Below are 55,775 nucleotides of genomic sequence, written 5' to 3'. Positions count from 1 at the left end.
CAGAGTCGGAGGATGTCCCCGGCGAGCAGAGCCGGATCCTTGTCGAGTTCGGACGCCTCGATACGAACTGCCACCGGAAGACCTTGCGCGGTGGTCCGGACGCCGAGCCCGCCCGACCGTGACCGCGCGGTCACGAACTCGTGCAACACCGCCCACGGGTCGTCGGGATCACCGTCGACGAGATCCCGAGGATCGTCGGAGTAGGTCATGGAAAGCTGCACCCCCTTCACGCCGAATATGACGCAGCCGGGGCCCCTTCCGGTTCCATCGAATTCTCGTTCGACGGAACCAGACCTCCCACATACGGATCCGTGAGGAACCGCGCACCCCGCTGCGCACATGTGTTGAGTGCCTGCATAGTGCCATACTCGGTTCGGCCCCACCACACCAGAGATGCACTATGCCGAACGCGTGTCCTCGAGACGGCCCTGTGGACGTCGTCCGGACCAGGTCGAGGACCTTGGGTAGACTGCCGCAGGACGCAGCCGGGGTCGATCGACAAAACGGGGTGGATCGCTGCACGCCTCGCCGAACTCGCCGCAACGCGATCGGCGCCCGGCCGCTTGACCAGAGGATTCCCCGATGACGTACGAGAACCCGACGAGACCGGACGGAACCGGGCCCGGCAGCCCTGATGCCGACGCCCCGGCGCCGCCGCCCTGGCTGCAGTTCGCCCCGCCGACCGCCGCTCCACAACAGCCGCCGGCAGCAGCACCCGCGCCGCCCGCACCCCGGGGACCGTCCGCACGCCCGGACAGCGCATCACCGGCCCGCGAGACTATGCCCCCGCGGCCGGACCTCGAAAACCGGTCGGCGCCACCGCCCGACCATGCCGGCGCCGCTCGTCCGCCCGCCGACCACGCCGGCGCCGCCGACCGCCCCGGGGCCGCGCCCGCCGATCCGCATCCTCACGGCGGGCCCGTTCCGCCGGAGTTGCGTCCCGAGATCTCACCGACCGAGAACCCGGTCGCTCCCCCGTGGGCGCCGCAGGCCCCTCCCGTCCCGGGGCCGGACCACTTCGGACCCCACAACCTCGGACCCGGGCACGTCACCGGCCCGGCACCGTCATCCGGAATGCCGCCGCACCCCGCCTCGCCGCAGATCGTGCCGCCCGCCCCGCCGGCTCCCCAGTCCGCTCCCGCGTGGTCCGCCCAGCCGGGGATGCCACCGACTCCGGTCGCCGGCCATCAACCTCCGCCGTACGCGGGCCCCGCTCCGATGGGCCCCGGTCCCGCCCCCGCGTTTCCCGGGCAGCCGATGCAGCACGGGTACGGGCCGCCGTCGGGAGGCCCCTCGCTCGACGAGGTGGCACTCATCCGGAAGGCTCGTCGAGCGCCGAGTCGCGGCTGGCGTCGTGCGGTGCACACGCTGTCGGCCGGTGCGATCAATCCCGGTGAGTCGCAGGGCGACATCGAGTATCAGCAGCTTCTCGAACGGGTGAACCGGCCGGTCCGGGGCGACTATCGGATCGCCGTGCTGTCGCTGAAAGGCGGAGTCGGCAAGACCACGACCACCGTCGGCCTCGGCTCGACGTTCGCCTCCCTGCGCGGCGACCGCGTCATCGCCGTCGATGCCAATCCCGACCTCGGTACGCTGGCACAACGCATTCCGCAGCAGACCCGGTCGACCGTCCGCGACCTGCTCGCCGATGAGAACGTCTACCGCTACTCAGACGTCCGGGCCCACACGTCGCAGGCGCCGAGTCGCCTCGAAGTCCTTGCCTCCGAACGAGATCCAGCGATGGCCGAGGCGTTCAACGAGGAGGAGTACCGCGGCGTCATCACCGTGCTGCAGCGCTTCTACAACATCATCATCACCGACTGCGGCACCGGTCTGAGCCACTCGGCGATGAACGGGGTCCTCGACCTCGCGAACACGATCATCCTCGTCAGTTCCCCGGCTCTCGACGGCGCCCGCAGCGCCGGCGCGACCCTGGACTGGCTGGAGGCGCACGGTTTCGGACACCTCGTCTCGCGCGCCGTGGTCGTCCTGAGTTCGTCGCGACCCGGATCGTCGACCATCGACACCAACCAGCTGGGTCAGCACTTCCTCACGCGTTGCCGCGCCGTGCACAAGATCCCGTTCGACGACCACCTCGCCGAAGGCGCGGACGTCGACCTCGAACTGATGTCGAAGCCGACGAAGCGGTCGTTCGTCGAACTAGCCGCGACCATCGCCGACGATTTCTCAGGAGGTCCCGGACAACGGGAGGAGCCGTTCCTCCGCTGACCGACCCCTGATCCCGGGCGGCGGAAGGGACCTGGTGAGACGCGGGGCCGACCCTTCGTGACGCGCCCTCCGCAGGCTCCGGGCGCTCCTCAGGGAGCGTGGGTTGGTCGCGCCTTTCCGCAGGCTCCGGGCGCTCCTCAGGGACCGGTGGTTGGTCGCGCCTTTCCGCAGGCTCCGGGCGCTCCTCAGGGAGCGGCGGTTGGTCGCGCCTTTCCGCAAGCTCCGGGCGCTCCTCAGGGGAGCAGAGGGAGGGCGTCGCTTGCACCCCTCAGACCAGCGGTTTTGTTGTTCTTTCGGATCAGGGACCGGCGGTTCGCCTCAGGGCGTCTCGGCGCGCCGATCGCGCCGCGCGATCCGCCAGCGCCGCCCGAAGTGGATGAACGTCGGTATGACGATCGTGCACACCGAGGCGATGATGAAGATCTCGATGTTGTCGCGGATGACCGGGATGTTGCCGAGGAAGTAGCCGAGCAGGATGATCCCGGCCGCCCAGGTGAAACTGCCGAGCACACTGAACAGGGTGAACGTCCGATGTGGCATGCCGCTGAAGCCGGCGACCAGCGGCGTCAGGGTGCGGACGATCCCGATGAACCGGCCGAAGAACACGGTGAGCGGCCCGAAGCGGTCGAAGTAGTGGTTCGTCTTGGCCAGATACTCGGGTCCGATGGTGCGCATCAGTTTGCCCTCGACCACCCCGCGCCCCACACGGCGGCCGATGAAGTAGCCGCACTGGTCGCCGATGATCGCCGCCAGCGGCACAGCCAGGCACAACAGCCACAGCGGTGCGAAGGGATCGGGTTGCGCAGCGAACACGCCGGCGGTGAAGAGCACCGAGTCGCCGGGAAAGATGAACCCGACCAGGATGCCGGTCTCCACGAAGATCAGCACGCAGAGTCCGATGAGGCCACCGGTGGCCACGAAGGACTCGATGTCGAAGGGGTTCATCGAATCCAACACTAGTGGCGCAGTGACCCGCCGGGGCCCGGTGACCGTCGCGACGTGGCAAAGCGTCGGCAACCATTCAGATCCCGGCAACCCAGGTCCGGCCGGCACCCCGGCACCCGACGCGCACGACGACCGGTGATGCGGTTTACTCGACGCCTAGCGGGACAACGCCCGTTACCATCCACCGCTCCGTCGCGAGGACGCGACCGACACCGCCCGAGCGACACCGAGGGGAGAGACAGTGCCCACCAAGCACCGGGATCCGTCCCCGACCACGACGTCCGGTCCGACGCTGCGTCCGGTCTCCGACACCGACGTCCGCATCGAGTACCACACCATCCACGGCTACCGGCGCGCCTACCGGATCGCCGGCAGCGGTCCGGCGCTGCTGCTCATCCACGGCATCGGTGACAACTCGTCGACGTGGGACGAGGTCATCCCGATCCTCGCGCAGCACTACACCGTCATCGCACCCGACCTGCTCGGCCACGGGGAATCGGACAAGCCACGCGCCGACTACTCGGTGCCGGCCTTCGCCAACGGCATGCGCGACCTCCTCGTCGTCCTGGGGATCAGCAAGGTGACGGTCGTCGGCCACTCCCTGGGCGGCGGCGTCGCGATGCAGTTCTGCTATCAGTTCCCGCGCTTCGTCGAGCGCCTGGTGCTGGTCGCGGCCGGCGGGGTCACCCGCGACGTCAACCCCGCCCTGCGGTTGTTCTCGCTGCCCGTCGTCCCGCAGGTGCTGTCGGTACTCCGCGTCCCCGGCGTGATCCCTGGTCTCACGACGCTCGCGAAAGCGATCGTCGCCGCGCCGGTGCCGCCCCTGTTCCCGTCCTCGGCCACGCCCGAACATCTACTCGCCGACCACGAGGACCTCATGCGGGTCCTCGGTGGGCTCGCCGACCCCACCGCGTCGGCCGCCTTCCTCCGCACCCTGCGCGCCGTCGTCGACTGGCGCGGGCAGTCCGTCACGATGCTCGACCGCTGCTACCTCACCGAGCGCCTGCCGGTCCTGCTCGTGTGGGGCGACCGGGACATCGTGATCCCCCATCACCACGGCGAACTGGCGCACTCGGCGATCCCACACTCGGAGTTCGAGACCTTCTCCGGCTCAGGACATTTCCCGTTCCACGACGACCCCGAACGGTTCTGCCGGATCGTCATCGACTTCATCGCGCGCCACGCGCCGGTGGAATTCGACCCGCTCAACTGGCGGCATCTGATGTCCGAGGGCGCCCATCCGGAGCAGTTCGTCGGCGACGACGAGACCGTCGACGAGGTGCTCGAGGCCTTCGGAGACGAGCGCAACGCCACCTGACCCGAAACACACACGCGTATGCCACCATTGCGGGATGACGTACCCGGGGAATGGCAATGACGGCACCCGTCCGTTGCCCCATCAGCCGAACGCCTACGACTCCAGTCCCGGCTTCGTGCCCGCTCCCGCCCAATTCCCGGGCCCCGGCATGGGTTACGCGCCGCCCGGGCCGTTCTTCGACGCGGGTGCCGCAGCATTACCCGAGCCGTCGCTCGTGGTCATCGGTGACATCACGTGCACCCAGCACTACGTGATCACGCCGTCGGGCACGTTCCCGCTCGCGGGTTCGCAGTGGGAGGTCACCGACATGTCCGTGTCCTCCGAACAGATGTCGCAGACGGGCCTGGTGCTGGCGCTCGTCGGGTTCTTTCTGATCTGCTTTCTGAGTCTGCTGTTCTTGCTGATGAAAGAACGGCGCACAACGGGCTTCATCCAGGTACCGGTCCGGGGCGCGGGCGGCGCGATGCACGTCACCAACATCCCCGCCACGTCGCCCTGGACGATGAGCGATGTGTCCGGTCGCGTGTACTACGCACGCGAACTGGCTACCGTCGCCTGAGCCGCCCGCACGTTCGAGATGAGCACGCCGCTCCATCCAGTCACGAGGAGGACCACCCGATGACCACACCAGACAACCCGGGCGACAAGCCCCACGACCCGTTCGTCAAGCAGCCACCGGCCGACGCCTCGCCGTCGTACGGCACCGACCCCGGCCAGCAGCCGGTGGGTTCGGAGTTCGGCACCGCGGGGCCCTCGCAGCCCGGCGTCGGCAATCCTCAGTATGGCGACCAGCAGTACGGGAGCCAGCAATACGGCGACCAGCAATACGGCGACCAGCAATACGGGAACCAGCAGTACGGGGCACCCCAGCAGTACGGTGACCAGCAGTACGGTGGCCAGCAGTTCGGGGCACCGCAGCAGTACGGCGCACCCCAGCAGTACGGGGCTCCGCAGGGCGGGTATCCCGCGGCGCCCGGTTACGGCTACGGCGGCGCTCCCGACCCCACTGCTCCCTATGGCCGCGACCCGGCCACCGGCGAACCGCTGTCCGACAAGTCGAAGCTGGTTGCCGGCCTGCTGCAGATCTTCCTGGGCAGCCTGGGCGTCGGCCGCTTCTACATCGGCGACAACACCACCGGCGCGATCCAACTCGGCCTGACGATCCTCGGCTACATCACCGCGATCTTCCTGATCGGGTTCGTCATCATCTTCGGTGTCGCCATCTGGGCGCTGGTCGACGGCATCATGATGCTGACCGGCAGTGTTCGGGACAAGAACGGCCTCAAGCTGGGCAACTGACGGCTGCGGTCGAGGAGGCCCCGGGGATCTGTCCCCGGGGCCTCCTTGTGTCACAACAACTCCGGGGTCTCCGTCGAGACGGCGGGTGGTCACCCACCACAGCAACCGGTCGACCCGCGCACGTCGCGGGTCACCGTGTTGCGTGCGGCGAGTTCGTCGTCGGCGGGATAGTCGACGCCGACCAGGCACAGACCCCGGGCCTCGGCGACGGGGACCTGACTGCTGCGGGTTCGCTCCTCGAGAAGCCCACGGCACCAGTCGATGTCGCGCCTGCCGTCGCCCACACTCGCGACCGCGCCGACCAGCGACCGCACCATCGACCAGCAGAACGCGTCCGCGCTCACCTCGCCGACGAGGACTCCTTCGGCGTCCCGTGTCCAAGAGAACCGCTGCAATTCCCGGATCGTGGTCGCACCCTCCCGCCGACGGCAGAACGCCGCGAAGTCGTTCAGGCCGAGCAACTCCGACGATGCCGCGTTCAACGCGTCGACGTCGAGCGGCCGACGCCATGTCGCGGTCGTCCGCGCGACCACCGGTTCGGCACCCCACCGTGCATCGGTCAACCGATAGCGGTAATGCCGGCGCAGCGCCGAGAACCGAGCGTCGAACTCCTCCGGGACGACGCGCACGGCCGTCACCCGGACGTCATCGGGACACATCTTCGCGAGACGCCCGACGAGCGTCGCGGGGTCGCCGGCGATCGATCGGGTCTCCAGTACCGACCGCGGAACCTCGGCGTGCGCGACCTGCCCAGTGGCGTGCACACCGGCGTCGGTGCGCCCCGCCACGGTCAGCCGCACCGGCACCCGCAGGACCGTCGACAACCTGGTCTCGAGTTCCTCGCACACGCTGCGCTGGCCGACCTGCCGTGCCCATCCGGCGAAGTCGGTGCCGTCGTACGAGATGTCGAAGCGGAGACGACAGAACCCGCCGGCACCGGAATCGGCGCCGACGGGTTCGGTCTGCGGTTCTCGACTCAGTCGACTACTTCTTCTCACCGTCGACGTCGGCTCCGGCTGCCTCGGCATCGGGAGCGGTCGCGGCGGTGGACTCGTCGTCGACGGCCTCGGCGACAGCCTCGGCGTTGGCGACCTCGGCATCGGTGGCGTCGGCCTCGACGGCCTCCACCACGTTCGCGTCAGCCGAATCGGTATCAGCGACAACCTCTTCGGTGGCGTCGAGCTTGTCCTCGGCGGCCTTCTTGGAGGCGGCGACGCGGGTCGCGCGGCTGGCCTCGCTCGACGCGGTGGATTCGCGCACCAGCTCGATCACGGCCATGGGGGCGTTGTCGCCCTTGCGCGGCAGCGTCTTGATGATGCGGGTGTAGCCACCGGGACGATCGGCGAAGAACGGGCCGATCTCGTCGAACAGCGTGTGCACGACGTCCTTGTCACGGATGTCCTTCAGCACCTCACGGCGGTTGGCCAGCTTGCCGGCCTTGGCGTGGGTGATGATCTTCTCCGCGTACGGACGCAGGCGCTTGGCCTTGGCTTCCGTGGTGGTGATGCGGCCGTGCTCGAAGAGCGAGGTGGCGAGATTCGCCAGCATCGCCTTCTGGTGGCTGGCCGACCCGCCGAGGCGGGCACCCTTGGTGGGCTTGGGCATTGTCTTCTCCTAGGAGGACCCCGCATCACTCGATGCGGAAGTCAGGGTTGGGCAGTGACAGCTACCGCCGCGTCGTAGCGACTACAGCTGCTCGGTCTCCGCGAAATCCTCACCGGAATCGGCGTCGAAGGACGCGTCTTCCGACCACGTGCCGGTGGCCGGGTCGTAACCAGCGACCTGCGACGGATCGAAGCTGGCCGGGCTGTCCTTGAGGGACAGACCGAGCGCGTGCAGCTTGACCTTGACCTCGTCGATCGACTTCTGACCGAAGTTGCGGATGTCGAGCAGATCCGACTCGGTCCGTGCAACCAGCTCGCCGACGGTGTGCACACCCTCGCGCTTGAGGCAGTTGTAGGAACGAACGGTCAGCTCGAGATCCTCGATCGGCAGGCTGAACGACGCGATGTGGTCGGCCTCGGCCGGCGACGGCCCGATCTCGATGCCCTCGGCCTCGACGTTGAGCTCCCGGGCGAGCCCGAACAGCTCCACCAGGGTCTTGCCCGCCGATGCCAGCGCGTCACGCGCACTGATCGAGTTCTTGGTCTCCACATCGAGCACCAGTCGATCGAAGTCGGTGCGCTGTTCGACACGGGTGGCCTCGACCTTGTAGGTCACCTTGAGCACCGGCGAGTAGATCGAGTCGACCGGGATGCGGCCGATCTCGGCACCCGACGCCTTGTTCTGCACGGCCGGGACGTAGCCGCGGCCCCGCTCGACGACGAGCTCGATCTCGAGCTTGCCCTTGTCGTTCAGGGTGGCGATGTGCAGATCGGGGTTGTGCACGGTGACACCGGCCGGAGGCACGATGTCGGCACCGGTGACGGTGCCCGGACCCTGCTTGCGCACGTACATGGTGACCGGCTCGTCCTCGTCCGAGCTGACCACGAGGCCCTTGAGGTTCAGGATGATGTCGGTGACATCTTCCTTGACCCCGGCCACGGTGGTGAACTCGTGGAGGACACCGTCGATGCGGATGCTGGTGATGGCTGCACCCGGGATCGAGCTGAGCAGGGTACGACGCAGCGAGTTGCCGAGGGTGTAGCCGAAGCCCGGCTCGAGCGGCTCGATGACGAACTTCGAGCGGTTCTCGGCGAGGACTTCCTCGGTGAGGGTGGGTCGCTGTGAGATGAGCATTCTGTGGATCTCTCCTTTGGCCGCCCGCTATATGACGGCCTCGAGGGTGTACCGAACAGCTGTTGCTGTCGGGCGGGTGTTGCTCGAAGGACTACTTGGAGTAGAACTCGACGATGAGCTGCTCGGTCAGCGGGACATCGATCTGGGCACGCTCGGGCACACTGTGCACGAGAACACGCAGGGTCGACGGCACGACCTGGAGCCAACCCGGAACCGGACGATCGCCGACGAGCTCCTTGGCGATCTGGAACGGGACGGTCTGCAGCGACTTCGGGCGGACATCGATGATGTCGTACTGGCTGACGCGGTAGCTGGGCACGTCGACCTTCACACCGTTGACGGTGAAGTGGCCGTGGCTGACCAGCTGGCGGGCCTGGCGACGGGTACGCGCGATGCCGGAGCGGTAGATCACGTTGTCGAGACGGGTCTCGAGGATCTTCAGCAGTTCGTCACCGGTCTTGCCGGTGCGACGGTTCGCCTCTTCGTAGTAGCGGCGGAACTGCTTCTCCAGGACGCCGTAGGTGAAGCGCGCCTTCTGCTTCTCCTGCAGCTGGAGCAGGTACTCGCTCTCCTTGATCCGCGAGCGGCCGTGCTGGCCGGGCGGGTAGGGGCGACGCTCGAAGGCAGCGTCTCCACCGATCAGGTCGACGCGAAGACGACGAGACTTCTTGGTTGCGGGGCCGGTATAACGAGCCATGTTTCTCTGTTCCTCCCTTTCCCGCTAGACCCGACGCCGCTTGGGCGGACGGCAACCGTTGTGCGGCTGCGGGGTGACATCGGAAATGGTGCCGACCTCGAGGCCGGCTGCCTGCAGGGAGCGGATGGCGGTCTCGCGACCCGAACCCGGTCCCTTGACGAACACGTCGACCTTCTTGACGCCGTGCTCCTGGGCCTTGCGCGCAGCGTTCTCGGCCGCGAGCTGAGCCGCGAACGGGGTGCTCTTGCGCGAGCCCTTGAAACCGACGTGGCCCGACGATGCCCAGCTGATGATGTTGCCGCTGGGATCGCTGATCGACACGATGGTGTTGTTGAACGTCGACTTGATATGTGCGTGGCCGTGCGGGACGTTCTTCTTATCGCGACGGCGGGTGCCCTTCTTGGGGCCTGCGCTACGTGACTTCGGAGGCATTACTTCTTCTTCCCGGCGATGGTCTTCTTCGGGCCCTTGCGAGTGCGGGCATTGGTCTTGGTGCGCTGTCCACGAACGGGCAGGCCACGACGGTGGCGCAGACCCTGGTAGCAGCCGATCTCGATCTTGCGACGGATGTCGGCCTGCACCTCGCGACGGAGGTCACCCTCGACCTTCACCGAGGCTTCGATGTACTCACGCAGCTTCGAGACGTCTGCGTCGGTGAGATCCTTCGCTCGGAGGTCGGGGCTCAGGCCCGTTCCCTCGAGGATCTCCTTGGAGGTGGTGCGCCCAACTCCGTAGATGTAGGTCAGTGCGATCTCCAGCCGCTTCTCGCGGGGGAGATCCACACCAGCAACACGTGCCATGTGGCGGATTTCCTTTTCGATTCTCAGAGGTCTGCTCCCAGTCCGTCCCGCGAGCTGGTGCCGAACCGTGTGTCCGGCCTCGTGGGCTCCGGCCTCTGATCCGGAGGTGGGCGGTGACGCGTCTGTCGCCGCTGGTGTTGGGAGGTCCTGTTGTATTCAGTTGCTCTGTATTCAGTTGTCGGTCTTCAGTTGTTCTGACTCAAGCGACCCGGAGGGTGCGCGTGATCAGCCCTGACGCTGCTTGTGACGCAGGTTCTCGCAGATCACCATGACCCGACCGTTACGACGGATCACCTTGCACTTCTCGCAGATCGGCTTGACGCTCGGCTGAACCTTCACGTCAATCTCTCCTGCTCGGCTCGCCCGCGCGCACGCCGAAACGGCCGTACACGTGGGTGTCGGTCTCCTCCCGAACGGATGTCCGGGAAGTCTGTCCCCGGCGACGCCGGGAAAGTCCTACTTGTAGCGGTACACGATTCGCCCACGAGCCAGGTCGTAGGGCGAGAGTTCCACGACGACCCGGTCCTCGGGCAGGATGCGGATGTAGTGCTGCCGCATCTTGCCGCTGATGTGGGCGAGAACCTTGTGTCCGTTCTCCAGCTCAATACGAAACATCGCATTGGGCAGGGGTTCGATCACTCGACCCTCGACCTCGATGGCCCCGTCTTTCTTCGCCATGTCCTCCGCGATCCTGGCCGTGACCACGACATCTGGGCGATGTCGCGGCCCATTGGCCGGGTTGAATCAGTGTTTGTCCGTTAGGGTGTGGGCACCGGTCCGCGAGGACCTGCACCCGGTGTGCGCCGACCGGACCCACGTGCTGACACGCCGAGGCCCGGCGCGCGATGCGCACCGACGGTCCATGCTACGCGAACAGGCAGGCCAGGCCAAATGCGTGCGCGCGTCGCAAGGAGGTCCGAAGCGGGTGGGGACGGTCGACGACTATCTCGACGGGCTGGACCCGGACGACCGCGCGGTCATCTCCCGGATCTATGACGTCTCCCGCGACACGGTCCCCGGCACCGCGCAGGGCAAGGGCTACGGGATGCCGGCCCTGACGTATCGCGGTAGCCCGCTCCTGTCGGTGATGCGCACGAAGAAGCACATCGGGCTGTACCCGTTCAGCCCCGAGGCCGTCGACGCCGGGCGGCCGTTCCTCGCGGGTTTCGACGTGCAGAAGGGCACCGTGCGTTTCCAGCCCGACGCCCCTCCGTCGGACGATGCGATCCGCGCGATGATGACGTTCCGCCGCGATCAGATCGATGGTTGAGGTGAGGGTGCTGGCACACTGTCGCCATGCTTGCCTTCCTCGTCCGCACCGTACTCACCGCGGTGGCGCTGTGGGTCGCGACGCTGATCGTGCCGGGCATCGACTTCGTGGGCGGTTCGACGACCGCCGAGAAGGTCGGTATCGCCCTGGTGGTCGCCGTGATCTTCGGTGTTCTGAACGCGATCATCAAGCCGATCGTGCAGATCATCGCGATCCCCTTCTACATCCTCACGCTCGGTCTGATCCACATCGTCATCAACGCGTTGATGCTCGAGCTCACCGCGTGGATCACCCGCAACACCACGCACTGGGGGCTCGAGGTCGACGACTTCTTCTGGTCGGCGATCTTCGGAGCGATCGTCGTGTCGGTGGTCGGGTGGCTGCTGGCCCTGCTGATGCGCGACCCGGTCGACCGATGACGAGAGCACGCGGCGCCGACACACGGCGGCCCGCACTCCGGGCGACGTCGGTCCTCGCGGCGCTCGCCGCCGTGGTCCTGGTGGTGGCCGGGTGCGGCACCGACACCGGCGGGCAGCCACGGTCGGTGACCGTCGTCGGGTCGGGCCAGGTCAGCGGCACCCCGGACACCCTGCGCGCCGACATCGGCGTGGAGGCGACCGCGTCCGATGTGACGACCGCGCTGAACGAGACGAGCGCCAAGGTCACCGCGGTCACCGACGCGGTCGTCGCGGCCGGAGTGGAGCGCAAGGACGTCGCCACGCAGCAGGTGTCGGTGAACCCGCAGTATTCGAGTCCCGCACCCGGCGGTTCGAGCCAGATCAGTGGATACACCGCGACCAACACCATCCGCGTGACCATCCGCGACATCTCGACGGCGTCGACCGTGCTGAGCGCCGCCGCGACCGCCGGTGGGGACAACACGCGCATCAACAACGTCGCCTTCGCCATCGACGACGACTCGGAGCTCCTCGAGAAGGCGCGCGAAGCCGCGTTCACCGACGCGCGGGGCCGCGCGCAGCAGTACGCCGGTCTCGCCGGGGACTCGCTCGGCGACGTGCTGACCATCAAGGAGAGCACCAGCGGCCAGGAACAGCCGGTCTCGCCCGGTACCTTCGAACGCGACGTGGCGGCCGCGCCCGTACCGGTCGAGCCCGGCCAGCAGGAACTCACCTTCACCGTCACGGTCACGTTCGCGCTCGACTGAACACCCCGTCCGTGCACCGCACCCGGAGATCGGAGGATCGATGCGCGCCGTTCTCCAGCGCGTCAGCCGAGCGAGTGTGAGCGTCGACGGCGAGGTCGTCGGCGAGCTCGACATCCCGCCCGGCGCCGCGGGCCTCGTCGCCCTGGTGGGGGTCACGCACGACGACACCACCGACCACGCGGTCCGGCTCGCCGACAAGATCTGGCGCCTGCGGATCTTCGACGGCGGGGACGGTCCCGAACGCGCCGCCGCCGACCTCGACGCTCCGATCCTGGTGATCAGCCAGTTCACGCTCTATGCCAACACCGCGAAGGGCCGGCGCCCGTCGTGGAATGCCGCCGCGCCGGGACCGGTGGCCGAACCGCTGGTCGAGGCGGTCGTCGAGGCTCTCCGGACTCTCGGCGCAACAGTCGCCACGGGCCGCTTCGGCGCGCACATGGAAGTCGATCTCGTCAACGACGGACCGGTCACCCTCGTCCTCGACGCCTGAGACGGCCGGCCGGATCGGTCTCGGGACTATCGTCGGGGTCGTGGGACGAATCACCGCACGCCGCCGCATCACCCGAATCCGACGCGGCGCGGAGCCGACACAGCGTGCCGACACGCTCGCCGTCGAGGAGCCACTCGAGATCCGGGTCGGCGGGCGCACGCTCGCGGTCACCATGCGCACCCCCGGCCACGACTTCGAACTGGCCGCCGGTTACCTGGTCTCCGAAGGTGTGGTGACCACCGGCGCGGATTACTCGACGGCCCGTTACTGCGCGGGCACCGACGCGCAGGGCGCCAACACCTACAACGTCATCGACGCGACGCTCGCCCCGCATGTGCCGCCACCCGGCTCCGAGCTTGTCCGCGCCAACCCCGTCACGAGTGCATGCGGCATCTGCGGCAAGGACAGCATCGCCGCGGTGCACACCTCATCGACCCACGATCCCGCCGCGGACACCATGACCGTGGCCGCCGGGACGGTCCTGGACCTCCCCGATCGGTTGCGCGCCGAACAGAGCGTCTTCGACAAGACCGGTGGCCTGCACGCCGCCGCGCTGTTCGACGCGGATGGTCGCATGCTCGCCGTCCGGGAGGACGTCGGTCGGCACAACGCCGTGGACAAGGTGATCGGGTGGGCGGTTCTCGCCGACCGTCTGCCCCTGTCGGGCACGGTCCTCCAGGTCTCCGGCCGCGCGAGCTTCGAACTCGTCCAGAAGGCCGCGATGGCGGGAATCCCGATGCTGTGCGCGGTCTCCGCGCCGTCGTCACTGGCGGCCGACGCCGCCGACGACCTCGGCATCACGCTCGTCGGCTTCTCTCGTGGCGAGTCGATGGTGATCTACAGCCGTCCCGATCGGATCTCCCTGTCCGAAGTCGCGGTCACCGAAGAGGTTTCGGTCCCGCGCTGAGGTCGTGACGACGTGGGTCGTCGAGGGCGACCCCGCTGATCGGATCGAACCAGTACGTCTCGTCGACCTCCGGGGTCAGCCCGATCACGTCACCGACCTCGATCGTCCGGCGATGATCGACACGGATGACGATGCGACTACTACGCAGCCGGACGTCCGCGCTGCAGTAGACGAACTGTTCGGCCCCCAGTTCCTCGACCAGGTCGACCGTTGCGGTGAGGTTCCCGGCCTGCGGTGCAGCCGACACCTGCCACGACTCGGCACGCAGACCGATGACGACGTCGCCAGCGGACGCCGACGACAGCACCGACGGCGGAACCCGGACCTCGGCACCGCCGAGGCGTACAATGCCCGCGTCCACCCGGGCGTCGATCAGACACATCTGCGGTGAGCCCATGAACGACGCCACGAACAGGTTCGCGGGCCGCGAGTAGATCTCGCGCGGACTCCCGACCTGTTGCAGCACACCGTGATCGAGCACCGCGACCCGGTGCCCCATGGTCATCGCCTCGACCTGGTCGTGGGTCACGTAGAGCGTCGTGATGCCGAGTTCCCGTTGCATGGCCGCGATCTGGGCACGCGTGCTCACCCGCAACTTGGCGTCGAGGTTCGACAACGGCTCGTCCATGCAGAACACCTTGGGACGGCGCACGATGGCACGACCCATCGCGACCCGCTGTCGCTGCCCGCCGGACAGCTTCGCCGGTTTGCGGTCGAGAAGCGGTGTCAGTTCCAGCATCTCGGCGACCTCACCGACCCGGGACGCGGTGTCCGCCTTGCTCATCCCGGCGTTGCGCAGCGCGAATCCCATGTTGTCGGCGACCGTCATGTTCGGGTAGAGCGCGTAGTTCTGGAAGACCATCGCCACGTCCCTGGCCTTCGGCGCCCTTCCGACGACGTCGATGTCGTCGATCAGGATCGCCCCCGACTCCACGGACTCCAGACCCGCGACCATCCGCAGACTCGTCGACTTCCCGCATCCCGACGGTCCGACGAGGACCATGAACTCGCCGTCGTCGACGGCCAGATCGAGCGAGTCGACGGCGGGTTTCTGGCCGTCGGCGAAGCGCCGGGTCGCGCCGTCGAAGGTCACCGATGCCACGACCGGCCCCCTCGTCGCCGGCCCACGACCGGCCCCGCCACGTGGCCCGTCATGACGGGAGCTTCGGCGCGATCTGCGCCTCGTAGATCTGCGCGATCTGGCGCTGGGTGTCGGCGAGGGTCGCGGCGACATCGGCGTTCTGCAGGCCGATGCGCTCGTAACCGGTGCCGATGATCTTGTCGCCGCCGGGGACGAAGACCCGCGCGTTGTTCTGCGGTTGTGTCCGCGGGAGCTGCTCGATGGCGGTGGCGAAGTTCGGGTTCTTCTCCAGGAACGCGACCATCGACGGGTCGTCCTGCGCGGATTTCCGCACCGGCATGTAGCCGACATTCTGCGCGAAGAAGGCGGTGTTCTCGGTGTTGGTGATGAACTCGATGAACTTCAGCGCGTTGACCTTGCGCTCGTCGGACAGTTTGGCCGGGACCGCGAGACCGGCACCGCCCGTCGGGCAACCCGAAACCCCCTGCGGCGCGGGCAGGAAGGCCGTACCGAAGTCGAAGGCGGCGTTCTCCGTGATGCCCGACAGATCGCCGGTCGAGGCGATGGTCGAGGCGATGATGCCGGCGCTGAAGTCGCCGGCGATGTCGTTGGAGATCTTCGCGTACCGCTTCGTGTTGATCGATTCGCTCAGATATTGCGCGGCCGCAACCGTCTTCGGATCGGTGAACTTCAGCTCCCAGTCGTTCGAGTAGGCGCCGCCGAATGTCCAGGTCGGCCCCTGGAAGGTCCATCCGAGGTAGTCGGTCGCGTTGCCCCAGCCGTGCGCGCGCTTGTCGCCGCCGACCACGGTCTGGATCCGCGGGCCCCAGTCGTCGAACTCGTCCCAGGTCTGCGGGCCGCGGTCGGGCAGGCCGGCCCGGCGCCACACGTCTTTGTTGTAGTAGAACAGCGGGGTCGACCGCGCGTACGGCAATGCCCACGTCTGGTTGTTCCACTTGTAGTCGCCGACAAGCGAATCCACGTAGTCGGCGGTGTTCACGTTCGCACGGCCGAACAGGTCGTCGAGGGGGCTGATCGCGCCGATGAGCGCGAAGTTGAACCACCAGACGTCGGACAAGATCATGATGTCGGGCACGGCACCGCCGGACAGCGCGGCGTTGAACTTCTGCGCCGCCTCCTCGTAGTTCTTGCCGGCGTCGACCAACTGGACGGTGATGCCCGGGTTGGCCGCCTCGAAGCGCGAGATGAGTTCTCGTTCGACCTCGACCGACTTGCCGGGGTGGTTCGACCAGAAGCTCAGCTTCGAGGCGTCGCCCGACGACGAGCCGCCGTCACCCGAGGTTCCGGCGCATGCGGCCACCAGAGCACCGGCCGCGGCCGTCGCGGACGCGGCGAGGAACCCGCGCCGGGACATGTTCATCATCTGTCGTCTCCTTCAATCGTCTGTGTGTCAGTCGTTCTCGTACGGGGGTGTTCTCGCGCCAGGTGTTCTGGCTTGTGGGGTGCCGGCCGGTCAGCCCTTGACCGCCCCGGAGGTGAGGCCCTTGATCATGTGCCGTTGCAAGGCCAGGAAGAGGACGAGCATCGGCAGCATCGCGAGCACGGTCGCCGCCATCACCGGGCCCCAGTTGGTGAGACCGTCGCTGTTCTGCAGGAGGGTCAATCCCACGGGCAGTGTGGCGACCGAGGCATCGTCGGCCATCAGGAACGGCCACAGGTACTCGTTCCACTCGTTGACGAGGGTGATCGTCGCGAAAGCGACCATCGTCGGGATCGACAGCGGCAGCACCACTCTGGTGAGCAGGCGGAAGTGACCGGCCCCGTCCATCCGCGCCGCCTCGATGATCTCGGGCGGGATGGACAGGAAGTGGTTGCGCATCAGGAAGGTCCCGAAAGCGACACCGGCGAGCGGCAGGATGATGCCGATGAAGGTGTTCCGCAGTCCCAGTTGGGCCACCAGGGCGTAGTTGGTGATGACGGTGATCTGGTTGGGCACCATGAGCGCGGCGATGATGACGATGAAGACAAGGTTCTTGCCCGGGAACCGCAGGAACACCAGTCCGTACGCACTCAGCACGCCCAGCACGAACTTGGCCACGCCGAGGATCGAGGTCACGATGAGCGAGTTGCGCAGGTAGCTCCAGAACGGTACCGACGTCGTGGCCTCGACGTAGTTCTCGGGACGCCATGTCGACGGCCACCACACGGCCGGTTGCACGTAGATCTCGGTGCGATCCTTGAACGACGCCAACAGAATCCACACCAGGGGCAAGGCGATGATCACCAGCACCACCGCCATCGCCGCGTACCCGCACGCATCGGCCAGTCGTCGGCGGGTGGCCGGCGTCATCGCCTCACCGTCGGGGCGCCGTCGCTGCTTCCCGGGGCCCGCCGGCGGATGTCCGGACTCGTCTGTGTGGCCCGGCGTGGCAACCCGTCGGGACGCCGGACTCGTGGTGACGGGCCTCATCGCGCTCCCCTGTCCATCATGCGCACCTGGATCACCGTGATGGCCAGCAGGACGACGAACATGACGGTCGCGACCGTGGCGCCGTAGCCGGCACGGAAGTTCACGAAACTCTCTTCGTAGACCTGGTAGACCATCGTGGTGGTGCCGTTGCCCAACGGGCCGCCCCGGGTCATCACGTTGATGATGTCGAACACCTGTAACGAGTTGAGCAGCACGGTGATCGACAGGAAGAACGTCGTCGGCCGCAGTTGCGGCAACAGCACCTTGCGGAAGTAGGTCCACCACCCGGCTCCGTCGATCGCGGCCGCTTCGTCCAAGTCGGTCCGCTTACCCTGCAGCGCAGCAAGATAGATGACGAACGCGTAACCGAGGTTCTTCCAGATGTAGGTCACCGTGATCATGAACAGTGCCCACGACGGCTGCTGGTAGAAGTCGGGTGCAGAGCCCAGTCCGAGGCGCACCATCACGTCGTTGACGAGGCCGAAACTGGGGTCGAAGACGAACTGGAAGGCGATGCCGACCGCCGCCCCGGACAGCACGAACGGAGCAAACGCCGCCGACCGCACCAGGTTTCGGCCGCGCAGTGCGCGGTCGAGCAACAGTGCGAGCGCCAGGCCGATGACCATGCTGCCGACGACAGCGGCAACTGTGAAGATGACGGTGTTGGCGACGATCACCCGGGTATCGGCACGAGTGAACCATTCGAGGTAGTTGTCGATACCGACGAACGTCGCTCCCGCCTCGGCGATGTTCCAGTCGTAGAACGACATCCGGATGTTCTCGACGAGGGGTCGATAGGTGAACACGCCGAGGAGGACGAGGTTCGGCACGACGAGAAGGAGGAACAGCCCATAGCTTCGCCAGGGACGCCGCCCCGTTGCGGGCAGCACATGTTCCTCGACCGATGACACTGGCGAAGTCTCGCCCCAGGAGACGACCGGGTGGTGAACTCAGGCGGCGATTCCCGTGAACGATGCCTTCACAGCCGGGGCGGGCGGGTCACTCCCCTCGTGCCGCCGCCAGCCGGACCAGCTGACCGGTCGTGGCATCCGGCAGGTACGCCCTGGACACAGCCACACCGATACGCGGCAGGTCGGATTCATCGCGGAACGCAAGATAGACGGGCTCGTAGCGGGGATTGAACTTCTTCTTGAAGGTGTGCAGTGAGCGGAATCCGTAATAGGGCTCGAGTGCGGCACCCAGGGTGTCGAGCAGTTTGTCGAGCGGCTCGGCGTCGAAGTCGCCCGTTCGCGCCAGCGGGGCGCCGGACAGCGAGATGAACTGCGCTCCCTCGTCTTTGAAGGTGACTGCCGACGACGCGATGAGATACTCGACGACCGGCCCGAACCCGTCCGTACGGCGTCGCATGATGTCGAGCGTCCAGCCCGCGACGTCGCCGCCCGGCGCGTACACCGGTAGCCACGAGAGCACGCCGTGCACGTTTCCCGCCGGATCCACCGCGAGCGCCACCCGGACCGCGGGGTCCATCGCCTCCTCGACACTGCCCAGGGTGAACCCCATCTCGGGAAGGCCCTTGTCCCCCACCCACTCCTCCGAGATCGCGCGCACCTGGGTCTTGACGGCGAACGACTCGTCGGCCAGCGAGACCATCCGCATCGAGATGTCCTGCTTGGTGGCCTTGTTCATCGCCGATCGCACGTGCTGCCAGGGCTTGCCCTTGAACTCCAGACCCGGCAGATCGACGATCGTGTCCTCGGCGATCTGCACACTGAGCCATCCGCGTCCGGTGACGATCTCCGAAGTCGCCGAGCCGATCGAGAACCAGCACGGAGTCGCGCCCGCGCTCTCCGCGAGGTCGACGAACGCGTCGACGGCGTCGGCCAACCGGTTGGGAGCGCACACCGGGTCGGCCAGGGCCACCATGGTCCCGACGTGCTTTCGGTAGGTCACGACGGACTGGTCGTCGAGATCACCCGCAGCGCCGGTGAACTGATAGCTGTTGCCCGGCCAGGTCGTCATCCACGACATCGTGCCGCCGCCGTGCACCCGCAGCAGTTCCTTGACGCGGCCGACCGGATCGTCGTCCGGACCGGACGCACCGACCTGACGCACGCGCCACGGCACCGCGAACGCGAACCGGCCGGGGATCAGGATGGCCAGGACCAGCACCCAGAGCAACGTGGTTCCGAGCGTCACGGCACCCTCCGACGACACGTCGGTGAAGACCACCACAATCACCGCCAGCAGGGTCGCGATGACGTTGAGCGCACCGAGGACGACGGCCACCCACCACGCCCACCGCTTGCCCCGCCGGAGTTGATCGGCGATGAGCACGTTGACGACGAGGCCGATGAGCATCGTGAACACCGAGACGTCCCCGGCGTCGGTCGGCCCGAGCGGCCCGCTGCCCGGGAACAGGAACACCAGGAGGTTCGCGCCCGCGATGACCAGCAGGGCAGCGCAACCCAGCATGCGGACCTCACGCCGGGTACGCGGCACCCAGCCGTGTTCGTTGGCGGCGAAGAACTTCTCGCCCACGATCAGCATGAGAATCGCCGCGAGGACATACTCGACCGAGGCGAGGGTCCCCTCGAACAGGAACGCGACCGAGACAATGGCGCCCAACAGGACCCGCACACGTAGCCGCCAGGGCGACCGCACGGTCGCCGAGGCCACCGCGACCGCCGACACCACCAACGCCCCCACCCCGGTGGCGCGCGACTCCGCGAGTTGCTCCGCCCACCGCCACGACGTCACCTCGGAGGACAGCAACCACAGCAGCAACACCGTCAGCAGGGACGCGATCAGGTGGCCGCCCACACCGACCAGAACAGCCTTCACAGTACCCAATTGCCACTCGGCCCAACCCATTCCGACGACGACCGCGACCAGCGCCAGCAGGTACAGCCAGGGTCCGGGTTCGACGAACGCGGAGCTGACCGGCGTCCACAACTTGCCCTCCCGAAGGGCCGGAAGCCCGAAGGCCACCTCGTGATACCACGACTTGTCGTTCGCCCTACCCCACAGCGATCCGGTCGTCGCGCCGACGATCAGCAGTGCGGCCGCGAGGGCAACGGTGAACGGAAGCCGCCGCACGACGGTGAGCCAGGAGACGTCGGAATGCATGGTCAACGGTACGACGACACGACCGGCCGCACACGGTCATCTGGTTGATCGGTCACGCGCCGGACGCTGGAACCCACCATTCGCACAGTGCGCGATTCGTATCGGTTCCCGGTACGAATCCCGCACTGGCGTGGAGTCAGACCGGGTGCGGGGTGAGGATGCGGGGTCCGTCGGCGGTCACCGCGACGGTGTGTTCCCAATGGGCGGAACGCGAACCGTCGTCGGTGACGACTGTCCAGTCGTCGTCGAGGACGGTGGTGTCCGTGGTGCCCAGCGTCAGCATCGGCTCGATGGCCAGGGTGGAGCCGATCACGAGCGTCGGCCCCTTGCCGGGTTCACCCTCGTTCGCCAGGAACGGTTCCATGTGCATCTCGCGGCCGATGCCGTGTCCGCCGTAACCGTCGACGATGCCGAAGGGCCGGCCGAACGTCTTCTCCGCAGCGCGCGTACCGAGTTCGATGGCGTGGGAGATGTCGGTGAGGCGAGCGCCATCGACCATGGCCGCGATCCCCGCCTCCATCGACAACCGCGTCGCCTCGGAGAGTTCCTCGTCGGCGGTGGACAGTTCCCCGACCCCGAAGGTCCAGGCCGAGTCACCGTGCCAGCCGTCGAGGATGGCGCCGCAATCGATCGACACCAGATCGCCGTCGGCGAGAACGACGTCCGCGGACGGGATGCCGTGGACGACGACATCGTTCACCGAGCTGCAGATGGATCCGGGAAAGCCGTGGTAGCCCTTGAACGAGGGCACCGCCCCGGCCCCCCGGATCACGGATTCGGCGACCTCGTCGAGATCGAGGGTGCTGACCCCCGGCTTCGCCGCATCGCGCACCGCGACGAGCGCAGCCCCGACGACCGCACCCGCAGCGGCCATGGCATCGAGCTCGCCCGCACTGCGGAAGGGGACGACGCGCTTGCGCTTACGAAAACCCATGCCCTACAGCGATTCCTCGGTTGTCAGAGACTGTGCGGTCAGAACCCAGCGGGGTCAGGAGACGCCGGCGCCGAGCGCGCTCAGGACGCGCTGGTGGACGCCCTGGATGTCACCGACCGCGTCGATCGTCTTGACCTGGTCGCCGTAGTACGCGAGAAGCGGCGCGGTCTCCCGGGTGTAGACGTCCATCCGGTTGCGGATGACCTCTTCGGTGTCGTCGGCGCGGCCACGCGCCAGCATGCGCTCCACGACGACGTCGGTGTCGACGACGAACGAGAGCACGGCGTCGAGCGAGGCGTCGAGATTCGCCAAGATGTCGTTCAGCGCGTCGGCCTGCTCGGTCGAGCGCGGGAAACCGTCGAGGATGAAACCCTTCGACGCATCCGGCTCGCCGACGCGGGCGCGGACCATGTCCACCGTGATCTCGGACGGGACGAGGTTGCCGGCGTCGAGGTACTTCTTGGCCTCCACACCCACGGCGGTGCCCTGCGAGATGTTGGCGCGGAAGAGGTCACCGGTCGAGATGTGGGGGATCCCGAGTGCTTCGCTCAAAAGCTCCGCCTGGGTGCCTTTACCTGCTCCGGGCGGGCCGAGAATGACAAGTCTCACTTCAGGAATCCTTCGTACTTGCGTTGCATCAACTGACTGTTGATCTGCTTCATCGTGTCCAGACCCACGCCGACCATGATCAGTACGGCCGTACCACCGAACGGTAGGTTCTGGACGTTGCCGCTGTTACCGATCTCGAGGAACAGGTTCGGGAGTACCGCGATGATACCGAGGTAGATCGAGCCCGGCAGAGTGATGCGACTGAGCACATACCCGAGGTATTCGGCCGTGGGCGCTCCCGGACGGATGCCTGGGATGAATCCACCGTACTTCTTCATCTCGTCGGCGCGCTCCTCCGGATTGAACGTCACCGCCACGTAGAAGTACGTGAAGAAGATGATCATCAGGAAGTAGACCGCGATGTAGACGCCGTTGCTCGGATCGGTCAGGTACCTGGTGACGTACTCCTGCCAGGTCGACTGCGTCCCATCGGGATTGCGCGTGAGTTCGACGATCAGCTGCGGCAGATACAGCAGCGACGAGGCGAAGATCACCGGGATGACGCCGGCCTGGTTGACCTTCAGCGGCAGGTAGGTCGACGACCCGCCGTACATCTTGCGGCCCACCATGCGCTTCGCATACTGCACCGGGATGCGGCGCTGGCCCTGCTCGATGAACACGACGCCGGCGACGATGATCAGCGCGGCGACACAGACGAGGGCGAAGACGAGTCCGCCACGGCTGTTGAGGATGGTGCGGCCTTCGGCGGGGATACGCGCGGCGATACCGGCGAAGATCAGCAGCGACATGCCGTTGCCGATGCCGCGCTCGGTGATGAGCTCACCGAACCACATGACGACACAGGCGCCGGCGGTCATGACGAGCACGATGATCGACAGACCGAAGATGCTCTGGTCGTTGAGGACCTCACCGCTCTGCGCACAGGACTGCGGAAGGAGCTGGCCACGATCGGCGAGGGCCACGATGCCCGTCGACTGCAGGAGTGCGAGTGCCACGGCCAGGTAGCGGGTGTACTGCGTCATCTTGGCCTGGCCGGCCTGGCCCTCCTTGCGGAGTTGCTCGAAGCGCGGGATGACCACGGTCAGCAGCTGCACGATGATGGCCGCGGTGATGTACGGCATGATGCCGATCGCGAACACCGACAGCTGCAGCAGCGCGCCGCCGGAGAACAGGTTGATCAGGGAGTAGACCGAGCTCGACTCACCGGACGAGACCTCGTCGAGACACGCCTGCACGGCCTGGTAGTCGACACCCGGCGACGGGACGGTCGCTCCCAGCCGATACAGGATGATGATGCCGAGAACGAAGAGGATCTTCTTCCTCAGATCCGGCGTCCGAATGGCCGCGAAGAGGGGGGAAAGCACTAACTCCTCCTAGTAACGACCACGCGAGGTCTACGTTCCGGGTCGGTGCGACCCGACCCCCGTGTGCTCGGCAATCGACGATGATCTTTCGGGATGCGGCAGTCTTGGGCGTGTCCGGCAGGACAACCTCTGAGACTCTAACAGTCACACCGAAACGCCCCGGTCGGGGGGGGGGGGGGGGGGCGGCCCCCCCCCCGGGGGGGGGGGGCGGGGTGGGGGTGGGGGGGCCCCGCCCCCGCGGGGGGGACCAGGGGGGGGGGGCGTGCCGGCCTGCAAAACCTCTTACAACAAAACCCACCCCCCAAACCCCCCGGGGGGGGCGCCCGCGATCCGGCCCCCCGACCGCGGTGTGTGTCCGTCAGAGTTCGGTGACGCTGCCACCGGCAGCGGCGATCTTCTCCTTGGCGGAGGCGGTGAACTTGTCGGCGGTGATGTCGACCTTGACCGACAGGTCACCGTCGCCGAGAACCTTCACCAGCTTGTTCTTGCGAACGGCGCCGGCCGCGACGAGCTCGTCGACGCCGATGGTGCCGCCCTGCGGGAACAGGCGGGCGATGTCGCCGACGTTGACGACCTGGTACTCGATCCGGTTGCGGTTGGTGAAGCCCTTGAGCTTCGGCAGCCGCATGTGGATCGGCATCTGGCCACCCTCGAAGCCGGCGGGCACGTTCTTGCGTGCCTTGGTGCCCTTGGTGCCGCGACCGGCGGTCTTACCCTTGGACCCCTCACCGCGACCCACGCGGGTCTTGTCGGTCTTCGACCCCGGAGCGGGGCGAAGGTGATGGAGTTTGATGGTCATGCTTGAACCTCTTCGACTGTCACGAGGTGACGAACCGCGTTGATGAGGCCGCGGTTGATCGGCGTGTCCTCGCGGGTGACGGTCTGGCGGATGCCCTTGAGTCCGAGGGTCCGCAGGCTGTCACGCTGGTTGCTCTTGGTACCGATGGTGCCTTTGACCTGGGTGATCTTCAACTGAGCCATGATGATCAGACCCCCTGTCCGGCACGAGCGCGCAACATACCGGCCGGAGCCACGTCCTCGATCGGCAGACCGCGGCGGGCCGCGACCTCTTCGGGACGCTGCAGCATCTTCAGCGCTGCGACGGTGGCATGCACGACGTTGATGGCGTTGTCCGAGCCGAGGCTCTTGGCGAGGACGTCGTGGACGCCCGCGCACTCGAGCACGGCACGCACCGCGCCACCGGCGATCACACCGGTACCGGGGCTGGCCGGGCGGAGCATGACGACACCGGCGGCGGCCTCACCCTGGACCGGGTGGGTCACGGTGCCGGCGATCAGGGGCACGCGGAAGAAGTTCTTGCGAGCTTCCTCGACACCCTTCTGGATCGCGGCCGGGACTTCCTTGGCCTTGCCGTAGCCGACGCCGACCATGCCCTGGCCGTCGCCGACGACCACGAGAGCGGTGAACGAGAAACGACGTCCACCCTTGACCACCTTCGAGACGCGGTTGATGGTCACCACGCGCTCGAGCTGGTTGCGGTCCTGGTCGCGGCCGCCACGATCGCGACGGTCGCCGCGGCCACCGCCGCGACGGTCGTTGCCGCCGCCCTGGTTGTTCTGGTTGTTGTCGTTACCGGCGGGTCCGTTTCCGCCGTCACGCTGACGTCCGGGCATCAGAGGTTCCCTCCGGTCATGTGGGTGTAGCTGTTCGAGATGGTCATCAGAAGCTCAGGCCTCCCTCGCGGGCGGCGTCGGCGAGCGCGGCGATCCGGCCGTGGTAGTCCTTGCCACCACGGTCGAACACGACGGCGTCGACGCCGGCAGCCTTGGCGCGGGCGGCGATGAGCTCGCCGACCTTGCGGGCCTGCGCGGACTTGTCGCCGCCGGCCGCACGCACATCGGCCTCGATCGTCGATGCCGCGGCCAGCGTCTTGCCGGCCAGGTCGTCGATCAACTGCACATGGATGTGGCGCGAGCTGCGCTTGACCGCAAGACGCGGACGGGCCGGGGTTCCGCTGACCTTCTTGCGGAGGCGGAAGTGACGGTTGCCGGTCGCCTTGCGACGACGCGTCGAGACGTCCTTGCCGATCGGCTTGCGCACTGTCTTGGTAGCTGAATCACTCATGGCTTACTTACCCGTCTTTCCGACCTTGCGACGGATCTGCTCACCCTCGTAGCGAATGCCCTTGCCCTTGTAGGGGTCCGGACGACGCAGGCGGCGGATGACCGCCGAGATCTCGCCGACTTGCTGCTTGTCGATACCCGAGACCGAGAACTTCGTCGGGGACTCCACGGCGAACGTGATGCCCGCCGGGGCCTCGATCGGCACGGGATGGCTGTAACCGAGCGCGAACTCGAGGTCGCTGCCCTTGGCCTGCACGCGGTAACCGACACCGAAGATCTCCATCTTCTTGGTGTAGCCCTGCGTGACGCCCACGACGAGGTTGTTCACGAGCGAACGGCTCAGGCCGTGCAGCGCGCGGCTGCGACGCTCGTCGTTGGGGCGGGTCACGACGATGGAGTTGTCCTCCTTGGCGACCGAGATGGGCTCGGAGACGGTGAGCGAGAGCTCACCCTTGGGGCCCTTCACGGTGACGTTCTGGCCGTCGATGGTGACGTCCACGCCCGCGGGGATCTCGATGGGGTTCTTTCCGATACGCGACATGTGTTGTTACCTCCCCTACCAGACGTAGGCGAGGACTTCGCCGCCCACGCCCTGGTTGGCTGCCTGGCGATCGGTGAGCAGGCCCGACGACGTGGAGATGATGGCCACGCCGAGGCCGCCCAGAACCTTGGGCAGGTTGGTGGACTTTGCATAGACCCGGAGGCCGGGCTTGGAGACGCGGCGCAGACCGGCGATGGAACGCTCGCGACTCGGGCCGTACTTCAGGGAGACCACGAGGTTCTTCCCGACCTCCGCGTCTTCGGTGCGGTAGTCGGTGATGTAGCCCTCGCGCTTGAGGATCTCGGCGATGTTCACCTTGATCTTCGACGAGGGCAGTGTCACCTCGTCGTGGTACGCCGAGTTGGCGTTACGCAGACGCGTCAAGAAGTCTGCGATCGGGTCAGTCATGGTCATGGGTGACCGTCAACCTTTCTCGTAGCGGTTCCCATACAGCGCCGGTGGCCGGGAGAATCCCTTTGACCTGCGGTGGGCCTTCCACGAAGTGGATAGTTGTTTTCTGAAGGTTCTCGCCGCCGATGCCCTTGGCTTTTCGCCGGCACCGGAGACTATTCAGTTGTGTCCCGGACACCTGAGGTGCACAGGCAACCGGTCTAGTGTAGGGAATCCGCAGCGTAGACCCAAATCGGCGCCGGTCGGCAGTGGCGATCATCAGGCACCATCGAGGGTATGGATCGACGCAAACTCCTCAAAACGGGCCTGCTCGGGGCCGGGCTGCTCGGCATCAGCGGTACGTCGCTGGTGACCGGGTGCGCCACCGACGATCCGCCGCCGCGGGATCGATCCGGCTCGGGTCCGACGGGCACGTCCGCGGACGCCGCGTCGGTCGAGACCGTCGCATCCGGGCTGAACGTGCCGTGGGCGCTGGCCTTCCTCGGTGACGGCGATGCCCTCGTCACCCAGCGCGACGACGCCACGGTCGTCCGAGTGTCCCCTGGGAGCGAGGTCCGGACCGTCGGCGAGTTCGGTGACGCCGCGCCGCGTGGCGAAGGCGGGTTGCAGGGCATCGCGGTGGCGCCGGGCGACGAGAGTTCGGTGTTCGTCTACTACACGACCGCCACCGACAACCGGCTGGTGCGCCTGGACTTCGACGGCGACCGGCTCACCCGTCCCCGACCGCTGATCACCGGCCTCGACGCGGCCTACAACCATCACGGCGGCGCCCTCGCCTTCGGTTCGGACGGAAGCCTGTTCGTCGCGGTCGGCGATGCCGCCGTGCCCGAGGTCGCCCAGGACGTCCGCGCACTGAACGGCAAGATCCTGCGGATCGACCGGGATGGCCGTCCGTGGCCGGGCAACCCGTTCGGCAACGAGGTCCACTCGTACGGGCACCGCAACGTCGAGGGCCTGGCCTTCGACGGCGCAGGCCGGCTGTGGGCCAGTGAGTTCGGACAGAACCGTCGTGACGAGCTCAATCTGATCCGACCGGGCGGCAACTACGGGTGGCCGGAGGTCGAAGGCGATTCCGACGATCCGCGGTTCGTCGCGCCGGCCGCCACCTGGACCACCCAGGAGGCGTCCCCGGCCGGGCTGGCGATCATCGGCGACCGCGCCTACATGGCCGCGCTCCGCGGCCGTCGGCTGTGGGAGATACCGCTCACGGAGTCGGCCGCCGGCGAGCCGGTGAGCAGGTACGCCGACGAGTTCGGCCGGCTGCGCGTCGTGGCCGCCGCGCCCGACGGCTCACTGTGGTTCGGCACGAGCAACACCGACGGACGCGGCCGGCCGGCCGACGGCGACGATCGTCTGCTCCGGATGCGGCTCGGCTGACCAGAATGATCTGAGTCGTTCCTGACGATGCGTTCTCCGTCTCGGCGGCACGATCGACGTGTCGAACGAGAACGAGACAACGAACCGGCCCTCGATCCCCCATTACACGGTGTCGGCGTCGCAACCAGTGACATGGTGGACCACGTGGATTCGACTCATCTGCCCGAACTCATCGACCAACTCCTCTCCTCGGCACGCGAGGCATCGAGCCGACGGGCCTCTCATACGTTGCACGGCAACTCTTCTCGCCACCTGCGGCAGACGGTGATCGCACTGGTCGCGGACGCCGCGCTGTCCGATCACGAGAGCCCGACCGAGGCCACGTTGCAGGTACTGCGCGGACGCGTGGTCCTGACCTCCGCGAACGACGATCCGAGTGGTCGCTGGGAGGGTGCCGAAGGCGATCTGGTGACGATTCCGTCGACACGCCACGGCCTGACCGCGCACGAGGACTCGGCGATCCTGTTGACGGTCGCGACGCGGTGATCCGAGTCGCCCACGGCCGGGATTGTCGGGGCCTCGTGTTCTGATGTTCGCACCCGTCGAACAAAGGAGCGATCCATGTCAGACCACGCTGCCGCGATCCGAGGTCTGCCCCGGTGGCATCCCAATCCGCTCATCCGTTCCACCCTCGAGACCATCCGGCGCTGCGGCTGGCAGGTGACCTCGGTCGGCGAGGCGGACGCCGAGTTCGACGCACCGCTCGCGGGTGCTCGAACCGAGTGCGGGTTCTCCTACACCTCCGGACTCTCGCTGCACTCGATCCCGGAGCTCTCGATCTACGGCGTCGATCCCCTGACCGCGACGCACGTGTTGAACGAACTGGGCGCCCTGCTCCACCAGGAGGACTGGCGTGATCTCGCCGCCGCGCAGTCCGACATCCCGTTGCAGACGGTCGCCGTGACCGTCCGACTCATCGAGCAACTCGACCACGACGAGCTGCTCCTGGCCAACCTGCTGTTCCCTGATCACCCGAAACTGCAGGTGGTCTGGCCCGACGACCACGGCCACCTCCCATGGGAAGACGGCTACACCCTGCTCCCGATGCACCAGCCGGTGAAGGGGATGCCGCAACTCCTGGATCCCCCGCGGCCACAACCACGCCTTCTCACAACCGAATACGGGCCCGACCGAGCCCGACCGCGACGGGCACGTCGCATCTCGGGTCACTGACCTGCGGCCGGAGGCCTGCCTGCGTGTCCGGGGCGACGTGTGTCCGTGTTGCCCCGGACAAACGGAGCTCCGAGATGCCACCATGGTTGGTCTGGGGGCTCGACTAGACCACGGGGGCACGTGGAAAGGCAGGTCGGCGTGGCGCACCTCCCCGTCGTGGTCGCTGCACTCGTCGCCCTCGTTCTCGCGGTCACCTTCGTCGCCGTCATCTACCGGCGTCCGCAACGCGGTCTCCTGGTCTTGGCCGCGCTCACCCCCCTCGACGGTCTCCTCGACCTCGCCCCGGTGCCCGGCGTCGCCTCGGCGTGGAAAGAGGGCGTCCTCGCGCTCACGCTGATCTGCGCGGCCGATCGCCGGGTCCGGCCCGCCGACCGGACGGACCCGCCGTTGCAGCTGCCGTGGTGGCCGGCCGCGGCCGTGCTGGTCGCGTTCGGGGTCGTGTCGGCGCTCTACGTCTACGGCCCCATCGGGCTGTACGGCGTCAAGGTCACCTTCTTCTACCTCTTCGTGGTCCTCGCGCTCTGGCTGACGCCGTTCGACGCGCTCGACCGCGACCGACTGGTCTCGATCATCATGGCGCTCGGGGTGCTCACCACCCTCGTGGGCATCGGCCAGCAGCTCCTGGGCCCGGCGCGGCTGGTCGAACTCGGCTATACCTTCGGCGAGCAGGTGCGGACGAGCGGTCCGCTGTTCCGGACGTTCAGCACGTTCAATCAGCCCTTCGGTTTCGGACTCTTCGTCATGCTGGCCCTGCTCGTCGGCGGAGCGGTCGCGCTGTCGGACACCGGCCGCCGGCGCAACCGGTTGTTCCTCGTCTGCTGGCCGGTCATGGCGATCACGATGGCCACGTCGGTGGTGCGGGCGGCGATCCTCGGCCTCATCGTCGGTGTGATGTGGCTTGCGGCCCTTCGCTTCCGCCGCCTCATCGCCCCGCTGCTCGCACTCGGGGTCGTCGCCGTCATCTCGCTGCCGTTCCTGCCGTCGAACATCACCAAGGTGTTCTTCTCGTCGAGCAGCCTCAGTCAGCGCGGCTCCGGGTGGGGTGAGATCTTCGCGAGCATCTGGGTGCACCCGCTCGGGACCGGCCTGGCGTCGAGCGGATCGGCGGCCGACGCGATGTCGGCAGCCCAGGGCGACACGACGCGAACGATCACCGCCGGCGCCGGCGGTACCGTGCAGCAGTTGTCGAAGAACTATCAGCCGGACAACTACTACGTGAAACTGCTGATCGAACTCGGGCCGGTCGGATTGTGGTTGTTCCTGGCCCTGATCGTGACCGCGATCATCTGGTGCGTGCAGTACTCGCGCCGGATGCCCGACCCGGATGGAGCCCTCGTCCTGGGTGTCAGTGCGTCGATGGTCGCGGCGATGGTGGCCTGCCTGGTCGCCACCTACTTCGAGATCTTCCCGCTCGACTTCTACTTCTGGTTACTGTTGGGAGCTGCTGGATGCGCGACGGCACAACACGAATCACGTACGGTGCGCTTGCACTTCGTCCCGGAGGAAGCGGCGTCCAGACCTACATCCGCGAACTCCTGAGGGCACTGCCCGGCCACCTGGATGGCACCGCCCTGTCCGCGGTCGTGCAGACCGACGCAGTGGGCGAACTGCCCCCGGCGATCACCCCGGTGGAGCGTCCCGTCGCCGACGGTGTCCGACGGGCGGTGTTCGGCATACTCCCCACCCGGTCGGGCGGCGTGTTCCACGGTCTCGACGTCGACCTGCCGGTCGCCGGTCCCGCCACCACGGTCGCGACCGTGCACGACCTTTCGGTTCTCGACATGCCGTCGGCGTCGAGCCGGTTTCGCGCCGCGGGCGAATCCGTACTCGTCCGCACGACCCTCCGTCGGGCCGACGTGCTGATCGCCGTCTCCCAGTTCACCGCCGACCGGATCCGCGAGACCTGCGGACGGGATGCCCACGTCACCGAACTCGCGCCCGCCGACTGGGCCCGCCCACCCGCGCCGGCCGATGTCGAACGGGTTCGGGCGAAATACGATCTGCCGGAACGCTTCGTGATGCAGATCGGCACCGTCGAACCCCGTAAGAACGTCGAACTCGTCGCGGCGGTCGCCCGGCGCCTCGACATTCCGTGCGTGCTCGGCGGCGCGGGTTCGACGGGCCCGGACGCCCCGTCGTCGGCGGTCGGGCTCGGTTACGTCGATGTCGGGGACCTGCCGGCGCTTTACGCCGCGGCGACCGTGACCGCCTACGCCTCGTTCTACGAGGGTTACGGCCTCCCGCCCGTCGAGGCGATGGCCTGTGGCGGTGCCGTCGTCGCGAGCGCGGTGGGCGCGCTTCCCCAGGTCGTGGGTGACGGCGCGACACTGGTGCGGGGCCACGACGAGGACAACTGGGTCCGTGCCATCGAACCCCTCGTGCGCGACGACTCGGCGCGCACCGAACTCGTCGCCGCCGGCACCTCGGTGGCGTCAGACCTCAGCTGGGACACCACGGCCCGCCGGACGGTCGAGGCCTACCGGGCCGGCGGCATCGACATACCCCGTGCGGGGCCGCGATGAGCCCTGACGTCACCGGCCCGCTGCCGTCCGATGCGATGGTGGAGCAGCAGGCCGAAGCCGAGCTGCTGGTCCGCGCGACCGGCGCCGGGAGCGCAGCGAGCGGGCCGAAGACCACCCGCGCCGGGAGCGCAGCGAGCGGGCCGAAGACCACCGGCGCCGGGAGCGCAGCGAGCGGGCCGAAGATCACCGGCGCGCACCCCGCATCGGATGCGCGGGCCGCCACCCGTGCCACCATCGCGATGCTGACCAGTCGCGTGGTCATCGCCGCCCTCGGCTGGGCCGGGAGCGTCCTCATCGCGCGCACCCTGTCCCCGGAGGACTGGGGCACCTACTCCTTCGTGTTCGCGCTGCTCGGTCTGACCGCGATCTTCACCGACCTCGGGGTCGGCCGGGCGGTGATGGCCCGGCTCATCTCCGACGACCCCGACGACGTCGCGAAGACGTCCTCGGCGTTCATCGCCCTGCGGGTGGTGCTCGGCCTTCTCGGCTACCTGATCGCCGTCGCCTACGTGATCGTGCTGCAGTATCCCGGCGACGTGATCCGGGCGACCGCGATCGCGGGTCTCGTCGTCGTGTTCGCCACGCCCGCACAGGCACTCACGGTCATCTTCCAGAGCCGGCACCGCCTCGTGCTCACCGCGGTCGCCGAGAGCCTGGGTCAGGTCCTGCAGCTGGCGCTGACCATCGCCGCCGTCCTCGTCGCGCCGGCCCTGCTGGTGTTCGTGCTCGCGCCCGTCGCGAACGAGATCCTGTCGCTGATCATCAAGGTCGTCGGGATCACGCGCCGGTCGGTTGGTCTGCGACCGTCGCGGGTCGTCGAATGGTCGCGCTGGAAACCGATGCTCTCCGACGCCCTTCCGCTCGCACTGGGCCTCGCCCTGACCATCGCGCTGCAGAAGGTCGACGTCCTGCTGCTGAGCCTGCTCGATTCGCTCGACGCGGTCGGCATCTACAGCATCGGGTACAAGTTCTCCGACATCATGGACACCTTCATCCTGGCCGCGATCGGACCCGTCAGCACCCTGCTGGTCGCCGCCTGGCCTGGCCAGTCGGCGGTGCTGCGCCAGCGGTGCCGGGGTGCGGCGGTGGTGTTCGCCGCGGGCGGTGCCGTGGCCGTGGCCGCCTTCTGGCCGAGCGCCGGCCCGATCATCGGACTCCTGTACGGCGACCGGTTCGTCGTCGGGGCCGACGCCGCGCGGCTGCTCGTTCTGGGCGCGGCGCTCACCGCCTTCATCGTGCTCGGCATCTTCCTGCTCGCGGCGACCGGTCGGGCGAATCACTACCCGTGGATCGCGGTCGGCGGCCTGGCACTCAACGTGGTGCTCAACCTGATCCTGATCCCGCGGTACTCCTATGACGGGGCCGCCCTCTCCACCGTCATCACCTTCGCCCTCGCGGTGGTCGCACTGTGGGTCGTCATCGGTCGGACGCTGCCCATCTCGGGTCTGCTCCCACTCGGCGCACTCACCACGTTGACCCTGTTGACGGTGGCGGCGTGCGCCATCGGGGTCTGGCTCGCGGATTCGATTCCCTGGCCGGTCATCTCGGCCGGTACCGCACTGATCGTCGCCGGACCCGCGGTACTGCTCACCCGGGCGGTGACCACGCCGCCCGGCCGACACACGAAGGTGGTCCGATGACCGATTCCGAGCACCCGTGCACGATCGTCTTCGTCGCGCACACCGGCCAGGTCTCCGGGGCGGAGAAGGTGATGCTCGATCTGGTCGACGTCGCGCTCGAGCGCGGCCACCCGGTGCGGGTCGTCAGTCCCGACGGCCCCCTGGTGGGACGACTCCCGGCCCCGGTCGACCACGTGTCCATCCCGCCGCTCGGCCTGAGCGGCGAGCGCGGTGTGGCGCGCCTCGCGGGTGCCGGCCGCCTCGTGCTCGACTGGGTACGCGCCGGTCGGACCCTGCGCCGGGTGACACGTCGGTCCGACACCTCGACGATCGTCAACTCCTTGTTCGCACTCCCCGCCGCACGCGTTGCGCAACCGACGGACCGCGTCTCCTGGCTCGTGCACGACACCCTGACGTCGGGGCGGCAGCGCGCCGTCATCCGCGTCAGCGCACCCGTGATCCGGCGCGCCGTGGCGGTGTCGGAGGCGACGTCGGTCCCCCTCGCGGACCTCGGTCTGCCGGTCGTCGTCGCCCACAACGGAGTCACCTGGCCGGTCCCCGCACTGCCCACCGAACTCCACGACCCACCGGTCGTCGGGATGCTGGCTCTGCTCACCCCCTGGAAGGGGCACGCCGTCGCGCTCGACGCGGTCGCCGGGTTGCCGGACGTCGAACTGGAGTTCGCCGGGGGCTCCTTTCCCGGGGACGCCGATCACGTTGCCGCACTGCATGCCCGGGCCGCCAGACCGGACCTCACCGGACGCGTCCGGTTCCTCGGGCACACCGATCTCCGCGCCGCCCTGGAGCGGTGGGATGTCGTGCTCTCGGCGAGTGTGACGCCCGAGGCCGGACCGCTCTCGGTCCTCGAGGCGATGGCGTACGGGAAGCCGGTCGTGGGCACCGATCACGGCGGCACCACCGAGTTCCTGCGGGACGGCGCCGGAGTCCTCGTCCCGCCGTCGGATCCCGCCGCGTTGGCCGCGGCGATCAGCCGCGTCCTCGACGACGCCGACCTGCGCCGTTCGCTGACCGCGGAGGCGCGTCGTCGGATCGCGGACGGACACGACAAGTCGGCGACCCTACCGCGTATGCTCGACGAGTTGTTGTCCGGCTGAGGAGAAGTCCACCGCCGGCACCTGCCGCGCGCGATGCGCGTCTCGTCAGATAGGCACCATCCATGACACGGTCCCTGCACGGTCGGGCCACCCGGTCGGCACTCGCATACGTGTGCATCCTCGTCGCAACCCTCGCCGCGATCGTATGGGTCCGCAGCGACGCGCACTCGGCGCCGGCGGCGTGCTCACTCGCCAACGGTGAGAACAAGGTCGCGGCGTCGCCGGGTGCCTCGTTGCTCGGTGCGTCCGAAGAGGACCTCAATCGGGAGCTGTCGGTCGCCCAGGACCTCGGTATGTGGGCGGTGCGACTCGACGTGGACTGGTCGGTCGTCGAACCCCGGCGCGGACAACGGAACTGGGCGCCCATCGACCGGGTGGTCAACGCCGTCGTCGCCCACGGGTTGTGTCCGCTGGGGCTGGTGACCTACACACCGCTGTGGGCGGCACGCGCGTCCGACTTCCCGCGCAACAGTCACTACCGTCCCGCCGACCCCAACGTCTTCGCATCCTTTGCCGCGGCCGCGGCGCAACGGTACGCCGACTCGATCGCGGTCTGGGAGATCTGGAACGAGCCCAACCTGGCGAACTACTGGCTGCCGCGGGCGAACTCGGCCGAGTACGGCCGCCTGCTCGCTGCGTCCTACGCGGCCGTCAAACGCGCGGTCCCCGGCGCCGCGGTGATCTCCGGAGGGCTCGCACCCGGCACCGACAACGGCCGCGACATCGCACCGCTGACCTTCGTGCGCAATCTGTATCAGGGCGGATTCAACCGCTCGCTGGACGCACTCGGCGTGCATCCCTACACCTATCCGGCGCTGCCCAACGACCCCGCCGCGGCATCGTGGAGCACCGCGGCACGGATGTGGGACATGCGCGACGTGATGGTCGCCGCGGGCGACGGCGACAAGAAGATCTGGATGACCGAGTTCGGTGCACCGACCGGAACCGGCACGAACGCCGTCACCGAGGAGGTCCAGGCACAGAGCATCGCGATAGCCATCGGCGCCCAGCGCGACGCGCCCTGGCTCGGACCGCTGTTCGTGTACTCGCTGCGAGACGCCGGCACCGACCCGAACAATCTCGAGCACAACTTCGGCCTGGTGCGCCGCGACTGGTCACCGAAGCAGGCGTACTCGATGCTCGCGTCGCGGTGACCTCCGAAATCGTTTCTCGCACACGCCACGCCAGACGGCGCCGACCACGATTACCCACCTCCTTCGTTATGGTGAACTGACAGCTGATCGACACCGTAATGTCCGGGGATGGTCGGGGGGCATCCGACACCACAGGAGTTAGGCGTGACCTCCAGCTTCGATGCCGCCGGGCGACGTGATGCGCCGCCCTCGGTCGACCTGTTCGGGCACTTCCGTGATCTCGTCCGTGTCGCCGTCCCCGCGATCCTGATCGGCATCCTCGTCGGCGCCTCGGTGTTCGCGCTGCGGACCGCGTTGGTCCCGAAGGAGTACTCGGCCACGGTCGTCACCGAGATCACGCCGGCCGGCACGATCATTCCCGGCGACGCCTTCGTCGAACAGTTGCGTGCCCCGTTCGTGGCGCTGTCCACCGACGAGAACGTCCTGCAACAGGTGCTCACCCAGGTCGACACCGGATGGACGACAAGCGAGTTGAGCTCGCACGTCACCACGACTCCGGGAACGGCTCCCACACTCATGGACTTCACCGCCACGGCGCCGACGAGTACCCAGGCCGAAGACGTCGCCCGCGCGATGGTCACCGCCATCTCCGCCGCGTCGCTGTCCACCCATGCCCGCGACATCACCCGGCAGATCGATCAACTGCGTGCGCAGGTGACCGCCGAGCGCGTCCGCAACCGCGCGCTGCCCGACCGCAGCGAGTCGAAGGTCGAATCCGATGCGACCCTCGCCGATCTCGACTCCCAGCTCACCCGGTTGCAGAACTCGTCGTCGGACACGCTCACCATCCTCGCGGCACCGTCGGCGAGCGAGGTGCCCGTCAGCCCCAAACCGGCCCAGGAGGGCGCGGTCGCCGGCATCGCCGCGACGATCATCGCGGCGGAGCTGCTCGCACTGTTCCGTGGGCGGGTCGGCCGGAGACCGAACCCGATCTGGGCCCGCCGCGCGGCGCACCGGTACGACGCGGAGCTCACCTACGGACAGCGGGGCGAGCCGGCGCTGCCGGCGACTCTGCTGCCCGCGTTCGCGCAACGCCATCGCCGCGCCCAGGTCGCGCTGATCCTCACCGGCGACCACATCGACGCCGCTCGCGTGATCGACGACATCCGTCACCCAACGGACGACGCGACCACCGGACACCGTCTGCGCATCGTCCGGTTCCCTCTCACCGAGCCCTGGTGGCAGAGCGTCGATCCCGGGGACGTCGCGCTCGCGGCTGTGGTCGTCTCGTCCTCGGGGCGTGATCGCAAGGCGGCCGACCGAGCGCTGTCCCAGCTCGCGACCATCGGGTCGACCCGTCATCTGATCGTGCAGCGCACGGGAAAGCATCCTCCCGCGCGAGTCCTGCCCACCACCAGCGCCGATCCGGTCTCCGGCGACCGCACCGAGGTCGAGAGTGCCGGGGACACAGCCGCATCGAGAGCCGAGGCCACCACACTCATGACACCGCAACCGCCGTCTGACGATCCGCGAGGCACGACCCTCGATTCCGACCGGTTCCGCACCGCGCCGGGAGATGTGGGCAGCAATGCCCGGTGACCGCGTCGCCGTCGTCCACGAACGACTCACGGAGATCGCCGGGTCCGAGCACGTCGTCGAACAACTCGCCGCGACGTGGCCGACGGTCGAGGTACACGCGCCGATCTCACGGACCGAGGGGGTACCGGCCGGATTGGCCGAGCCGCCGATCACCTCGTCGCTCAATCGCGCCTACCGACTGCTCGGCGAACGCAGCTATGCCCCGTTGCTCCCGCTGATGCCGCTGGCGTTCCGGCGGATGCCGCTGCGGGATGCCGACGCGGTCGTCACCAGCCATCACGCCTTCGCCACCCAGGCGGTGCATGCGACCGACGCCCCGGTCATCGCCTACGTACACAGTCCGGCCCGCTGGGCATGGGATCCGTCGCTGCGCGCGGGCGAGGGCGGCGGGGCAGCCGGCGCCGCGATCCTGTCGGCGCTGTCGGTGGTCGCCCGGCGCTGCGAAGTCGGCGCCGCGCCCCGTCTGCACACCGTGGTCGCGAACTCCTCGGCCGTCGCCGAGCGCATCCGCGAGCACTGGGGACGCGAGTCGGTCGTCGTGCACCCGCCGGTGGACCTCGACGGCTTCACACCGGATCCCGCGGTGCCCCGTGAGGACTTCTACCTCCTCGCCGGACGTCTCGTCCCGTACAAGCGACCCGACCTCGCGATCGCGGCGGCCGCCCGCGCCGACGTCCGGCTCGTGGTCGCGGGAGACGGACGGGCCATGCCGCAGTGTCGCGAGCTCGCCGGGCCGAAGACGACGTTCCTCGGCCGCGTCCCCCACGACACCCTGCTGAACCTGCATCGCAGCGCCCGCGCGGTCCTGATGCCCGGGATCGAGGACTTCGGCATCGTGCCCGTCGAGGCGATGGCCACCGGCACGCCCGTCATCGCGCTCGGTGAAGGCGGCGCCCTCGACACCGTCGTACCCGGGTCGACCGGTCTGCTGATCGAACCGGGGACCGACGACGAGATCGTCGAGCGGCTGGCCGCGTCGTTGCGCGACTTCGCCGTCGACGACTACGACCGATCCGAGATCCGTGCGTGGGCCGAGCGCTTCCGGCGCGAACGGTTCCGCGACGAGATGCGCGAGGTCGTCGATGCCGCGCTCTGAGAACGCCGCGACGGCCGGGGCGCAGCGTGCCTCCGTCCTCGACCGCGCACTGGCCACGTCCCGCACGATCTCGGTGACCGGCCCGATGGCGCCGCTGGACCTCGAGGTCATCCGGGCACGCCTGACCCGGGCGTGGACGCCGACGTCGAGACTGAGTCTCGTCCCTGATCCGGCGTCGGCGAGCTGGGCCCACGACGTGGCGACCCTGCCACGGGTCGTCGAGCGGCCCGACCTCGCCGATCTGCCGATCGGCGACCTCATGACGCGCCTGCGGAACCGCCCCGGGCCGCTGCCCCGACTCGAGGTGCTGGTGTGTGGTCAGTGGCTCGTCATCGACCACACCCACGGCATGGGCGACGGCCGTCTCGGCATCGAGCAGATCGCCGGCCTCGCCAGTCGGCACGAGTTCCCGATGACCGAGCGGTTCGAACGCTCGCTGCCGTCCGACGCCGCCTGGCAGGCACTGCGCCGTCACGTGCTCCGGCACCCGAGGCGCCTGCGCGACATCGTCCGCCTGCGCGCTGCGAACGTCTCGCCGCCGACCGACGGACCCACGCGCGTCATCGAGGACTGGCATGCCACCCGCTGCGCCGTCACCGCCGCGATGCGCCCGGGGCAGGCCGCCGAACTCAAGCGTGCGATCGCCGACACCGGTGTCCGGATGTCCTCGGCGGCGGTGACCGTCGCGCTGTGGCGCGCCGCCCTGTCCGCGCAGGGCGTTTCCCTCGACGAGCGCACGCAGATCCTGTTCGACTGCCGCCGCTATCTCGACGCCCGCCACGCCGAGGACCACGGGAACTTCGCCGTGGGCATACCACTGCGCTTCCCACGCGACGCGACGCCGATGGAGATCGGGGACCGCATCCGTGCGGTCGCCGAATCCGGTTGGCCCGCAGCCATTCTGGCCGCGGGAGAACTCCGGGCGCGCCTGCGTCGATCGTCACCCGAGGAGCCGCCCGTCCCGCGCCGGGTCGAGGTGCCCGACCGGTTACGACTGTCGGTCAGCGACCTCGGGCGGATCGGGATCTTCGGTGATCTGCCGTGGGATCTGGCGGCGGCCTCGCATCACCTGTTCGCCTATGTCGAGCCCGATGGCCCGGATGCGGCGAGCATGCTCGTCAGCGAGATCGACGGTTCGCGCAGTTTCACCGCGACGTTCTGCAGCGATTTCGTCGGTCGCCCGATCATCGAGGCGGCTCTCGACCAGCTCTGCGAAGATCCGGTGTCCCTGCTGGATCGGCTGCTCGCGCGCTCATGAGGACGGCGTCGCGGCGCGTGGGGCGCCCGTCTGCGACCGTGCTCGTGGCCGTCCTGCTCGTCACAGCACTGCTGACCGCCGCCTGTTCGGCCTCCGCGGGCCCTGCGTCTGACGATGCGTCGCAGAGCTTTTCGGCACCGCCAGGGGCGTCGGCCGGCGACCTCGTGGGATCACCCACCCCGACCGACGCCTACATCTCGCTGCGGCGCATCGTGGACCGCACCGTCCGGTTCCGCTACCTGTCCACCGACCCGGCCACCGACCGGCTGGTCCCCGTCTCGGCCGCCGTGTTCGTGCCGCGCGGCCGGGCACCGGCGGGCGGATGGCAGATCCTGGCGGTCGGACACCCGACCACCGGCATCGCGGGCAACTGTGCCCCGTCCCTGCACGGCAATCTGCTGGGCACGATCGGCCTCATCGCGTCGCTGCTCGATCAGGGATTCGTCGTCGTCCAGACGGACTATCGAGGGCTGGGCACACCAGGACCCCACCGTTACCTCGACCCGGCGCCCGCCGCGAACGACATCATCGACTCGGTGCGTGCGACGCGGATGATCGTCGACGGCACCAGCGATCAGTGGTGGGGCTTCGGGGTGTCGCAGGGCGGGCACGCGGTGTTCCACGCCAACGAGATCGCGGCGACCTACGGTCGCGGTCTGCGACTGCGCGGGACGGTGAGCATGAGTCCCGCGCTCGACGTCGCGCCGCTGGCCGACGCGATGGATGCCGGCACCCTCACCCCGGAGCAGATCGCGTTTCTCCCGCTGGTCCTGACGGGATTGAAGGCGATCCATCCCGAACTCGTCATCGACGACTACGTGCACGGACCGCTGCGTGAGGCGTTCGGCGTGCTCCTGGAGTGCAACGACGCCGCGATGGTCCAGAAGCAGGCCATCGTCGAGGAGGTGCGACCGGAGGACTATCGCCCGGTCGACGACGCGGCCACCGACCGCCTCCGGACGTGGCTGCGCGAGGTGAGTCTGCCCCAGGGGCGGGCTTCGGCCCCGATGCTCGTCGCCTACAGCGACGCCGACGACGTCATCCCGGCCCCGTGGACCGCGGGAGCCATCGATCGGGGATGCCGGCTGGGCGATGCGATCACCGCGATCGAGGTCCGCGGTCAGCCGCACGGCATACTCGACATGGGCTCCGCGGCGACCGACTGGGTCCGGGTCGTGCGGTCAGGACAGCGTCCGCCGAACACCTGCGCGTGAGCTGTGTGCCGGCCGGGTCGACCCGGGCAGCGAGAGGAGTGACGATGAGTTCGAACACCGAGGACGGTGCGAACACCGTGAACCCCGTCGACGACCCCACTCCGGATGGCGAGCCGACCTCGGACCCCGCCCAGCTCGCCGCACTCTTCGACACGTCACCCGAGGCCGGCGTGCACGCCGTCCTCGAAGCGGTGCGCGGGCGCAACCCCGACATGGCCCGCCCGCTCCGCACGATCCTGTCCGATCCGGAGCGGATGCGCGCGCTGAAGGACAGCGGCCTGCTCGACGACCCGCCGACCCACAGCCTCGACGAGACGATCCGGCTCACGATCGATGCCGTGGGCGTACCGCACGTCGCCGTCAACCTCATCACCCCCGAGGAGCAGGTGACCGCGGCGATCGCCTTCCGGTCCGGGAGTCCCGACGGTCCCAGCACCCGGTCGCTGGTCGACTCCCTCTGCGTCCTCCCGGTGGTCAGCGGTTCACCCCTCATCATCGACGACATCGCCGACCACGCGCTCCTCGCCGACCACCCGACCGCCGTCAGCGGGGAGGTGACCGCCTACCTCGGCATCCCGCTCGCCGACGACGACGGACATGTCATCGGCACGTTCTGCGCGTGGGATTCGGAGGCGCATCACTGGTCGACCGCGGAGGTCCAGCTCATGTCCGATCTCTCGATCCTGGTCCAGGAGCTCATCTTCGGGCGATGACACGAGCGCGTGCCCTCGTGACCTGGCGGTGAGCATTCGGTACCCAACACGTGCCCGGTAGGCGCATGCGGGACCGCCGCGTACACCTACAATCGTCGGGACGGGGGGCTGTTCTTTCGGATGGAGTGGACTTGTCGACCCGTGTATCGCAGGCCGAGATCCCGCAGACGACGATGCGCGCGCCGGTGTCCTCGCCGCCCAGCGGCCGGCGCACCTTCCACGAGCTGATCCGCGACGATCCCCTGAGCACGATCGTGACCGTGTCGATCGACGTGGTGTCCGCGACGATCGCGCTGGCCATGGGGATCTGGTGGGTGAACAGCGGCAGTGGAGCCAACCCGCCGTTGTGGACGCTCGTCCTCTTCGTGCCGATCCTCGTGATCGTCTTCTCCTTGCGCGGGGTCTACCGTCGGGGGCTCAACCGCCGGTTCCTCGACGAGGTCGGCCGGGTCATGACCGGATGCACGATCACCGCGATGATCCTGCTGTGCTCGCTGCTCCTCTCCTACTCGGACGACAGACCCGGCGCCGCGGTCACCAAGGTGTGGGTGTCGGCGCTGTTCTGGGTTCCGTTCGGTCGTCTCATCCGCGACATCATCCAGCGGAGCCTGCGCAAGAACGGTCATCTGCTGTCCCCCACGCTGATCATCGGCGACGGGCCGATCACCGCACAGGTGGTCGGCCGCATGGTGGCCGCGCCGGAGCACGGTCTCCGGCCGGTCGGCATCCTGGCCGCCGGCGCGCCACCCCGCGCCGATCGGGACGAGGGACCGACCAACGAGATCGCGCAGCTCGGCGGGGTGGACGAACTCGACGAGGCGATCCGGGCGACCAGGGCCGAAGTCCTGGTCGTGGCCTTCGCGGTCACCAATGTCGAAAGGCTCACCGCCGCTGTCCGTATCGCCCACCGGCACGGGGTGAAGGTGTGGATCGTGCCGCGCATGTTCGACGTCGTCGGACGCCGCAGCCGGGTCGACCACATCGGCGGGCTGCCCCTGATGTCGGTCCCGCACACCAACCCGCGCGGTTGGCAGTTCCGAACCAAGCACATCGGGGACCGGGTGGTGGGAGCCCTGATCCTCGCCGCGATCTCACCGCTGTTCCTCACGCTCATGCTGCTGGTCCGGTTGAGCTCGCCGGGCCCGGTCTTCTTCGCGCAACCGCGGGTGGGTCGCAACGCGCGGGTGTTCAACTGCCTGAAATTCCGCTCGATGCGGCCCGAGGACCCCGCCGCGGAGAAGTTCCGGCCGACCGCGGGCAGCGCGCCCGGCGGCGTCGAGGGCGTCGACCGCCGCACCAGGATCGGCAAGATCATGCGCTCGACGTCGATGGACGAATTACCCCAGTTGCTCAACGTGATCCGCGGGGACATGAGTCTCGTGGGTCCACGCCCGGAGCGTCCCGAGTACGTCTCGCTGTTCGAGGTGCAGATCCGGCGATACGGCGAGCGACACCGGGTGAAAGCCGGGGTCACCGGCTGGGCACAGGTACACGGCCTGCGTGGTCAGACCTCCATCGCCGACCGTGCCGAGTGGGACAACTACTACATCGAGAACTGGTCACTCTGGCTCGACGTCAAGATCCTGCTCCTGACCGTGCTCGCGGTGCTCAAACGGGCGGAATAGCCGCGGCCACCCACCCGCCTCGTCACATCGTCGGACGTCGGGTGTCGTACGCGGGGCGATACGGCACCCGTCCCCGCTCGTCCCGGATGGTGACGATCAGCGTGCGGGCGACAACGGCGAGCAGGACGATGCCGCTGACGATCGCGAAAAGTAGTGCGGTCATGGCGACCTCCTGACGCCGGAACATGGTGTGCCGACATTCAATCGCCGATCACAACCTGGTGGTAGATGCCAACCGCGCATCCGTGGACTCAACTGCCCGCCCATGGTGACGCGACTCCGCCGGGCGGCGCCACTGATTTTCTCCGGCGGGCCGGTGCCGGGGTCCGGCGACGGTATCGCCGACGGACAGCATCATTCCGGCACACCGCCGAGAAGTGCGGTGCGGCAACGACACGCAGTCCTCGACGGTCGGTATCTCTCACGCCGGGCGCGTCAACGCGTCCGGCGCCCCCGGGCGATCAAGTGATGCCCATACGTCCCGCAACACGTCGACGCCGGCGGCGAGGTCGTCGGCATCCTCGGTGAACGGAACGCGGATGTAGCGTTCGTGCGCCCCGTCGACGCCGAACTTCGGTCCGGCGCTGATCCGCACACCTCGATTCAGGGCGGCGGCCGCGAGCGCGGAACTCAGCGGCGCCCCGAGGCCGACCCACATCGCCAACCCTCCGTTCACGTCGGGGATCTCCCACTCCGGCAGATGTTTTCGCAGAAGTTCGGTGAGCGTGTCCCGGCCGGTACGAAGCTGCGCGGAGCGAACGGCGAGCAGGTCGTCGTAACCGGCCAAGACCTCGGCGGCGATCTGCTGGTCGATGATCGGCGAACCGAGGTCACCGGCGGGTCGCCGTCGGACGATCCGGTCGACGATGTCCTCGTCGGCACGAATCCAACCCACCCGCAATCCACTCCACACCGTCTTGCCCAGCGACCCGATCGTCACCACCGGCACCGAGGACCTCACCGGCGCATGCGCGGCGAACGGGAAATGGTCCGTCCGACGATCGATGTCGAGCTCGGCAGTCGTTTCGTCGACGAGGAGCGCGGTCCCGGCCCGGCGCGCCGCGTCGGCGAGTCGCTCTCGGTGGGCGGACGGCATCGAGGCGCCCGTCGGGTTCTGGAAATCCGGTATGCAATAGGCCATCTCGGGTCGCAACCGGTTGAGGATCTCGAGGAAGTGGTCCATGTCCCAGCCGGCCGCGGTGACCGGCGTCGACACGAGCCGTCCGCCGGCCTCGGCGATCGCCTCGTAGGCGTGCGGATAGGTCGGGGTCTCGACGACCACCCGGTCGGCTCGTCGGAGCAGGGTCCGCGCGACGAGTGCGATGGCGTGCTGCCCACCGAGGGTCACCACGATCTGCGCCGGGGTCGTGGGCAGTCCGCGATCGGTGTATCGTTCGGCGATTCGTCGGCGTAGCAGCGGATCGCCCACCAGGTCGAGTCCGGGCCGGCGCAGCAGGTCGGGCACGTTGCCCGTGACCCGCTCGATGATCGCCTCGAGACCGGGCACCGGTTCGGGAACGGCGTGCGCGAAGTCGATCTCGGCAACCGCGCCCGGCCCCCTCCGCGGGAGCATCGCGACGGAGCCGGATCCCCGGACACTGACCAGATAGCCGGCCTCGCGCAGCGCTCCGTACGCCGACACCACCGTGGTCCGACTCCGCCCGAGCGCATCGGCGAGAATTCGCTCGGCGGGCAACCGCGTGTACGTCGCGATCCGGCCGTCGACGATGAGGAGCTGGATGCGGGCGGCGAGTGCCGCGTAGGCCGCGTCGCCGCTCTCCCACTCACCGAGCAGCGTGACGAGTTGCTTCACCCCGAGGTTCGAGCGAGCCACCGGCCGGCCGATGGCTCGCGGTGCACCCACAGAATCCTCCTCACCGGCCGACAGGGTCGAACGACGCCCTGCGGCCGTCGCCGTCCAGTCAAACGCAGTGCCCGCTGGCACCACAAGGTCCAATCCGCGGTCGGTGGACTGCCATCGAGCGGTGGTGGCGGTCCGCGGATCACCCGTGACCACCGGGCGGCTGTCGGGTTCGGGCGATATCGTCGGCGTCGATGAACATCCGCCCGTCAGCTCTCGACGCGGCCGTGCGTCCCGGTCACGTGCTACGTGTCGATGACGTCGACGGCCTCGCCCTGGCCGACCTCGTCGACTCGGTCTCGGCTGACCTACCGGTGTTCCTGGACCACCGCGGACCCGGCGATCGCACCGCCCGGGAGGTCGTCCGGGAGGTCCTCGACGCGCTCGAGCACATCGTCGTCGCCCTCTTCCCGGCCTGGCTGCCGGGCCATGAGCCGGGTCAGCCGGTCGACGCCGACGACGCCGAGGTGACGGCACGCCTGCTGTGCCGGGACGCCGGCTTCCCGTCGCCCGCCGTCATCCATCTGGCCCGTGCGGCCGCCGGCGCGCGACGTCCCGGCCCCGGCCCCGCCGACGACGCCCGGGCGGCCGCGCTGACATTCCTCTTGCGACGGGGATACGGACGCGGTTCCGTGGTCCTGGCCGTGCGCGCCGACACCGCGTTGGCCGAGCGGGCCCAGCATGCGGCGGCCGCCGCGTACGAATGGCTGGCCGACCACGCCGACCTCACCGTGTGGCTCACCGCCGACGCCCTGCCCGCGGTCACCAGGGTGCCGGCCATCCGGATCGGAGTACCCGCGGGGCGGTGCCCGCCGTCTGGTCCGGCGGAGGCGCTGCACGATCCGTCATCGGCCGCGGCGAGACCCGTCCTCGTCGCCTCCCGTCCGTCGGGGAGACCGGCACCGCACAGCGAGGCCGAGCAAACCCTCGAACGCGCCCTCGCGCGTGCACTGTGGGCTCGCGACCGACAGTGGAACCGGAGTCCGCGCGACCTCGATCCGCTCCACCCCGCGGTGATCGTCGACCTGCTGTGGCCGAATGAACGCGTCGTCGTGGAGGTCGACGGCGCGGATCATCGCGGCCCGGTAAAGTACGCGCGAGATCGACGTCGCGACAACATGCTTCAGCGTGCCGGGTACCTCGTTCTGCGTTACACGAACGACCACGTTCTCGACGACACGTCCCTTGTCGTCGCAGAGCTGGCCGCCGTGATCGCCGAGCGCCCCCGACCACCGGCACCGTCCCGACCGACGCCCGCCCGACCCCCTTCGACCCGCGAGGAGCATCCGTGGACCACGCCCAGCTGACGCCGATCCAGAGTGCGGCGCTGTTCGTCCTGCTGGCCGAGTCCCGGGAACTCTCCAACCCGGAGCTGAAAGAGTTCGGCGCCGCGCTGGACAAGCCGGCCCGCAACCATCTCAACGCCCTCGGCCTCGTCGACTCGCGACTCGGCGCGCGCCGCGCGTACTTCCACACCCTGACCGACCGCGGGTGGGCCTGGTGCGCGGCCGAACTGACATCCGAGCCACCGAAGAGATCGACCGCACCGACGAAGGCCATGTACGCGGTCCTCGCCGGCCTCGCCCGGTACCTCGACGACGAGGACCTCCGTCTCCACGAGGTGTTCGGCCGCCCCCGACGCCCCACCCACGAGGAGCCCGGGACCCCGATCGCAACGGCTGCGTCCGACCGGGCGTCGTCCACCGTCGATCCCCGCGAGAAGATCGCGGTCGCCTACCGGGCCCGGGCCGTCACGGCGGGCGACTTCGTCCTCGTCACCGACCTCCGCGCCGACCTGCCCGGGATGAGCGACGAGGTCTTCGACGCCACGATGGTGGAGTTCCAGCGCGCGCCCGGGGTCAGCCTCATCCCACAGGAAGACCAGGCGTTGCTGACTCCGGCCGACCGGGCGGCCGCGGTGACGGTGGGCACGCAACCGTGCCATTTGTTCGCGATCGAGGAGAGCTGATCCGATGGACGCCGACGCCCGTCACGCACTGGAATCGATCCGCCTCAACTGGGCCGACACCCCCGACGACGTGTGGGGCACCGCCGACCCCTTCCACGTCGGGGGCCTGCACGAGGACACCATCGTCGACATCATCCGTTCCTTCGACGACGCCCGTCGTTCGCCGTCGGGGAGTCCGATCGGGGTCACGGTGCGCGGCCCGGCCGGATCCGGCAAGACCCATCTCCTGGGCCGGGTCCGGCATCGTGTCCAAGAGGAGGGCGGGTACTTCTTCCTCGTCAAGCTGCTCGACGCCACCGACTTCTGGCGTTCGGTGCTCGTGGCGATCATCGAGGATCTCGGCCGACCGACGCCCCGCCACCGCTCGCAGCTGAATCAGCTCCTTCACCGTCTCGCGATCGACGCCGGGGTCTCGGACGGGACACGCGCCGCCGTGACCGGCGGCGCGCCGCTGACACCCGCGGCCCTCGATGACTTCGTCCACGGCGTCTACACCCGCCACTCGCGGCACCGGCGCCGGTCGCAGCACATCCTGCGTGCGCTCGTACTGCTGGAGTCCGACGACTTCGCGGCCAAAGACCTCGGCGAGGCGTTTCTGCACCTGGACATCGACGACGCGGAGGAACTGGCCGCCTGGGGCATCCGCAATGCGCGCCTCGGTTATCAGGAGATCGTCGAGAACATCTCGCGGATCATCGCCTTCGACGATGCGGCGGTGCTCGCGATCGACCAGATCGACACCCTGATCGAGGCCGGCAAGACCGCCGAGCCGGGCGAGGAATCGCAGGTGGAGAAACTGGCGCACGGCCTGATGTCGGTGCGCGACACCATGAGTCGGACCACATGTGTCGTCTCCTCGATCACCGCCGCGTGGGAGTACCTCGCCGGACACGTCATGCGATCGGCGGTCGACCGGTTCCGGTTGCCACCCACCCTGCAACGGCCCGCGAGTGCGGACTTCGGCCGGCTCCTGCTCGCCAGGCGTTTCGCGCCGGGTTTCGCCGGCGTCGGATTCACGCCGCCCCATCCCACCTGGCCGGTCACCGACACCGCGCTGACAGCGGCCACCGATTACACCCCGCGCGAGCTGATGGTGACCGTGGACCGCCAGATCGCCGCGATGCTCCGCACCGACACGTTCGCCGAGATCACCGACCTCTCCGGCGCGACGGCCGACCAGGGCACGCTCCCCCTGATCAACCAGTCCCGCACCACGACAGACGTTCCTGACTCGGGGGCGTCCGCTCGGGGGCGCTCGTCGTCTGCGGGGTCGTCGTCTGCGGGCTCGTCGTCTGCGGGGTCGTCGTCAACCGACTCGTCGTCGACGACCACCTCGGACAATCCCGCGTTCGCGAAGCTCGACCAGCGGTACGCGGAATTGATCCGGCGTGCCGACCCGCTACCCGCGTTGGTACCCGACACCGAGGACCGGATCGTCCCCTCGCTGCTCCACGCCGGATTGGCGACCTGGATCCAGGCACTGTCCCGCGACGCCGACCGCTGGCAGCTCGATGCCCGGCCGGGACCGAAAAGTCCGCTGCACGGGCGGATCCGACAACTCGTCGACCCGAACCGGGACATCGAGCAGTCCTGGAGCTTCCGCGCCATCGCGGCATCGAACGCGCGTGCCGTCCAGACGCGCCTGTCGAGCGCGACGACGACCTCCGGTTTCACCCTCGGCGACATCGAACGCACCCTGGTGATCCTGCGTCGAGATCCCTGGCCCACAGGCCCCAAGACCCGGCAGATGGTCGAGGAACTGCACGACCGAGGCGGACGGGTCGTCGCCTGGACCGAGCAGGACATCAAACGGTTGAGTGCCCTTGCGCAACTGCGTGCCGAGCGGCCCGCTCATCTCCGGGAGTGGATCTCCGCCCGGAATCCGGCTGCCGAGATCGCCTTCCTCACCGACATCCTGGGCCCCGCACTCGAGGCGCCGGCGCCACGCTTGCAGTCAACGGATTCCGCGGCAACCTCTTCGGACACGCCTGCCAAACGCCACGAGCCCGGCACCGCGGACGAACGCTCGACCACGCCGCCACCCCGCGAGACGACGACGGAAGAGTTCCGGTCCACCGACCCTCGGTCGGGAACGGCGGGGTCCGACACCGCCGAATCGTCGTCGCGAACCACACCCGCCGACGAACAGTCGATCACCCTCGGGCGAAGTGTCGCCACCGGCGAGGCGGTGACCGTCTCGCTGCTCGCCCTGCGCAAGCATGTGGCGCTGTTCGCCGGATCCGGTTCGGGGAAGACGGTGTTGATTCGGCGCATCGTCGAAGAGGCTGCCTTGCAGGGAGTTTCGTCGATCATCCTCGACGTGAACAACGACCTCGCACGCTTGGGGACACCGTGGCCGGACGACGACCCGCGTCCGTGGACACCCGACGACCGCGACCGTGCCAAGCGCTACCTCCACGACACCGAGGTCGCGGTCTTCACCCCGGGTCGGGCATCGGGGCGGCCATTGAGTTTCCAACCGCTACCCGACTTCAGCACGGTGGCGGGCAACCCCGACGAGTTCCGTGCCGCGGTCGACTCGGCAGTCGGCGCCCTGATCCCACATGCCCGGGCCACCGGGACCAGCGCGAAGGCCTACCGACAGCAAGCGGTCCTGCAGCAGTCCATGGAAGCCTTCGGACGTCGCGGCGGCGGCACCCTGCAGGCATACGTCGGATTGCTGACCGAACTGCCCGACGACGCGAGCACCCTCGCCGACGCCCCGAAGCTCGCCGCCGAACTCGCGGAGAACCTCAAGGCCTCGATGGCGATCGATCCGGTCTTCGGGGGTGACGCCGCCCCGGCCGACCCCGGGTATATGCTCACTCCCTCACCGGGTTTCCGGGCCCGGGTGTCGGTCGTGAACCTCGCCGGCCTCGGCACCGACGACCGGCGGGCCGGTTTCGTCAATCAGCTCCAGATGGCCCTGTTCGCCTGGATCAAGAAGAATCCGGCCGCCGACCGGCCGCTCGGCGGACTGCTCGTCATGGACGAGGCGCAGAACTTCGCCCCGTCGACACGAATGACCGCGGCTTCCAAGAGCACGAGCGCGTTGGCGTCGCAGGCTCGTAAGTACGGTCTCGGTCTCGTCTTCGCGACCCAGTCCCCCACCGGGATCGACAACAAGATCTCGGCCAATTCCTCCACCCAGATCTTCGGGCTCCTCAACCATCCAACCCAAATCGAGCGCGCCAAGGAACTCGCCAGCAACAAGGGCAGCAGGATCCCCGACATCGGCAAACTACCGGCGGGGACGTTCTACATCGCGAGCGAGGGCGGGCGTTTCACCAAAGCCGAGACGCCGCTATGTCTCACCTACCACCCGTCGAGCCCGCCGACCGAGGACGAGGTCGTCGAACTCGCGCGCTCCACGACACCGCGTCCGCGTTGACGGGCGGACCAGACTTCGCCGACGCCCGGAGCCGATGGTTGGCACAATGGGTACCGTGCTCACGCTGACCGCCGGAGAGAACCGTCCGCTACCGTCGGCGTCCGTGACCGTCTCGGTGCACTCGGCATCGCCGGTCAACACGTCGGCGATCCTGCTCACCGATGCCGGTCGCGTCCGCTCCGACGCGGACCTCGTCTTCTACAACCAGCCCAGCGGCCCCGGCGTCGGATACCGTTCTGCCGGCTCGGCCGACATCATCTCGGTCGACACCGCCGCGCTGCCTCGGGAGATCGCGACGGTCGTCGTCGCGGCGAGCCTGGACGGGACCGGGCCCGCGAGTTTCGCGACCGCGGGTGCCCTCACCGCGACGCTGACCGGCGGCGGCACGGAACTGACCTTCAGCCCCTCCGGTCTCACCAGCGAAGCGGCCGTCGTATGCCTCGAGATCTACCGGCGCAACGACGTCTGGAAGGTTCGTGCTGTCGGCCAGGGATACGACGCCGGGCTCGCGGGCCTTGCCACCGCCTTCGGCATCGAGGTCGACGACGAACCCGCGACGCCGCCTTCCGGTCAGCCTCCGCGAGTCACCGATCCGCAGCCCTGGCCGCCGGCCGCGTCGACGCCAACCGCACCGTCGCCGACACCCGAACCACCGGCCCCGCAATGGAATACACCGTCCGCGCCGCCGCCTCCACCCGTCCCGCCCCGGCCTCCGGTCACCGCCCAACCACAGGGAGTTCCCATGCACAGCGATCTGTTCGCGCCGTCCCACGCCGAGGTCACCGGGCAGGGCATCCAGAAGCAGGGCAGCAAGATGTGCCGGGTCGGGCTCGCCGGTGAGGTCATGGCCCGCACCGGCTCGATGGTGGCCTACCAGGGCAACCTGAAGTTCGAGGCGCTCGGCTCCGGAGGTCTCGGACGGATGATGCGTCAGGCGATGACCGGCGAGGGCGTCCCGCTGATGAAGGTCACCGGACAGGGCGACCTGTTCCTCGCCGATGCGGCGTCGGACGTGCACCTCATCGATCTCGACGGTTCCGACGGCCTCACCATCAACGGCGCCAACGTGCTCGCCTTCGACTCCTCGCTGTCCTATGACATCGCCCGCGTGCAGGGTGCCGGCGCGATGAGCAACGCCGGACTGTTCAACTGCGTCTTCACCGGGCGCGGCCGGATCGCCATCACCACCGACGGCACTCCGGTCGTGCTGAACGTCGATGCAGCGACCTATGCCGACCCGCAGGCCGCGGTCGCCTGGTCGTCGAGCCTGCGCACCTCGGTGAAGTCCAATGACTCGTTCAACCTCGGCACCCTGATGGGACGCAGCACCGGCGAACGGTTCACCCTCGAGTTCTCCGGCCGCGGGTTCGTCGTCGTGCAGCCGTCCGAACTCCCGCCCGGCGGGTTCGTCGGCGGGACCGGTGGCGGCGGGTCGGCCGGGTCAGGGGCCGGCGGCATGTTGGGTGGCATCCTCGGCCGCTGACGAGGCGGAACTCGGACGTCTCCCGAGTTTGTTGGTGCCGACTGCTCTACTACGGTCCACCTTCGAACACCAGGAGCGAGCATGGCCCAGCACTTCTCCGATCTGCGGGGTCTGCCCCGCTGGCACCCCGACCCGCTGATACGCGAGACGCTCGACCGCATCCGGCGCTGCGGCTGAGCGGTGACGGCCGTCAGTGACGAGTGCACGTGTCACTCTCCCGAATGGCGAAGCACCGGACTGCTCCTTCGCGTACACCACCTGCCTGCGCTTACACGACCTCCCCGAGTTGGCGGTGCACGGACTGGATGCACGAACGAGTGCATCGGTTCTCAGCGAGCTGGGCAGCGTGTTCCACACCTATGCCTGGCACTCGATCGTGTCGAATTCGGTTCCGATACAACTGGATTCATTTGAGGTTCCACGTCCACCCTGTTGATCACAATGGGCGCAGCACCCGCAATCGCGCACCGCTGGTTGCGGATCGGCAACGCACACGCGTGGCTCCGTCGGTTACCCGGTCACACCGCCGACGGCGCGATCCCCGGCGAACACGCCGATGCCGTCGTGAGCGGCATAGCTCATGTCGGGCGTCGAGCACCCGAGCATGTCTGCGCCGAGGAACGAGCAGAGGTCGAGCAGACCCTCATCGCGCAGGCGATGTCCGGCGCCACCCCTGCCGAAATCGCCCAGAAGGCACGGGAACTGGGCAATGAGTATGCGGTCGGGACCGGCGGCCTGCCTGCTGGCGAGGACCGCACCATCAACGATTTCACTGTGACCCCGACCCCAGAAGGCCGGGTCAGTGTGCGCGGCGATCTCGACACGGTCATCGGCGAAAAGCTCATCGCGGCAATCGAATCTCTGAACACTCCGAGGCCTGAGCCCGACGGCTCCGACGACTCGCGGACCGCCGGGGCCCGCAACGCAGATCTCTGGAACTCATCCTCGATGCCGCGGCGGTGGCCGAGACCACCCTTGCCACCCCACCCAAGACTCACGTCAGCGTGCTCCTGCCGGCGGCTGCCCCGGACAAGGCCAGCCTGTTGTGGCTGGATTCGATCAGCCCCACCACCGCATCCCTCCTGGCGTGCGACTCCTCTGTCACCGACGTGGTCATCGACGGCGACACCGTCCCCCTGCAGATGGGCACTTCGAGACGACTGTTCCCCGCGCATCTGCGTAGAGCGATCATCGTCCGCGACCGGTGCTACATCAAGTGCGGTGCGCCGGCGGGCCGCACCCACGTCCACCACATCCAGTTCTGGAGCCACGGCGGTTCCACCGATCTCGACAATGGATGCTTGCTCTGCCCGTCCTGCCACGCCCACATCCATGCCGGCCAGTGGGAGATCATCATGGGGCGCGATCGCCACCCATGGCTGGTCCCACCCGCATCGATCGATCCGACCCGAACGCCGTTGCCGGCATACAATCGCCGCACCATGACTCTCGATGACCGGGCCGCAGCCTGATCCACCTCGGTGGTCGATGACCGACTCGTATCGGCGAACGGCCGGAGAGCCCGAGCGCCTGATACTTCTGAAGGCGAATCCGTCGAGGGACGACGCCCCGCGTAGCACCTTTTCGCACCGATCCGTCGGAGCGCGCATGCCCTTTGAGAACTTCATATTGTTCACGCCCGACCTGTGGTGCGGGTGAACTGCGTAAGGCCCCACCTCCCCGGTGGGGGGTGGGGCCTTACAGCGCGACTGTCAGGCCAGTGCGAAGTCACCAGCTCGACTTCTGGCACACCCGGCAAGTCGACGTCGCGACTGGGTGGCATCCGTGGGTGCTGAGCCCCAACGGGATTCCGTAGCGAGAAATGCTGCCATAGTTCGCTTTTCGCCATGCAGTCCGGCGGGCGGGTAACGTCGACGTCATGCCCGAAGCCAGTGCGACCGTCCTCGTCCGACAACCCCTCACCACGGTGTGGGAGTACTGCCTCATCCCGGAGCACGTCGCGGCGCTGACGCCCGGCGTGGTCGGCGTCGAGACCGTCACCGACGGGCCGGTCTCGGTCGGGACCGTCTGGCGCGGCCAGATGAAGGGGCTCGGCCGCGCTGTCGACTGGACCGGCGAGTTCACTCGGGTGGATGCGCACACGGCCACCGAGTTCTCCTCCACGGAGTCACCGCTCGAATTCGCCATCTCGGCCACGTTCGCGGAGGTTGGCCGCGGCGTCGAACTCACCTACCGCATCCGCAACGCCGGGGTCGGCGGGGCGGTCGGGAAGCTCGCCGACGCGCTGGCGATCCGCGCGTATCAGCGGTCGCTCGCCGCGAACGCGAAGAAGCTGCCGCGCCTCGTCGACGAATGGGCCGCCACCCACTGACGAAGAGGCGGCCGAGGAGTGCGGTGTCGGGCATCAGCCCACGAGCGTCGATCTCCGACGGACATAACCTCGAGAACGACGTAGACGAAAGTCTTTGTTAGACATACGAATCGGGGACAAATCGGACGTAGCCTTCGCGGTCGACGGGGAGTACTCTGACCGGCGGATGCATCTCGTCCGGACCGTGATCACCACCCGCCCCGAGACGGTGTGCGGCGTGGGCCCCGGCCCTGCCGTCCTACAATCGTTCGCACACAAGGGATTTCGTCATGCCCGAATCCAGCGCATCCGTCACCGTCAAGCAACCACTCGAAACCGTCTGGGAGTACATGTCCACTCCCGAACACACCACCGCATACCTACCGGGAACCGTGGAGGTCACCCCGCTGTCCGATGGGCCACTCGCCGTCGGTACGCAGTGGAAGGGCAAGACGGCCGTCCTCGGTCGGACGGTGGACTGGCGGGGAGAGTTCACCCGCGTCGACACCTGTAAGGAGACGGAGTTCCAGACCGTCGAAGCGCCGTTCCCGTTCACCACGCACATCTCTTTGGAGGAGACCTCCGACGGCGTCCGGGTGACGTGTCGGATCACGTCCTCGACCGGTTTCGGCGGGGTGTTCGGCAAGATGGCCGACCCCATCGTCAACCGCATCTATCAGCGTTCGCTCACCGCGTCGATCGAGAGCATCCCCGATCTCATCGACGAGTGGCTCACCCAGCAGTGACACGACAACGGCCCCACCTCGCCGAAGCGAGATGGGGCCGCTGGGGAATCGGTAGCACGAATGCGCTCCATGAGCGCATTCGTGCTACGAAATCCGTGAGGTGAGAGTCACCAGCTGGACTTCTGCACACCCGGCAGCTCGCCGGCATGTGCCATGTCGCGCAGGCAGATACGGCACAGGCCGAACTTGCGGAACACCGAGTGCGGGCGGCCGCACTTGTTGCACCGGGTGTAGGCCCGCACGGCGAACTTGGGCTTCTTGTTGGCCTTGTTGACCAGAGCCTTCTTTGCCATGTCAGTTGTCCTTAACGTTGTTGTCCTTGAACGGGAAGCCCAGGGCACGCAGCAGCGCCCGGCCTTCGTCGTCCGTGGTGGCCGACGTCACGACGGTGATGTCCATACCGCGGGGCCGGTCGATGTTGTCGATGTTGATCTCGTGGAACATCGACTGCTCGTTCAGGCCGAACGTGTAGTTGCCGTTGCCGTCGAACTGACGGTCCGACAGGCCGCGGAAGTCGCGGATACGCGGGAGGGCGATGGACACGAGGCGGTCCAGGAACTCCCACATGCGGTCGCCGCGGAGGGTGACGCGCGCACCGATCGGCATGCCCTCGCGCAGCTTGAACTGTGCGATGGACTTGCGAGCGCGACGGATCTCCGGCTTCTGGCCGGTGATCTTGGCCAGATCCTCGACGGCGCCGTTGATCAGCTTCGCGTCACGGGCGGCGTCGCCGACGCCCATGTTCACGACGACCTTCACGACGCCCGGGATCAGCATCACGTTGGGGTATTCGAACTCTTTGTTCAGCGTGTCCTTGATCTCCTCGCGGTAGCGAGTCTTCAGGCGCGGCTGGATCTTGTCGGCGGAGCTTGCGGAGCCGCCGTTCACAGTTTCAGTAGAGGTCATGTCAGATGTCCTTCCCGCTCTTGCGCGAGATCCGGACCTTCTTGCCCGTTTCCTCGTCGACGCGGTAGCCGACGCGAGTCGGGTTGCCGTCGGAGTCCACGACCATCACGTTCGAGACGTGGATCGAGGCTTCCTGGGTCACGATGCCGCCGGAGGAGGCACCGCGCTCGTTGGCCGACGCGGCGGTGTGCTTCTTGATTCGGTTGACGCCCTCGACGAGGACACGCTGGGTCTTCGGGAAGGCCTGGATGACCTTGCCCTTGGCGCCCTTGTCCTTGCCCGAGATGACGATCACGGTGTCACCCTTGTGGACCTTCATGTCAGATCACCTCCGGTGCCAG

General features: G+C 68.2%; 61 protein-coding genes (2 of these 61 cut by a window edge). 31 read left to right on the top strand and 30 right to left on the bottom strand.

Annotated features, from left to right (window positions below; all coding sequences use genetic code 11):
* On the bottom strand, positions 1-209 hold the 5' portion of the coding sequence (locus ACFVHY_RS18410; RefSeq protein ID WP_058251956.1) for a hypothetical protein. It extends 172 nt beyond the left edge of the window; only the first 209 of its 381 coding nucleotides appear in the window; the start codon lies at positions 207-209; its stop codon lies beyond the left edge, outside the window.
* A 373-nt stretch (positions 210-582) separates the two neighbouring features.
* Between ACFVHY_RS18410 and ACFVHY_RS18405 the strand changes: the two genes are divergently transcribed.
* Positions 583-2,229 carry an AAA family ATPase gene (locus tag ACFVHY_RS18405; protein ID WP_390274438.1) on the top strand — a complete coding sequence of 549 codons (1,647 nt, stop codon included), beginning with the start codon at positions 583-585 and terminating at the stop codon, positions 2,227-2,229.
* 318 nt (positions 2,230-2,547) lie between these two features.
* Here ACFVHY_RS18405 and ACFVHY_RS18400 read toward each other — a convergent pair whose 3' ends face one another.
* On the bottom strand, positions 2,548-3,174 hold the full coding sequence (locus ACFVHY_RS18400) for a DedA family protein (protein WP_065631897.1): 627 nt from the start codon (positions 3,172-3,174) through the stop codon (positions 2,548-2,550).
* A gap of 241 nt (positions 3,175-3,415) precedes the next feature.
* Here ACFVHY_RS18400 and ACFVHY_RS18395 point away from each other — a divergent pair, with 241 nt between their 5' ends.
* Genes ACFVHY_RS18395 through ACFVHY_RS18385 form a run of 3 tightly spaced genes read left to right on the top strand, consistent with a single transcriptional unit; the run spans position 3,416 to position 5,791 of the window.
* On the top strand, positions 3,416-4,492 hold the full coding sequence (locus tag ACFVHY_RS18395) for an alpha/beta fold hydrolase (protein ID WP_065631833.1): 1,077 nt from the start codon (positions 3,416-3,418) through the stop codon (positions 4,490-4,492).
* Positions 4,493-4,526: 34 nt separating this feature from the next.
* Positions 4,527-5,051: a hypothetical protein gene (locus ACFVHY_RS18390; RefSeq protein ID WP_390274434.1), complete on the top strand. Its 525-nt coding sequence runs from the start codon at positions 4,527-4,529 to the stop codon at positions 5,049-5,051.
* 59 nt (positions 5,052-5,110) lie between these two features.
* Entirely contained in the window at positions 5,111-5,791 is a 681-nt protein-coding gene (locus ACFVHY_RS18385) for an NINE protein (protein ID WP_390274432.1), read from the top strand.
* A gap of 89 nt (positions 5,792-5,880) precedes the next feature.
* Here ACFVHY_RS18385 and truA read toward each other — a convergent pair whose 3' ends face one another.
* From truA to infA, 8 genes are all read right to left on the bottom strand, one after another.
* A complete protein-coding gene (gene truA / locus ACFVHY_RS18380; RefSeq protein WP_390274430.1) occupies positions 5,881-6,819 on the bottom strand; it encodes a tRNA pseudouridine(38-40) synthase TruA in 939 nt (312 codons plus the stop codon).
* Positions 6,776-7,396: a 50S ribosomal protein L17 gene (rplQ, locus tag ACFVHY_RS18375; protein WP_065631830.1), complete on the bottom strand. Its 621-nt coding sequence runs from the start codon at positions 7,394-7,396 to the stop codon at positions 6,776-6,778. Before rplQ ends, truA begins: the two co-directional genes overlap by 44 nt.
* 81 nt (positions 7,397-7,477) lie before the next feature.
* Positions 7,478-8,530, bottom strand: coding sequence for a DNA-directed RNA polymerase subunit alpha (locus ACFVHY_RS18370; RefSeq protein ID WP_058251963.1), 1,053 nt, complete (start codon positions 8,528-8,530; stop codon positions 7,478-7,480).
* A gap of 91 nt (positions 8,531-8,621) precedes the next feature.
* Complete coding sequence (gene rpsD, locus ACFVHY_RS18365) at positions 8,622-9,227, bottom strand: 30S ribosomal protein S4 (protein WP_058251964.1); 606 nt, start codon at positions 9,225-9,227, stop codon at positions 8,622-8,624.
* Positions 9,228-9,251: 24 nt separating this feature from the next.
* Entirely contained in the window at positions 9,252-9,659 is a 408-nt protein-coding gene (gene rpsK / locus ACFVHY_RS18360) for a 30S ribosomal protein S11 (protein WP_004023536.1), read from the bottom strand.
* Positions 9,659-10,027, bottom strand: a complete 369-nt coding sequence (gene rpsM / locus ACFVHY_RS18355; protein ID WP_004023537.1) for a 30S ribosomal protein S13 — start codon at positions 10,025-10,027, stop codon at positions 9,659-9,661. Before rpsM ends, rpsK begins: the two co-directional genes overlap by 1 nt.
* 225 nt (positions 10,028-10,252) lie before the next feature.
* Entirely contained in the window at positions 10,253-10,366 is a 114-nt protein-coding gene (gene rpmJ / locus ACFVHY_RS18350; protein WP_005207978.1) for a 50S ribosomal protein L36, read from the bottom strand.
* A 117-nt stretch (positions 10,367-10,483) separates the two neighbouring features.
* Entirely contained in the window at positions 10,484-10,705 is a 222-nt protein-coding gene (gene infA, locus ACFVHY_RS18345) for a translation initiation factor IF-1 (RefSeq protein WP_004023539.1), read from the bottom strand.
* A gap of 184 nt (positions 10,706-10,889) precedes the next feature.
* On the opposite strand from infA, the gene ACFVHY_RS18340 reads away from it, so the two are divergent.
* From ACFVHY_RS18340 to fdhD, 5 genes are read left to right on the top strand one after another with little or no spacing between them, the layout of a single operon-like run.
* The gene (locus ACFVHY_RS18340; protein ID WP_390274424.1) at positions 10,890-11,297 is read left to right on the top strand and encodes an iron chaperone; all 408 of its coding nucleotides are present in this window, start codon (positions 10,890-10,892) and stop codon (positions 11,295-11,297) included.
* 26 nt (positions 11,298-11,323) lie between these two features.
* Positions 11,324-11,716, top strand: a complete 393-nt coding sequence (locus tag ACFVHY_RS18335; protein ID WP_058251965.1) for a phage holin family protein — start codon at positions 11,324-11,326, stop codon at positions 11,714-11,716.
* Positions 11,713-12,462, top strand: a complete 750-nt coding sequence (locus ACFVHY_RS18330) for an SIMPL domain-containing protein (protein ID WP_390274422.1) — start codon at positions 11,713-11,715, stop codon at positions 12,460-12,462. Before ACFVHY_RS18335 ends, ACFVHY_RS18330 begins: the two co-directional genes overlap by 4 nt.
* Positions 12,463-12,502: 40 nt before the next feature.
* Positions 12,503-12,952: a D-aminoacyl-tRNA deacylase gene (gene dtd, locus ACFVHY_RS18325; RefSeq protein WP_390274419.1), complete on the top strand. Its 450-nt coding sequence runs from the start codon at positions 12,503-12,505 to the stop codon at positions 12,950-12,952.
* Positions 12,953-12,992: 40 nt separating this feature from the next.
* On the top strand, positions 12,993-13,859 hold the full coding sequence (fdhD, locus tag ACFVHY_RS18320; RefSeq protein ID WP_390274416.1) for a formate dehydrogenase accessory sulfurtransferase FdhD: 867 nt from the start codon (positions 12,993-12,995) through the stop codon (positions 13,857-13,859).
* On the opposite strand, the gene ACFVHY_RS18315 is transcribed toward fdhD, so the two are convergent.
* The 14 genes from ACFVHY_RS18315 to rpsH form a co-directional block, all read right to left on the bottom strand.
* Positions 13,831-14,961 (bottom strand): ABC transporter ATP-binding protein, encoded by a 1,131-nt coding sequence (locus ACFVHY_RS18315; protein ID WP_390274413.1) that lies wholly within the window; start codon positions 14,959-14,961, stop codon positions 13,831-13,833. The genes fdhD and ACFVHY_RS18315 overlap by 29 nt on opposite strands.
* Before the next feature lie 49 nt (positions 14,962-15,010).
* Positions 15,011-16,324 carry an ABC transporter substrate-binding protein gene (locus ACFVHY_RS18310; RefSeq protein WP_390274411.1) on the bottom strand — a complete coding sequence of 438 codons (1,314 nt, stop codon included), beginning with the start codon at positions 16,322-16,324 and terminating at the stop codon, positions 15,011-15,013.
* A gap of 90 nt (positions 16,325-16,414) precedes the next feature.
* Positions 16,415-17,251: a carbohydrate ABC transporter permease gene (locus ACFVHY_RS18305; protein WP_390274464.1), complete on the bottom strand. Its 837-nt coding sequence runs from the start codon at positions 17,249-17,251 to the stop codon at positions 16,415-16,417.
* 116 nt (positions 17,252-17,367) lie between these two features.
* Positions 17,368-18,282 carry a carbohydrate ABC transporter permease gene (locus ACFVHY_RS18300; RefSeq protein WP_390274410.1) on the bottom strand — a complete coding sequence of 305 codons (915 nt, stop codon included), beginning with the start codon at positions 18,280-18,282 and terminating at the stop codon, positions 17,368-17,370.
* 88 nt (positions 18,283-18,370) lie between these two features.
* A complete protein-coding gene (locus tag ACFVHY_RS18295; protein ID WP_390274407.1) occupies positions 18,371-20,458 on the bottom strand; it encodes a bifunctional lysylphosphatidylglycerol flippase/synthetase MprF in 2,088 nt (695 codons plus the stop codon).
* 136 nt (positions 20,459-20,594) lie between these two features.
* Complete coding sequence (gene map, locus ACFVHY_RS18290) at positions 20,595-21,392, bottom strand: type I methionyl aminopeptidase (protein WP_390274404.1); 798 nt, start codon at positions 21,390-21,392, stop codon at positions 20,595-20,597.
* A 54-nt stretch (positions 21,393-21,446) separates the two neighbouring features.
* A complete protein-coding gene (locus ACFVHY_RS18285; RefSeq protein WP_004023564.1) occupies positions 21,447-22,001 on the bottom strand; it encodes an adenylate kinase in 555 nt (184 codons plus the stop codon).
* Complete coding sequence (secY, locus tag ACFVHY_RS18280) at positions 21,998-23,326, bottom strand: preprotein translocase subunit SecY (protein ID WP_058251974.1); 1,329 nt, start codon at positions 23,324-23,326, stop codon at positions 21,998-22,000. Before secY ends, ACFVHY_RS18285 begins: the two co-directional genes overlap by 4 nt.
* A gap of 358 nt (positions 23,327-23,684) precedes the next feature.
* Positions 23,685-24,125 carry a 50S ribosomal protein L15 gene (gene rplO / locus ACFVHY_RS18275; protein WP_004023566.1) on the bottom strand — a complete coding sequence of 147 codons (441 nt, stop codon included), beginning with the start codon at positions 24,123-24,125 and terminating at the stop codon, positions 23,685-23,687.
* Positions 24,122-24,307 carry a 50S ribosomal protein L30 gene (rpmD, locus tag ACFVHY_RS18270; protein WP_058251976.1) on the bottom strand — a complete coding sequence of 62 codons (186 nt, stop codon included), beginning with the start codon at positions 24,305-24,307 and terminating at the stop codon, positions 24,122-24,124. The genes rplO and rpmD overlap by 4 nt, the downstream gene beginning before the upstream one ends.
* 5 nt (positions 24,308-24,312) lie before the next feature.
* On the bottom strand, positions 24,313-24,960 hold the full coding sequence (gene rpsE / locus ACFVHY_RS18265; RefSeq protein ID WP_058251977.1) for a 30S ribosomal protein S5: 648 nt from the start codon (positions 24,958-24,960) through the stop codon (positions 24,313-24,315).
* Positions 24,961-25,006: 46 nt separating this feature from the next.
* Positions 25,007-25,411, bottom strand: a complete 405-nt coding sequence (rplR, locus tag ACFVHY_RS18260; protein WP_058251978.1) for a 50S ribosomal protein L18 — start codon at positions 25,409-25,411, stop codon at positions 25,007-25,009.
* Between the two features lie 3 nt (positions 25,412-25,414).
* Positions 25,415-25,951, bottom strand: coding sequence for a 50S ribosomal protein L6 (gene rplF, locus ACFVHY_RS18255; RefSeq protein WP_058251979.1), 537 nt, complete (start codon positions 25,949-25,951; stop codon positions 25,415-25,417).
* A 15-nt stretch (positions 25,952-25,966) separates the two neighbouring features.
* Positions 25,967-26,365, bottom strand: coding sequence for a 30S ribosomal protein S8 (gene rpsH / locus ACFVHY_RS18250; RefSeq protein WP_004023571.1), 399 nt, complete (start codon positions 26,363-26,365; stop codon positions 25,967-25,969).
* Between the two features lie 273 nt (positions 26,366-26,638).
* On the opposite strand from rpsH, the gene ACFVHY_RS18245 reads away from it, so the two are divergent.
* The 14 genes from ACFVHY_RS18245 to ACFVHY_RS18180 all read left to right on the top strand — a co-directional run bounded on the left by ACFVHY_RS18245 (position 26,639) and on the right by ACFVHY_RS18180 (position 42,767).
* Positions 26,639-27,739, top strand: coding sequence for a PQQ-dependent sugar dehydrogenase (locus ACFVHY_RS18245; protein WP_390274399.1), 1,101 nt, complete (start codon positions 26,639-26,641; stop codon positions 27,737-27,739).
* 144 nt (positions 27,740-27,883) lie between these two features.
* Positions 27,884-28,225, top strand: coding sequence for a LuxR family transcriptional regulator (locus tag ACFVHY_RS18240; protein WP_390274396.1), 342 nt, complete (start codon positions 27,884-27,886; stop codon positions 28,223-28,225).
* Positions 28,226-28,300: 75 nt separating this feature from the next.
* Complete coding sequence (locus ACFVHY_RS18235) at positions 28,301-28,912, top strand: DUF4262 domain-containing protein (protein WP_390274393.1); 612 nt, start codon at positions 28,301-28,303, stop codon at positions 28,910-28,912.
* 138 nt (positions 28,913-29,050) lie between these two features.
* The gene (locus tag ACFVHY_RS18230) at positions 29,051-30,451 is read left to right on the top strand and encodes an O-antigen ligase family protein (protein WP_390274390.1); all 1,401 of its coding nucleotides are present in this window, start codon (positions 29,051-29,053) and stop codon (positions 30,449-30,451) included.
* A 32-nt stretch (positions 30,452-30,483) separates the two neighbouring features.
* Complete coding sequence (locus ACFVHY_RS18225) at positions 30,484-31,434, top strand: glycosyltransferase family 4 protein (protein ID WP_390274461.1); 951 nt, start codon at positions 30,484-30,486, stop codon at positions 31,432-31,434.
* Positions 31,431-33,074 carry a flippase gene (locus tag ACFVHY_RS18220; protein WP_390274387.1) on the top strand — a complete coding sequence of 548 codons (1,644 nt, stop codon included), beginning with the start codon at positions 31,431-31,433 and terminating at the stop codon, positions 33,072-33,074. The genes ACFVHY_RS18225 and ACFVHY_RS18220 overlap by 4 nt, the downstream gene beginning before the upstream one ends.
* Positions 33,071-34,168: a glycosyltransferase family 4 protein gene (locus ACFVHY_RS18215; protein WP_390274385.1), complete on the top strand. Its 1,098-nt coding sequence runs from the start codon at positions 33,071-33,073 to the stop codon at positions 34,166-34,168. Before ACFVHY_RS18220 ends, ACFVHY_RS18215 begins: the two co-directional genes overlap by 4 nt.
* 62 nt (positions 34,169-34,230) lie before the next feature.
* A complete protein-coding gene (locus tag ACFVHY_RS18210) occupies positions 34,231-35,322 on the top strand; it encodes a beta-xylosidase (protein ID WP_390274383.1) in 1,092 nt (363 codons plus the stop codon).
* A 144-nt stretch (positions 35,323-35,466) separates the two neighbouring features.
* Entirely contained in the window at positions 35,467-36,861 is a 1,395-nt protein-coding gene (locus ACFVHY_RS18205; RefSeq protein WP_390274381.1) for a hypothetical protein, read from the top strand.
* Entirely contained in the window at positions 36,851-37,957 is a 1,107-nt protein-coding gene (locus ACFVHY_RS18200; protein ID WP_068972023.1) for a glycosyltransferase, read from the top strand. The genes ACFVHY_RS18205 and ACFVHY_RS18200 overlap by 11 nt, the downstream gene beginning before the upstream one ends.
* A complete protein-coding gene (locus ACFVHY_RS18195; RefSeq protein WP_390274379.1) occupies positions 37,944-39,215 on the top strand; it encodes a hypothetical protein in 1,272 nt (423 codons plus the stop codon). Before ACFVHY_RS18200 ends, ACFVHY_RS18195 begins: the two co-directional genes overlap by 14 nt.
* Positions 39,216-39,232: 17 nt before the next feature.
* A complete protein-coding gene (locus tag ACFVHY_RS18190) occupies positions 39,233-40,429 on the top strand; it encodes a lipase family protein (protein ID WP_390274377.1) in 1,197 nt (398 codons plus the stop codon).
* 44 nt (positions 40,430-40,473) lie between these two features.
* Positions 40,474-41,142, top strand: a complete 669-nt coding sequence (locus ACFVHY_RS18185) for a GAF domain-containing protein (RefSeq protein ID WP_390274375.1) — start codon at positions 40,474-40,476, stop codon at positions 41,140-41,142.
* A 131-nt stretch (positions 41,143-41,273) separates the two neighbouring features.
* On the top strand, positions 41,274-42,767 hold the full coding sequence (locus ACFVHY_RS18180) for a sugar transferase (RefSeq protein WP_390274373.1): 1,494 nt from the start codon (positions 41,274-41,276) through the stop codon (positions 42,765-42,767).
* A gap of 22 nt (positions 42,768-42,789) precedes the next feature.
* On the opposite strand, the gene ACFVHY_RS18175 is transcribed toward ACFVHY_RS18180, so the two are convergent.
* Together ACFVHY_RS18175 and ACFVHY_RS18170 are read right to left on the bottom strand one after the other, a co-directional pair.
* A complete protein-coding gene (locus tag ACFVHY_RS18175) occupies positions 42,790-42,930 on the bottom strand; it encodes a hypothetical protein (protein WP_390274371.1) in 141 nt (46 codons plus the stop codon).
* 258 nt (positions 42,931-43,188) lie between these two features.
* Positions 43,189-44,631, bottom strand: coding sequence for a PLP-dependent aminotransferase family protein (locus ACFVHY_RS18170; protein ID WP_390274369.1), 1,443 nt, complete (start codon positions 44,629-44,631; stop codon positions 43,189-43,191).
* 191 nt (positions 44,632-44,822) lie between these two features.
* Between ACFVHY_RS18170 and ACFVHY_RS18165 the strand changes: the two genes are divergently transcribed.
* From ACFVHY_RS18165 to ACFVHY_RS18130, 8 genes are all read left to right on the top strand, one after another.
* Entirely contained in the window at positions 44,823-45,935 is a 1,113-nt protein-coding gene (locus tag ACFVHY_RS18165; RefSeq protein ID WP_390274367.1) for an endonuclease domain-containing protein, read from the top strand.
* The gene (locus tag ACFVHY_RS18160) at positions 45,917-46,597 is read left to right on the top strand and encodes a MarR family transcriptional regulator (RefSeq protein ID WP_390274365.1); all 681 of its coding nucleotides are present in this window, start codon (positions 45,917-45,919) and stop codon (positions 46,595-46,597) included. Before ACFVHY_RS18165 ends, ACFVHY_RS18160 begins: the two co-directional genes overlap by 19 nt.
* A 4-nt stretch (positions 46,598-46,601) precedes the next feature.
* Positions 46,602-49,988 carry a helicase HerA domain-containing protein gene (locus tag ACFVHY_RS18155; protein WP_390274363.1) on the top strand — a complete coding sequence of 1,129 codons (3,387 nt, stop codon included), beginning with the start codon at positions 46,602-46,604 and terminating at the stop codon, positions 49,986-49,988.
* A 46-nt stretch (positions 49,989-50,034) separates the two neighbouring features.
* Positions 50,035-51,471 (top strand): AIM24 family protein, encoded by a 1,437-nt coding sequence (locus ACFVHY_RS18150; RefSeq protein ID WP_390274361.1) that lies wholly within the window; start codon positions 50,035-50,037, stop codon positions 51,469-51,471.
* Positions 51,472-51,664: 193 nt separating this feature from the next.
* Positions 51,665-51,907, top strand: a complete 243-nt coding sequence (locus tag ACFVHY_RS18145) for a DUF4262 domain-containing protein (protein WP_390274359.1) — start codon at positions 51,665-51,667, stop codon at positions 51,905-51,907.
* A gap of 523 nt (positions 51,908-52,430) precedes the next feature.
* Entirely contained in the window at positions 52,431-52,943 is a 513-nt protein-coding gene (locus ACFVHY_RS18140; protein WP_390274357.1) for an HNH endonuclease, read from the top strand.
* Between the two features lie 407 nt (positions 52,944-53,350).
* Positions 53,351-53,803, top strand: a complete 453-nt coding sequence (locus ACFVHY_RS18135) for an SRPBCC family protein (RefSeq protein ID WP_390274355.1) — start codon at positions 53,351-53,353, stop codon at positions 53,801-53,803.
* 269 nt (positions 53,804-54,072) lie between these two features.
* Positions 54,073-54,528: an SRPBCC family protein gene (locus tag ACFVHY_RS18130; protein WP_390274352.1), complete on the top strand. Its 456-nt coding sequence runs from the start codon at positions 54,073-54,075 to the stop codon at positions 54,526-54,528.
* A gap of 107 nt (positions 54,529-54,635) precedes the next feature.
* Here the strand turns inward: ACFVHY_RS18130 and ACFVHY_RS18125 are convergent, their stop codons facing one another.
* The 4 genes in view from ACFVHY_RS18125 to rplN are tightly spaced (at most 1 nt apart) and all read right to left on the bottom strand, a layout consistent with a single transcriptional unit that may run on beyond the window.
* Positions 54,636-54,821 (bottom strand): type Z 30S ribosomal protein S14, encoded by a 186-nt coding sequence (locus ACFVHY_RS18125; protein ID WP_004019490.1) that lies wholly within the window; start codon positions 54,819-54,821, stop codon positions 54,636-54,638.
* 1 nt (position 54,822) lies between these two features.
* Positions 54,823-55,434 (bottom strand): 50S ribosomal protein L5, encoded by a 612-nt coding sequence (gene rplE, locus ACFVHY_RS18120; RefSeq protein ID WP_004019491.1) that lies wholly within the window; start codon positions 55,432-55,434, stop codon positions 54,823-54,825.
* A gap of 1 nt (position 55,435) precedes the next feature.
* Complete coding sequence (rplX, locus tag ACFVHY_RS18115) at positions 55,436-55,753, bottom strand: 50S ribosomal protein L24 (protein ID WP_005197643.1); 318 nt, start codon at positions 55,751-55,753, stop codon at positions 55,436-55,438.
* A gap of 1 nt (position 55,754) precedes the next feature.
* Positions 55,755-55,775, bottom strand: partial view of a 50S ribosomal protein L14 gene (rplN, locus tag ACFVHY_RS18110; protein ID WP_004019493.1) — the end only. Its footprint extends 348 nt past the window's final position; 21 of the gene's 369 nt are visible here — the last part of the coding sequence; its start codon lies off the right edge, out of view; it ends in the stop codon at positions 55,755-55,757.

This window comes from Gordonia sp. NPDC127522 (genome assembly GCF_042672305.1).
GTDB lineage: Bacteria > Actinomycetota > Actinomycetes > Mycobacteriales > Mycobacteriaceae > Gordonia > Gordonia hongkongensis.
The sequence above is the reverse complement of the archived record's forward strand: the minus strand, read 5'-3'. Positions and strand labels throughout refer to the sequence as shown.

Coding starts and splice junctions, on each gene's coding strand:
- ACFVHY_RS18405 (WP_390274438.1), top strand. CDS start 583: ATGACGTACGAGAACCCGACGAGACCGGACGGAACCGGGCCCGGCAGC.
- ACFVHY_RS18400 (WP_065631897.1), bottom strand. CDS start 3,174: ATGAACCCCTTCGACATCGAGTCCTTCGTGGCCACCGGTGGCCTCATC.
- ACFVHY_RS18390 (WP_390274434.1), top strand. CDS start 4,527: ATGACGTACCCGGGGAATGGCAATGACGGCACCCGTCCGTTGCCCCAT.
- ACFVHY_RS18385 (WP_390274432.1), top strand. CDS start 5,111: ATGACCACACCAGACAACCCGGGCGACAAGCCCCACGACCCGTTCGTC.
- truA (WP_390274430.1), bottom strand. CDS start 6,819: ATGCCGAGGCAGCCGGAGCCGACGTCGACGGTGAGAAGAAGTAGTCGA.
- rplQ (WP_065631830.1), bottom strand. CDS start 7,396: ATGCCCAAGCCCACCAAGGGTGCCCGCCTCGGCGGGTCGGCCAGCCAC.
- ACFVHY_RS18370 (WP_058251963.1), bottom strand. CDS start 8,530: ATGCTCATCTCACAGCGACCCACCCTCACCGAGGAAGTCCTCGCCGAG.
- rpsD (WP_058251964.1), bottom strand. CDS start 9,227: ATGGCTCGTTATACCGGCCCCGCAACCAAGAAGTCTCGTCGTCTTCGC.
- rpsK (WP_004023536.1), bottom strand. CDS start 9,659: ATGCCTCCGAAGTCACGTAGCGCAGGCCCCAAGAAGGGCACCCGCCGT.
- rpsM (WP_004023537.1), bottom strand. CDS start 10,027: ATGGCACGTGTTGCTGGTGTGGATCTCCCCCGCGAGAAGCGGCTGGAG.
- infA (WP_004023539.1), bottom strand. CDS start 10,705: ATGGCGAAGAAAGACGGGGCCATCGAGGTCGAGGGTCGAGTGATCGAA.
- ACFVHY_RS18340 (WP_390274424.1), top strand. CDS start 10,890: ATGCTACGCGAACAGGCAGGCCAGGCCAAATGCGTGCGCGCGTCGCAA.
- ACFVHY_RS18335 (WP_058251965.1), top strand. CDS start 11,324: ATGCTTGCCTTCCTCGTCCGCACCGTACTCACCGCGGTGGCGCTGTGG.
- ACFVHY_RS18330 (WP_390274422.1), top strand. CDS start 11,713: ATGACGAGAGCACGCGGCGCCGACACACGGCGGCCCGCACTCCGGGCG.
- dtd (WP_390274419.1), top strand. CDS start 12,503: ATGCGCGCCGTTCTCCAGCGCGTCAGCCGAGCGAGTGTGAGCGTCGAC.
- ACFVHY_RS18310 (WP_390274411.1), bottom strand. CDS start 16,324: ATGATGAACATGTCCCGGCGCGGGTTCCTCGCCGCGTCCGCGACGGCC.
- ACFVHY_RS18305 (WP_390274464.1), bottom strand. CDS start 17,251: ATGACGCCGGCCACCCGCCGACGACTGGCCGATGCGTGCGGGTACGCG.
- ACFVHY_RS18295 (WP_390274407.1), bottom strand. CDS start 20,458: ATGCATTCCGACGTCTCCTGGCTCACCGTCGTGCGGCGGCTTCCGTTC.
- map (WP_390274404.1), bottom strand. CDS start 21,392: ATGGGTTTTCGTAAGCGCAAGCGCGTCGTCCCCTTCCGCAGTGCGGGC.
- rplO (WP_004023566.1), bottom strand. CDS start 24,125: ATGACCATCAAACTCCATCACCTTCGCCCCGCTCCGGGGTCGAAGACC.
- rpmD (WP_058251976.1), bottom strand. CDS start 24,307: ATGGCTCAGTTGAAGATCACCCAGGTCAAAGGCACCATCGGTACCAAG.
- rpsE (WP_058251977.1), bottom strand. CDS start 24,960: ATGCCCGGACGTCAGCGTGACGGCGGAAACGGACCCGCCGGTAACGAC.
- rplR (WP_058251978.1), bottom strand. CDS start 25,411: ATGAGTGATTCAGCTACCAAGACAGTGCGCAAGCCGATCGGCAAGGAC.
- rplF (WP_058251979.1), bottom strand. CDS start 25,951: ATGTCGCGTATCGGAAAGAACCCCATCGAGATCCCCGCGGGCGTGGAC.
- rpsH (WP_004023571.1), bottom strand. CDS start 26,365: ATGACCATGACTGACCCGATCGCAGACTTCTTGACGCGTCTGCGTAAC.
- ACFVHY_RS18245 (WP_390274399.1), top strand. CDS start 26,639: ATGGATCGACGCAAACTCCTCAAAACGGGCCTGCTCGGGGCCGGGCTG.
- ACFVHY_RS18235 (WP_390274393.1), top strand. CDS start 28,301: ATGTCAGACCACGCTGCCGCGATCCGAGGTCTGCCCCGGTGGCATCCC.
- ACFVHY_RS18220 (WP_390274387.1), top strand. CDS start 31,431: ATGAGCCCTGACGTCACCGGCCCGCTGCCGTCCGATGCGATGGTGGAG.
- ACFVHY_RS18215 (WP_390274385.1), top strand. CDS start 33,071: ATGACCGATTCCGAGCACCCGTGCACGATCGTCTTCGTCGCGCACACC.
- ACFVHY_RS18210 (WP_390274383.1), top strand. CDS start 34,231: ATGACACGGTCCCTGCACGGTCGGGCCACCCGGTCGGCACTCGCATAC.
- ACFVHY_RS18200 (WP_068972023.1), top strand. CDS start 36,851: ATGCCCGGTGACCGCGTCGCCGTCGTCCACGAACGACTCACGGAGATC.
- ACFVHY_RS18195 (WP_390274379.1), top strand. CDS start 37,944: ATGCCGCGCTCTGAGAACGCCGCGACGGCCGGGGCGCAGCGTGCCTCC.
- ACFVHY_RS18185 (WP_390274375.1), top strand. CDS start 40,474: ATGAGTTCGAACACCGAGGACGGTGCGAACACCGTGAACCCCGTCGAC.
- ACFVHY_RS18175 (WP_390274371.1), bottom strand. CDS start 42,930: ATGACCGCACTACTTTTCGCGATCGTCAGCGGCATCGTCCTGCTCGCC.
- ACFVHY_RS18165 (WP_390274367.1), top strand. CDS start 44,823: ATGAACATCCGCCCGTCAGCTCTCGACGCGGCCGTGCGTCCCGGTCAC.
- ACFVHY_RS18155 (WP_390274363.1), top strand. CDS start 46,602: ATGGACGCCGACGCCCGTCACGCACTGGAATCGATCCGCCTCAACTGG.
- ACFVHY_RS18150 (WP_390274361.1), top strand. CDS start 50,035: ATGGGTACCGTGCTCACGCTGACCGCCGGAGAGAACCGTCCGCTACCG.
- ACFVHY_RS18135 (WP_390274355.1), top strand. CDS start 53,351: ATGCCCGAAGCCAGTGCGACCGTCCTCGTCCGACAACCCCTCACCACG.
- ACFVHY_RS18130 (WP_390274352.1), top strand. CDS start 54,073: ATGCCCGAATCCAGCGCATCCGTCACCGTCAAGCAACCACTCGAAACC.
- ACFVHY_RS18125 (WP_004019490.1), bottom strand. CDS start 54,821: ATGGCAAAGAAGGCTCTGGTCAACAAGGCCAACAAGAAGCCCAAGTTC.
- rplE (WP_004019491.1), bottom strand. CDS start 55,434: ATGACCTCTACTGAAACTGTGAACGGCGGCTCCGCAAGCTCCGCCGAC.
- rplX (WP_005197643.1), bottom strand. CDS start 55,753: ATGAAGGTCCACAAGGGTGACACCGTGATCGTCATCTCGGGCAAGGAC.